At 43.8% G+C, this 56965-nt stretch carries 66 protein-coding genes (1 of these 66 cut by a window edge); 62 read left to right on the plus strand and 4 right to left on the minus strand.

Annotated features, from left to right (window positions below; all coding sequences use genetic code 11):
* Positions 1-245: 245 nt before the first annotated feature.
* From G590_RS0103805 to G590_RS0103815, 3 genes are all read left to right on the plus strand, one after another.
* Entirely contained in the window at positions 246-461 is a 216-nt protein-coding gene (locus G590_RS0103805) for a hypothetical protein (RefSeq protein WP_022764348.1), read from the plus strand.
* A gap of 11 nt (positions 462-472) precedes the next feature.
* Entirely contained in the window at positions 473-1708 is a 1236-nt protein-coding gene (locus G590_RS0103810) for an AfsR/SARP family transcriptional regulator (protein WP_022764349.1), read from the plus strand.
* Between the two features lie 155 nt (positions 1709-1863).
* Positions 1864-2586, plus strand: coding sequence for a GTP pyrophosphokinase (locus G590_RS0103815; protein WP_022764350.1), 723 nt, complete (start codon positions 1864-1866; stop codon positions 2584-2586).
* Positions 2587-2657: 71 nt separating this feature from the next.
* Here the strand turns inward: G590_RS0103815 and G590_RS0103820 are convergent, their stop codons facing one another.
* Positions 2658-3521 carry a class I SAM-dependent methyltransferase gene (locus G590_RS0103820; protein WP_022764351.1) on the minus strand — a complete coding sequence of 288 codons (864 nt, stop codon included), beginning with the start codon at positions 3519-3521 and terminating at the stop codon, positions 2658-2660.
* A 514-nt stretch (positions 3522-4035) separates the two neighbouring features.
* Here G590_RS0103820 and rpsJ point away from each other — a divergent pair.
* The 33 genes from rpsJ to G590_RS0103985 all read left to right on the plus strand — a co-directional run bounded on the left by rpsJ (position 4036) and on the right by G590_RS0103985 (position 23141).
* Positions 4036-4347 (plus strand): 30S ribosomal protein S10, encoded by a 312-nt coding sequence (rpsJ, locus tag G590_RS0103825; RefSeq protein ID WP_013279995.1) that lies wholly within the window; start codon positions 4036-4038, stop codon positions 4345-4347.
* 153 nt (positions 4348-4500) lie between these two features.
* Entirely contained in the window at positions 4501-5184 is a 684-nt protein-coding gene (gene rplC, locus G590_RS0103830) for a 50S ribosomal protein L3 (protein ID WP_022764352.1), read from the plus strand.
* Positions 5185-5210: 26 nt separating this feature from the next.
* On the plus strand, positions 5211-5834 hold the full coding sequence (gene rplD, locus G590_RS0103835; RefSeq protein ID WP_022764353.1) for a 50S ribosomal protein L4: 624 nt from the start codon (positions 5211-5213) through the stop codon (positions 5832-5834).
* A complete protein-coding gene (gene rplW / locus G590_RS0103840; protein WP_022764354.1) occupies positions 5834-6133 on the plus strand; it encodes a 50S ribosomal protein L23 in 300 nt (99 codons plus the stop codon). The genes rplD and rplW overlap by 1 nt, the downstream gene beginning before the upstream one ends.
* Positions 6134-6227: 94 nt before the next feature.
* Positions 6228-7070, plus strand: coding sequence for a 50S ribosomal protein L2 (gene rplB / locus G590_RS0103845; protein ID WP_022764355.1), 843 nt, complete (start codon positions 6228-6230; stop codon positions 7068-7070).
* 11 nt (positions 7071-7081) lie between these two features.
* A complete protein-coding gene (rpsS, locus tag G590_RS0103850) occupies positions 7082-7372 on the plus strand; it encodes a 30S ribosomal protein S19 (protein ID WP_022764356.1) in 291 nt (96 codons plus the stop codon).
* Between the two features lie 31 nt (positions 7373-7403).
* Complete coding sequence (rplV, locus tag G590_RS0103855) at positions 7404-7799, plus strand: 50S ribosomal protein L22 (protein WP_022764357.1); 396 nt, start codon at positions 7404-7406, stop codon at positions 7797-7799.
* 19 nt (positions 7800-7818) lie between these two features.
* Positions 7819-8490, plus strand: a complete 672-nt coding sequence (rpsC, locus tag G590_RS0103860; RefSeq protein WP_022764358.1) for a 30S ribosomal protein S3 — start codon at positions 7819-7821, stop codon at positions 8488-8490.
* Complete coding sequence (gene rplP, locus G590_RS0103865) at positions 8490-8921, plus strand: 50S ribosomal protein L16 (protein ID WP_022764359.1); 432 nt, start codon at positions 8490-8492, stop codon at positions 8919-8921. The genes rpsC and rplP overlap by 1 nt, the downstream gene beginning before the upstream one ends.
* Positions 8918-9127 carry a 50S ribosomal protein L29 gene (gene rpmC / locus G590_RS0103870; RefSeq protein WP_022764360.1) on the plus strand — a complete coding sequence of 70 codons (210 nt, stop codon included), beginning with the start codon at positions 8918-8920 and terminating at the stop codon, positions 9125-9127. Before rplP ends, rpmC begins: the two co-directional genes overlap by 4 nt.
* A 37-nt stretch (positions 9128-9164) precedes the next feature.
* The gene (gene rpsQ, locus G590_RS0103875; protein ID WP_013280005.1) at positions 9165-9419 is read left to right on the plus strand and encodes a 30S ribosomal protein S17; all 255 of its coding nucleotides are present in this window, start codon (positions 9165-9167) and stop codon (positions 9417-9419) included.
* Positions 9420-9440: 21 nt separating this feature from the next.
* Entirely contained in the window at positions 9441-9809 is a 369-nt protein-coding gene (gene rplN, locus G590_RS0103880; protein WP_022764361.1) for a 50S ribosomal protein L14, read from the plus strand.
* A gap of 12 nt (positions 9810-9821) precedes the next feature.
* Positions 9822-10151 carry a 50S ribosomal protein L24 gene (gene rplX / locus G590_RS0103885; RefSeq protein WP_022764362.1) on the plus strand — a complete coding sequence of 110 codons (330 nt, stop codon included), beginning with the start codon at positions 9822-9824 and terminating at the stop codon, positions 10149-10151.
* A 22-nt stretch (positions 10152-10173) separates the two neighbouring features.
* Entirely contained in the window at positions 10174-10713 is a 540-nt protein-coding gene (gene rplE / locus G590_RS0103890; RefSeq protein ID WP_022764363.1) for a 50S ribosomal protein L5, read from the plus strand.
* Between the two features lie 22 nt (positions 10714-10735).
* The gene (locus tag G590_RS0103895) at positions 10736-10921 is read left to right on the plus strand and encodes a type Z 30S ribosomal protein S14 (protein ID WP_022764364.1); all 186 of its coding nucleotides are present in this window, start codon (positions 10736-10738) and stop codon (positions 10919-10921) included.
* 170 nt (positions 10922-11091) lie between these two features.
* Entirely contained in the window at positions 11092-11493 is a 402-nt protein-coding gene (gene rpsH / locus G590_RS0103900; protein WP_013280010.1) for a 30S ribosomal protein S8, read from the plus strand.
* 15 nt (positions 11494-11508) lie between these two features.
* Positions 11509-12048 (plus strand): 50S ribosomal protein L6, encoded by a 540-nt coding sequence (gene rplF / locus G590_RS0103905; RefSeq protein WP_022764365.1) that lies wholly within the window; start codon positions 11509-11511, stop codon positions 12046-12048.
* Between the two features lie 19 nt (positions 12049-12067).
* On the plus strand, positions 12068-12436 hold the full coding sequence (rplR, locus tag G590_RS0103910; RefSeq protein WP_022764366.1) for a 50S ribosomal protein L18: 369 nt from the start codon (positions 12068-12070) through the stop codon (positions 12434-12436).
* An 18-nt stretch (positions 12437-12454) separates the two neighbouring features.
* Complete coding sequence (rpsE, locus tag G590_RS0103915; protein ID WP_022764367.1) at positions 12455-12964, plus strand: 30S ribosomal protein S5; 510 nt, start codon at positions 12455-12457, stop codon at positions 12962-12964.
* 15 nt (positions 12965-12979) lie between these two features.
* Positions 12980-13168, plus strand: coding sequence for a 50S ribosomal protein L30 (rpmD, locus tag G590_RS0103920; RefSeq protein WP_022764368.1), 189 nt, complete (start codon positions 12980-12982; stop codon positions 13166-13168).
* 97 nt (positions 13169-13265) lie between these two features.
* Positions 13266-13706, plus strand: a complete 441-nt coding sequence (gene rplO, locus G590_RS0103925) for a 50S ribosomal protein L15 (RefSeq protein ID WP_022764369.1) — start codon at positions 13266-13268, stop codon at positions 13704-13706.
* Entirely contained in the window at positions 13706-15025 is a 1320-nt protein-coding gene (secY, locus tag G590_RS0103930; protein WP_022764370.1) for a preprotein translocase subunit SecY, read from the plus strand. The genes rplO and secY overlap by 1 nt, the downstream gene beginning before the upstream one ends.
* A gap of 88 nt (positions 15026-15113) precedes the next feature.
* Positions 15114-15758, plus strand: coding sequence for an adenylate kinase (locus G590_RS0103935; protein WP_022764371.1), 645 nt, complete (start codon positions 15114-15116; stop codon positions 15756-15758).
* Between the two features lie 4 nt (positions 15759-15762).
* On the plus strand, positions 15763-16515 hold the full coding sequence (gene map / locus G590_RS0103940) for a type I methionyl aminopeptidase (protein ID WP_026493909.1): 753 nt from the start codon (positions 15763-15765) through the stop codon (positions 16513-16515).
* Positions 16516-16540: 25 nt separating this feature from the next.
* Positions 16541-16759, plus strand: a complete 219-nt coding sequence (gene infA / locus G590_RS0103945) for a translation initiation factor IF-1 (protein ID WP_013280019.1) — start codon at positions 16541-16543, stop codon at positions 16757-16759.
* A gap of 77 nt (positions 16760-16836) precedes the next feature.
* Positions 16837-17922 carry a GGDEF domain-containing protein gene (locus G590_RS0103950; protein ID WP_022764373.1) on the plus strand — a complete coding sequence of 362 codons (1086 nt, stop codon included), beginning with the start codon at positions 16837-16839 and terminating at the stop codon, positions 17920-17922.
* Between the two features lie 84 nt (positions 17923-18006).
* The gene (locus tag G590_RS0103955) at positions 18007-19386 is read left to right on the plus strand and encodes a uracil-xanthine permease family protein (RefSeq protein ID WP_022764374.1); all 1380 of its coding nucleotides are present in this window, start codon (positions 18007-18009) and stop codon (positions 19384-19386) included.
* 141 nt (positions 19387-19527) lie between these two features.
* Complete coding sequence (rpmJ, locus tag G590_RS0103960) at positions 19528-19641, plus strand: 50S ribosomal protein L36 (protein WP_013280022.1); 114 nt, start codon at positions 19528-19530, stop codon at positions 19639-19641.
* A 170-nt stretch (positions 19642-19811) separates the two neighbouring features.
* Complete coding sequence (gene rpsM, locus G590_RS0103965; protein ID WP_022764375.1) at positions 19812-20180, plus strand: 30S ribosomal protein S13; 369 nt, start codon at positions 19812-19814, stop codon at positions 20178-20180.
* Between the two features lie 95 nt (positions 20181-20275).
* The gene (gene rpsK, locus G590_RS0103970; protein WP_022764376.1) at positions 20276-20683 is read left to right on the plus strand and encodes a 30S ribosomal protein S11; all 408 of its coding nucleotides are present in this window, start codon (positions 20276-20278) and stop codon (positions 20681-20683) included.
* A gap of 150 nt (positions 20684-20833) precedes the next feature.
* Positions 20834-21427 carry a 30S ribosomal protein S4 gene (gene rpsD, locus G590_RS0103975; RefSeq protein WP_022764377.1) on the plus strand — a complete coding sequence of 198 codons (594 nt, stop codon included), beginning with the start codon at positions 20834-20836 and terminating at the stop codon, positions 21425-21427.
* A gap of 63 nt (positions 21428-21490) precedes the next feature.
* Positions 21491-22447 carry a DNA-directed RNA polymerase subunit alpha gene (locus tag G590_RS0103980; RefSeq protein WP_022764378.1) on the plus strand — a complete coding sequence of 319 codons (957 nt, stop codon included), beginning with the start codon at positions 21491-21493 and terminating at the stop codon, positions 22445-22447.
* 157 nt (positions 22448-22604) lie between these two features.
* On the plus strand, positions 22605-23141 hold the full coding sequence (locus G590_RS0103985) for a bL17 family ribosomal protein (RefSeq protein WP_022764379.1): 537 nt from the start codon (positions 22605-22607) through the stop codon (positions 23139-23141).
* Positions 23142-23277: 136 nt separating this feature from the next.
* Here the strand turns inward: G590_RS0103985 and G590_RS0103990 are convergent, their stop codons facing one another.
* Both G590_RS0103990 and G590_RS0103995 read right to left on the minus strand, forming a co-directional pair.
* On the minus strand, positions 23278-24165 hold the full coding sequence (locus tag G590_RS0103990) for a M15 family metallopeptidase (RefSeq protein ID WP_022764380.1): 888 nt from the start codon (positions 24163-24165) through the stop codon (positions 23278-23280).
* A gap of 12 nt (positions 24166-24177) precedes the next feature.
* Positions 24178-25827: a dicarboxylate/amino acid:cation symporter gene (locus G590_RS0103995; RefSeq protein ID WP_022764381.1), complete on the minus strand. Its 1650-nt coding sequence runs from the start codon at positions 25825-25827 to the stop codon at positions 24178-24180.
* Positions 25828-25950: 123 nt separating this feature from the next.
* Between G590_RS0103995 and G590_RS0104000 the strand changes: the two genes are divergently transcribed.
* From G590_RS0104000 to G590_RS0104045, 10 genes are all read left to right on the plus strand, one after another.
* Positions 25951-26796 carry an energy-coupling factor transporter ATPase gene (locus tag G590_RS0104000; RefSeq protein ID WP_022764382.1) on the plus strand — a complete coding sequence of 282 codons (846 nt, stop codon included), beginning with the start codon at positions 25951-25953 and terminating at the stop codon, positions 26794-26796.
* Complete coding sequence (locus G590_RS0104005) at positions 26787-27635, plus strand: energy-coupling factor transporter ATPase (protein WP_022764383.1); 849 nt, start codon at positions 26787-26789, stop codon at positions 27633-27635. Before G590_RS0104000 ends, G590_RS0104005 begins: the two co-directional genes overlap by 10 nt.
* Positions 27635-28441 (plus strand): energy-coupling factor transporter transmembrane component T family protein, encoded by an 807-nt coding sequence (locus G590_RS0104010; protein WP_022764384.1) that lies wholly within the window; start codon positions 27635-27637, stop codon positions 28439-28441. The genes G590_RS0104005 and G590_RS0104010 overlap by 1 nt, the downstream gene beginning before the upstream one ends.
* A 17-nt stretch (positions 28442-28458) precedes the next feature.
* Complete coding sequence (gene truA / locus G590_RS0104015) at positions 28459-29247, plus strand: tRNA pseudouridine(38-40) synthase TruA (protein ID WP_026493911.1); 789 nt, start codon at positions 28459-28461, stop codon at positions 29245-29247.
* 193 nt (positions 29248-29440) lie between these two features.
* Complete coding sequence (gene rplM / locus G590_RS0104020; RefSeq protein WP_022764386.1) at positions 29441-29869, plus strand: 50S ribosomal protein L13; 429 nt, start codon at positions 29441-29443, stop codon at positions 29867-29869.
* A 26-nt stretch (positions 29870-29895) separates the two neighbouring features.
* A complete protein-coding gene (rpsI, locus tag G590_RS0104025) occupies positions 29896-30294 on the plus strand; it encodes a 30S ribosomal protein S9 (RefSeq protein ID WP_022764387.1) in 399 nt (132 codons plus the stop codon).
* Between the two features lie 9 nt (positions 30295-30303).
* Positions 30304-31362 (plus strand): adenosine deaminase, encoded by a 1059-nt coding sequence (locus G590_RS0104030; protein WP_022764388.1) that lies wholly within the window; start codon positions 30304-30306, stop codon positions 31360-31362.
* Between the two features lie 73 nt (positions 31363-31435).
* Entirely contained in the window at positions 31436-32365 is a 930-nt protein-coding gene (locus G590_RS20980; protein ID WP_196802467.1) for a GNAT family N-acetyltransferase, read from the plus strand.
* A gap of 146 nt (positions 32366-32511) precedes the next feature.
* Positions 32512-33186: a DUF3800 domain-containing protein gene (locus G590_RS0104040; RefSeq protein WP_022764390.1), complete on the plus strand. Its 675-nt coding sequence runs from the start codon at positions 32512-32514 to the stop codon at positions 33184-33186.
* Between the two features lie 124 nt (positions 33187-33310).
* Complete coding sequence (locus G590_RS0104045; RefSeq protein WP_022764391.1) at positions 33311-33835, plus strand: cysteine hydrolase family protein; 525 nt, start codon at positions 33311-33313, stop codon at positions 33833-33835.
* Positions 33836-33879: 44 nt separating this feature from the next.
* Here G590_RS0104045 and G590_RS0104050 read toward each other — a convergent pair whose 3' ends face one another.
* Positions 33880-34719, minus strand: coding sequence for an AraC family transcriptional regulator (locus G590_RS0104050; protein WP_022764392.1), 840 nt, complete (start codon positions 34717-34719; stop codon positions 33880-33882).
* A 116-nt stretch (positions 34720-34835) separates the two neighbouring features.
* Between G590_RS0104050 and G590_RS0104055 the strand changes: the two genes are divergently transcribed.
* The 16 genes from G590_RS0104055 to G590_RS18330 all read left to right on the plus strand — a co-directional run.
* The gene (locus tag G590_RS0104055) at positions 34836-38099 is read left to right on the plus strand and encodes a tetratricopeptide repeat protein (RefSeq protein ID WP_022764393.1); all 3264 of its coding nucleotides are present in this window, start codon (positions 34836-34838) and stop codon (positions 38097-38099) included.
* Positions 38100-38111: 12 nt separating this feature from the next.
* Positions 38112-40793, plus strand: coding sequence for a hypothetical protein (locus tag G590_RS0104060; protein ID WP_022764394.1), 2682 nt, complete (start codon positions 38112-38114; stop codon positions 40791-40793).
* 676 nt (positions 40794-41469) lie between these two features.
* Positions 41470-41925: an RNA polymerase sigma factor gene (locus G590_RS18325; protein WP_022764395.1), complete on the plus strand. Its 456-nt coding sequence runs from the start codon at positions 41470-41472 to the stop codon at positions 41923-41925.
* Positions 41918-42631, plus strand: a complete 714-nt coding sequence (locus G590_RS0104070; protein WP_022764396.1) for a hypothetical protein — start codon at positions 41918-41920, stop codon at positions 42629-42631. Before G590_RS18325 ends, G590_RS0104070 begins: the two co-directional genes overlap by 8 nt.
* Positions 42622-43320, plus strand: a complete 699-nt coding sequence (locus G590_RS0104075; protein WP_022764397.1) for an ABC transporter ATP-binding protein — start codon at positions 42622-42624, stop codon at positions 43318-43320. The genes G590_RS0104070 and G590_RS0104075 overlap by 10 nt, the downstream gene beginning before the upstream one ends.
* Entirely contained in the window at positions 43321-44475 is a 1155-nt protein-coding gene (locus tag G590_RS0104080) for an ABC transporter permease (protein ID WP_022764398.1), read from the plus strand.
* Between the two features lie 82 nt (positions 44476-44557).
* On the plus strand, positions 44558-46357 hold the full coding sequence (locus G590_RS0104085) for a cache domain-containing sensor histidine kinase (RefSeq protein WP_026493913.1): 1800 nt from the start codon (positions 44558-44560) through the stop codon (positions 46355-46357).
* A complete protein-coding gene (locus G590_RS0104090; protein WP_022764400.1) occupies positions 46354-47946 on the plus strand; it encodes a response regulator transcription factor in 1593 nt (530 codons plus the stop codon). The genes G590_RS0104085 and G590_RS0104090 overlap by 4 nt, the downstream gene beginning before the upstream one ends.
* Positions 47947-48093: 147 nt before the next feature.
* Complete coding sequence (locus G590_RS0104095; RefSeq protein WP_022764401.1) at positions 48094-48546, plus strand: hypothetical protein; 453 nt, start codon at positions 48094-48096, stop codon at positions 48544-48546.
* Between the two features lie 85 nt (positions 48547-48631).
* Positions 48632-49804: a sugar ABC transporter substrate-binding protein gene (locus G590_RS0104100; protein WP_022764402.1), complete on the plus strand. Its 1173-nt coding sequence runs from the start codon at positions 48632-48634 to the stop codon at positions 49802-49804.
* A 99-nt stretch (positions 49805-49903) separates the two neighbouring features.
* Positions 49904-50851, plus strand: coding sequence for an ABC transporter permease (locus G590_RS0104105; protein ID WP_022764403.1), 948 nt, complete (start codon positions 49904-49906; stop codon positions 50849-50851).
* A gap of 11 nt (positions 50852-50862) precedes the next feature.
* The gene (locus tag G590_RS0104110) at positions 50863-52359 is read left to right on the plus strand and encodes a sugar ABC transporter ATP-binding protein (RefSeq protein ID WP_022764404.1); all 1497 of its coding nucleotides are present in this window, start codon (positions 50863-50865) and stop codon (positions 52357-52359) included.
* Between the two features lie 12 nt (positions 52360-52371).
* Entirely contained in the window at positions 52372-53325 is a 954-nt protein-coding gene (locus G590_RS0104115; protein ID WP_022764405.1) for an ABC transporter permease, read from the plus strand.
* Between the two features lie 184 nt (positions 53326-53509).
* The gene (locus G590_RS0104120; protein ID WP_022764406.1) at positions 53510-54961 is read left to right on the plus strand and encodes an MFS transporter; all 1452 of its coding nucleotides are present in this window, start codon (positions 53510-53512) and stop codon (positions 54959-54961) included.
* Entirely contained in the window at positions 54958-56283 is a 1326-nt protein-coding gene (locus G590_RS0104125; RefSeq protein WP_022764407.1) for a carboxylesterase family protein, read from the plus strand. Before G590_RS0104120 ends, G590_RS0104125 begins: the two co-directional genes overlap by 4 nt.
* Positions 56280-56965 carry the 5' end (the start) of a TIM-barrel domain-containing protein gene (locus G590_RS18330; RefSeq protein ID WP_051142114.1) on the plus strand. It continues 1351 nt past the right edge of the window, so the window shows 686 of its 2037 coding nt (coding positions 1-686); it begins with the start codon at positions 56280-56282; its stop codon lies off the right edge, out of view. The genes G590_RS0104125 and G590_RS18330 overlap by 4 nt, the downstream gene beginning before the upstream one ends.

The raw sequence follows: 56965 nt of genomic DNA on the forward strand, positions 1-56965 counted from the left end.
ATTCATTCTGTCAACTATTTTCGCAGAAAAAAAGACCCCTATACCATTTCTGGTATAAGAGTCTTATTTCCGTCACCCTTAACTTAATGACATTGCACCCATTGGGTGATCTTTTTTATGCTAAAATATCATTCGGCGACAAAAAAAATACAATTCTCGACAACGTTATGATGTGAAATAAATTTTCATGATATGGTTAAAATGAAAAAAAGGAATTTCATTTATGAACCCAAGGGGGCATTTTCATGGAAAAGAAGACGTATAATGAGAACGGTCTTTTGGTCGTAAAGGAAAACTATTACTGTGAACACTTCGAACCGGATGACGGGGCACTGGTTCCGATGAAAGAGTGTTGGTGTTGTAAGTGGTCGAACTTCAGAACTGAGAACAGAAATGGTACAAGCGAAACCTATAGCGTCTGCAATTATGTAGGAAATACAAACGTAGCAGTTAACAAATAGGGGTGTCCTTTATGGAACATGGGGATAAGAGTATATTACAAGTAAATATGTTTGGCGGGCTTGCGATTACTTATGAGGGGAAGAACATATCAATCGGCAAGAACAAGACAGCCAAGTATGTACAGCTTTTGGAGATTGTGTGGCTAAGCGGGGAAGCCGGAATTCAGAAGGAACAGCTGACAAGCATTCTCTATGACAGAGAAGAGCAGTCAAACCTTAGCAACAGCTTCAACAACCTTATATACCAGCTTCACAAGCAGATCAAGAAGTCAGGACTGCCTGACCATGATTATGTTGTAAACAGAGACGGAATCTTTTTTACGGATGACGCCATTGAGCTTGATTCCGATGTCCTCAGGTTTGTTCATAATATTGAACAGGCCAGGGCAGCAGAGGATGAAGCGGATGTAATCTCTTTTTACAAAGCAGCTTTTGATGAATACAAATCAGAAGTGCTTCCGGAGCTGGCGACACAGGAATGGCTTATAATCAAGAGTGTGCAGTATCAGAAGATGTATGCAGAGGCAGTGGTTGCCCTGGGTGCATACTATGAGAAGAAAAAAGATTATGAGACCATGCATCGCATATACAAAAAGGCTGCAGAGCTTTATCCTGACGATGAGTGGCAGATCGGAGAGATCAATGCTCTTATCGGAATGGAAGCATTCAAAGAGGCCTATGCGGTATACGATGAGACTGTAAGGTATTATACCGATGAGCTCGGCGTAACTCCAAGTAATGACCTGCTTGATTGTTATGACAAGATGAGCCGTCAGATTACCAATATACCGGGCAAAATCCTTCAGATCAGAGATGGTATTCTCGAGCACCGCGGTGCTGTTGCCGGAGAAGATGACGGAGCATACGATTGTTCATTCCCGAGCTTTATAGATGCATATCACATCTTGAGCCGCAACATGGAGAGAAGTGGACAATCGGTTTACATGATGCTTCTTAACATTGTTGACTACGAAGGAAAGAGGATTACCAACGCGGCCAAGCTTGAAACCAGGGCTAAGCTTTTACAGGAAGCTATAACACTTACCCTTAGACAGGGAGATACCTTCTGTAAGTACTCGGCATCACAGTTTTTGCTTCTTCTGGTTGGAACCAACAAGGAGAGCTGCAAGACTGTATACAGAAGGCTTCTGAATAAGTTTAAGCTTCTGGCCGGCCCCAGAACAGAGCTTGAGTACAGTGTTGTATCCTTGGCAGATCTGCCGGACAGACTGGCAGAGGCCAAGTAAGCAATAGAAATATTGTGGTTTTTTATGAGGAGGAAATTCCGCGTGGCTTATTGCCATGCGGTTTTTTCTTGAATTCTTAATACTTCGTTCACATATAACGCGGCTGAGTATTGTATAATTTTAAATAGTGAAATACCAGAAAGGAAGTGGAGAAAGTGGCGGTAGATCACCAGAATTACGGAAACCTAAGTTATAAACCAATACCGGGAAGTTCAGAACCTTTTGCCGATGAGGTAACACAGGTTGATATAGAGAAGCTCCTCAGAAAAAGAGATATTACAGATGAGTTCAAGATTCTTATGATGAAGTATGACTGTGCACTTACTGAAGTAAGAACAAGACTTGGTATTCTCAATAAGGAACTCGCACTGAGGAATAAGAGAAACCCTTTTGAATCCATCAAGATGAGACTTAAAACTCCTGTCAGTATTTTTTATAAGCTCGAGAACAAGGGCGTTGATTTTAGCATCGAAAATATCAACGAGTATCTGTCGGATATAGCAGGAATCAGAGTTATCTGTTCCTTTGTTGATGACATTTACATGCTTGCGGATTGTCTTGAGAGGCAGGATGATATCAGGATCCTGCAGCGCAAGGATTACATTGAAACTCCCAAGGATACAGGATACAGAAGCCTTCATCTTATTATTGAGGTTCCCATTTATCTCACTGAGATCAAGGAATACATGAAGGTTGAGGTTCAGTTCAGAACAATAGCAATGGATTTCTGGGCAAGCCTTGAGCATGAGATGAAGTACAAAAAAGACATCGAGAACGCCGAGGTGATCACGGAGGATCTTAAGTTCAGTGCTGACCTTATCAATCAGATAGATATGCGAATGCAACAGATCAGGGAGAAGATCGATGCCTCAAAATAACAGGTAGTTCTTACTATATATAAAGAAGGATGCGCGAGCAGTTCGCGCATCCTTTTAAATTGTGATTGTAATTATCTTGCTGTCCATCTTCCGCTGGCTCCGCAGGGGAGAATAAGACCGTTATTCTTGACCGGGAGTCCGATCTCACCGGCTTCTACATCGCCTTTGTGAATGGGGTCCAGCACAGTGTGAAGCATATATGAAAGTACTGCCGGCTGTAGACCTGTGGTGTATGAGTTAATGAGGAAGAAAAGAGGATTGTCCGAAAGAAGCTGCGATGATAGCTTGATAAACGGGAATACACTGGTCTCGATCTTCCATATTTCACCCTTGGGGCCTCTGCCGTAGGAAGGAGGATCCATGATGATGGCGTCGTACTTATTGCCTCTTCTTATTTCTCTTTCTACAAACTTGGTACAGTCATCTACGAGATACCTGATAGGGGCTTCCGATAAGCCTGATGCAGCCGCGTTTTCTTTTGCCCATGCTACCATACCCTTTGAGGCATCGACATGAGTAACACTGGCGCCGGCTTTGGCAGCCGAAACAGTAGCTCCGCCTGTGTATGCAAAAAGGTTCAGGACTTTGATCGGTCTGTCTGCCTTCTTTATTAAAGAAGAAAACCAATCCCAATTGGCAGCCTGTTCGGGGAAAAGACCGGTGTGCTTAAAGCTGAAGGGCTTGAGATTGAAGGTGAGATCTCTGTAGGTTATGGACCACTCCTCCGGGAGATTGTGGAACTCCCATTCACCGCCGCCCTTGTTGCTGCGGTGATAATGTCCGTTGGGCTTTTTCCATCCGATATGCTTTTTGTCGGTGTTCCAGATTACCTGGGGATCCGGACGAACAAGAAAATAATCGCCCCAACGCTCAAGCTTCTCGCCTGAGGATGTATCAATGACTTCATAGTCTTTCCAATTGTCTGCAATCCACATATTATTTCTCCATAGAATAGTTCTTTTCTTTATTAAATATGATATACTAAATCGATTTTTGTGACAAATGCACGAAACATAATACATCTATATATGGTCAGAGACTATATCGATAACCCAATAGGTTAAAAAACATCAAGAAAAACCTTTATAAAAGGCTGATTTTGTATTAAAAGTGATTAATTTTCAAAAACTTGTTGCATATGCACAAAAAATGTTTTATACTAACAAACGCTGTGACATGATAGCTATGAAGCGTGAGGTTGCTGCTTATCCAGTTGAGCAGGTTTTCCGTGGAGCGAATGTCTAGAGGCCGGAATAATGGCCAAACAAACTGACGACAAGTCACTGTACAGACAATTGTAAGTCTGCCTACTAACCCAAAGGCAGAAACGACGTGTAGAGAGTTCAAAGGCCTTACTTTGTGTTAAGGGTCAGGACACACACGGGAGAGTGTACAGTCACCGCTTGTCGTACTTAGATCAAAAAGTGCGAAAAGGAGGCGACTTTTTTTATGGCAAATCAGGTAATGAGAATTACTCTTAAGGCTTATGATCATCAGCTCGTTGATGCATCAGCCAAGAAGATCATCGAGACAGTCAAGAAGAACGGATCTCAGGTTAGTGGACCAGTGCCTCTTCCTACTAAAAAGGAAGTTGTTACAATCCTCAGAGCGGTTCACAAGTATAAGGATTCCAGAGAGCAGTTCGAGCAGAGAACACACAAGAGACTTATCGATATCATCACACCTACATCCAAGACAGTTGAGGCTCTTCAGAGACTCGAGATGCCTGCAGGTGTAAACATCAACATAAAGATGAAATAATTCGTCTTTATAATATAGAAACTATCAATTCACCTCTACTAGTATGATGCAAGGCGCATGATGCCGTGGTAACTGGAGAATTGTCAGATGACAATTGACGACATTGCGAACGAATTAAGCATCCGCTGTAGACGTAATAAGGAGGTAAATCACATGAAGAAGGCTATTTTAGCTACTAAGGTCGGAATGACCCAGATCTTCAAAGAAGACGGTTCACTGGTTCCTGTAACTGTTCTTCAGGCAGGACCATGCGTGGTAACACAGATCAAAACAGTTGAGAACGATGGTTACAGCGCTGTTCAGGTTGGATTTGTTGACAAGAAGGAAAAGGTTGTTAACAAGGACAAGAACGGTAACAAGACAATCTACCACCGTCACGGAGCAACAAAGGCTGAGCAGGGACATTTCAAGAAGGCTGGAGTTTCTTGCAAGAGATATGTAAGAGAGTTCAAGTTCGAGAATGCTGCTGATTATGCACTTGGTGCTGAGATCAAGGCTGATATCTTCGCTGAGGGCGACAAGATTGATGCAACAGCTGTTTCAAAGGGAAAAGGATTCCAGGGTGCTATTAAGAAGAACGGTCAGCACAGAGGACCTATGGCACACGGTTCCAAGTTCCACCGTCATCAGGGTTCTAATGGTTCCAGTTCAGATCCTAGCCGCGTATTTAAGGGCAAGGGAATGCCTGGTCACATGGGCAGCGTAAAGGTAACAGTTCAGAATCTTGAGGTTGTAAGAGTAGATGCAGACAAGAATCTTATTCTTGTAAAGGGCGCTATTCCTGGACCTAAGAAGGGACTTGTTGCTATCAAGGAAACCGTAAAGGTTGAAAACTAATAAAGCGCGAAAGGAGGACCATACAGATGGCTAATGTATCTGTTTACAATATGGAAGGCAAAGAAGTTGGCAAGATCGATTTAAACGATGCTATCTTCGGAGTTGAAGTAAATGAACATCTCGTACACATGGCAGTTCTTCAGCAGCTCGCTGACAAGCGCCAGGGTACACAGAAAGCAAAGACACGTTCTGAAGTTTCCGGAGGCGGAAGAAAGCCTTGGAGACAGAAGGGAACAGGTCACGCAAGACAGGGATCTATCAGAGCTCCTCAGTGGAAGGGCGGCGGAGTTGTATTCGCTCCGGTTCCAAGAGATTACTCTTTCAAGATGAACAAGAAGGAGAAGAGAGCAGCTCTTAAGTCTGCACTTACAGACAAGGCTCAGAACAACAACCTTATCGTAGTTGACGAGCTTAAGTTCGATGAGATCAAGACTAAGAAGTTTGCAGAGGTTATGAACAACCTCAAGGCTACACGTAAGGCACTTGTAGTACTTGCTGACAACGATCAGAATGTAGTACTTTCAGCAAGAAACCTTGCAGAGGCTAACACAACACTTACAAACACACTTAATGTTTATGATATCGTAAACGCTAGAACACTCGTCCTTACAAAGGATGCAGTTGCTAAGATAGAGGAGGTGTATTGCTAATGGCAGCATTACAGTATTATGACGTAATCCTTAAGCCTGTTCTTACAGAGAAGAGTATGAACGCAATGGCAGATAAGAAGTACACTTTCCTTGTTAATCCTGAAGCTAACAAGACACAGATCAAGGAAGCTGTAGAGAAGATGTTCGAGGGAACAAAGGTTAAGAAAGTTAACACCCTCAACGCTGACGGCAAGATGAAGAGACGTGGTATGACAATTGGTTTCACAGCTAAGACTAAGAAGGCAATTGTTCAGCTCACAGAGGACAGCAAGGACATCGAAATCTTCCAGGGACTCTAATTAAGAACCAGTAAATATACGTGCGAATCCAAATTGAGTCCGGGATTCAGCGCACAGCGCCGGGCACGTGATAAAAACAAAAGGAGAAATAATCATGGGAATTAAGAAATACGGCCCATATACCCCATCCAGAAGAAACATGACTGGATCTGATTTTTCAGAGATTACAAAGAGCACTCCTGAGAAGTCACTCATTGTTTCAAAGAACAGCAAGGCTGGTCGTAACAATCAGGGTAAGATCACAGTAAGACATCGTGGATGCGGCGGCAGAGTTAAGTACAGAATCGTTGATTTCAAGAGAAACAAGGACGATATGCCTGCAAAGGTTATCGGAATTGAGTATGATCCTAACAGATCAGCAAATATCGCACTTATCCAGTACGAGGATGGCACAAAGGCTTATATCCTTGCACCTAACGGATTAACAGATGGCATGACAGTTATGAACGGTGCTAACGCAGAGATCCGTGTTGGTAACTGCCTCCCACTTTCACAGATTCCTGTCGGTGAAAACGTACACAACATCGAGCTTTATCCTGGAAAGGGCGGACAGATGGTTCGTTCAGCAGGAAACGCTGCACAGCTCATGGCTAAAGAAGGTAAGTACGCAACACTTCGTCTTCCTTCAGGTGAGATGAGAATGGTTCCTATCGAGTGCAGAGCAACAATCGGTGTTGTAGGAAATGGTGATCACAACCTTATCAACTATGGTAAAGCCGGACGTATTCGTCACATGGGCATCCGTCCTACAGTTCGTGGTTCAGTTATGAACCCTAACGACCATCCACACGGTGGTGGAGAAGGAAGAGCTCCTATCGGACGTTCTGGTCCTAGCACACCTTGGGGTAAGCCAGCTCTTGGTTATAAGACACGTAAGGCTAAGAAGGCTTCCAACAAGCTCATCGTAAGAAGAAGAAACGGTAAAGCCATCAAATAAGGAGGAATAAAATGTCTAGATCACTTAAAAAGGGACCTTTTGCAGACGCAAGCCTGCTTAAGAAGATAGATGCTATGAACGCAGAGGGCCAGAAGCAGATTATCAAGACTTGGTCACGTCGTTCTACAATTTTCCCGTCTTTTGTTGGACACACTATCGCTGTTCATGACGGAAGAAAGCATATTCCTGTATATGTTACTGAAGATATGGTTGGACACAAGCTCGGTGAGTTCGTTCCTACCAGAACCTTCAAAGGACATGCTGGAAATTCTCCCGTTGAGAGAAAGAGCAGCATAAACTAATTAGTTATTCAATGAAAGGAGGTCTACTAACGTGGAAAAGGAAATTAAGCATAGATCACAAATTAAAAGAGCAAGAAATCGTGACAATAGAGAGACAAGACCTTTTGCTAAGTTATCTTACGCAAGAATACCAGTTCAGAAGGCATGCTTCGTAATGGACGCTATCAGAGGAAAGGATGTTGAGACTGCACTTGCAATCCTTGCATACAATCCAAGATATGCATCAAGCGTTATCTACAAGCTCCTCAACAGTGCTGTAGCAAACGCTGAGAACAACAAGGGTATGAACAGAGCTAATCTCTATGTTGCTGAGTGTACAGCAAGCAACGGCCCTATCATGAAGAGAATTCAGCCTAGAGCACAGGGCAGAGCTTACAGAATCAACAAGAGAATGAGTCATCTGACTGTTGTATTGGACGAGAGATAATTGAAAGGAGAACCAAGTAATGGGACAGAAAGTTAATCCTCATGGCCTCAGAGTTGGTGTTATCGCTGACTGGGATTCAAAGTGGTATGCTGAGTCATCAGATTTCGCTAACAATCTGGTTGAAGATTACAATATCAGAAAATTTCTGAAGAAGAAGTTATATGCTGCCGGTGTTTCTAAGATTGAGATCGAGAGAGCATCAGACAGAGTAAAGGTTATCGTATACACAGCTAAGCCCGGTGTTGTAATCGGTAAGGGCGGAGCTGAGATCGAAGTAACAAAGAAGGAGCTTTCAAAGCTCACAGACAAGAAAGTTCTTGTTGACATCAAAGAGATCAAGAAGCCTGATAAGGATGCACAGCTTGTTGCAGAGAACATTGCACAGCAGCTTGAGAACCGTGTATCTTTCAGAAGAGCTATGAAGTCTTGCATGAGCAGAACAATGAAGACAGATGCCCTTGGTATCAAGGCTTGCTGCTCAGGACGTCTTGGTGGCGCAGATATCGCTCGTTCAGAGTTCTACAGTGAGGGTACTATTCCTCTTCAGACACTCAGAGCAGATATTGACTATGGTTTTGCTGAGGCTGACACAACTTACGGAAAAGTTGGTGTAAAGGTATGGATCTATAAGGGTGAAGTACTTAAGTCAAAGGCAGTTGAGAATTCAGATAAGGAAGGGAGCGATAAATAATGTTAATGCCAAAGAGAGTTAAGCACCGCAAGCAGTTCCGCGGTTCAATGGCTCATAAAATCACTCGTGGTAACACAATCACTTATGGTGAGTTCGGAATTGTTGCGCTTGAGCCTTGCTGGATCAATTCAAACCAGATTGAGGCAGCCCGTGTAGCTATGACACGTTTCATCAAGCGTGGTGGTCAGGTATGGATCAAGATTTTCCCTGACAAGCCAATCACCTTAAAGCCTCTTGGAACACGTATGGGTTCCGGTAAGGGTGCAACTGATAGATGGGTAGCTGTTGTTAAGCCTGGTCGTGTAATGTTCGAAATCGGTGGAGTTGCCGAGGCCGATGCGAGAGAAGCTCTTCGTCTTGCGACACACAAGCTTCCTTGCAAATGCAAGATCGTTTCAAAGGCTGATTTGGAAGGCGGTGTATCTAAATGAAGACAAATAAGTATGTAGAAGAGCTTCTGGCTAAGTCATCAGAAGAGCTCCAGACAGAGCTTGTAACAGCTAAGAAGGAACTTTTCAATCTGAAATTCCAGAACGCTACAAACCAGCTGGATAATACAGCAAGAATCAAAGAAGTAAGAAGAAATATTGCAAGAATCCAGACTGTAATAACACAGAATGCTAAGGCTGCTAACTAAGCCTGTGAGAGCCTAAATCTAAAAGGAGAAATTGATCGTGGAAAGAAATTTAAGAAAAACGCGTGTTGGTAAAGTAACAAGCGATAAGATGGATAAGACCATCACAGTTTCCATTGAGGACCATGTTAAGCACCCTCTTTACAAGAAGATCGTAAAGAGAACCTATAAGCTTAAAGCTCATGACGAGAACAACGAGTGCCGTATTGGTGACACAGTTAAGGTCATGGAGACAAAGCCAATCTCCAAGGATAAGAGATGGAGACTTGTATCCATTATTGAACGTGCAAAGTAATTCGAAAAAAGGAGAAATATCATGATTCAGCAGGAAAGTAGACTTAGAGTCGCTGATAACACAGGTGCTAAAGAGCTTCTTACAATCCGTGTTATGGGTGGATCTACAAGAAGATATGCGAGAATCGGCGACACAATCGTAGCTTCTGTTAAAGAAGCAACACCCGGTGGAGTTGTAAAGAAGGGTGATGTTGTAAAGGCTGTTGTCGTTCGTACTGTTAAAGAGACACGTCGTAAGGACGGTTCCTACATCAGATTTGATGAGAACGCTGCTGTTGTTATCAATGAAGATGGTACGCCTAAGGGAACACGTATTTTTGGACCAGTAGCTAGAGAGCTTCGTGAGAAGAAGTTCATGAAGATTCTTTCTCTTGCTCCTGAAGTATTATAAGGAGGCGCCTAGATGTCAACAAGTAAGATCAAGAAGGGCGATACTGTAAGAGTTATCGCTGGAAAAGAGCTCGGCAAGGAAGGCAAGGTTCTTTCTGTTGATGCTAAGAACGGAAGGGTAGTCGTTGAGGGCCTTAACAAGGCTACAATACACGAGAAGCCTTCAGCAAAGAATCCTAATGGCGGAGTGGTTGAGAGAGAAGCTGCTCTTGATATCTCAAACGTTGTTTATCTTCATAAGGGACAGCCTACCAAGATCGGATTCAAGGTTGAGAAGGACGAGAATGGTAAGGTTGTAAAGAAGAACCGTGTTGCTAAGAAGACTGGCGACATTATCGACTAATAGGGAAAGGAGGTAAATTACGTTGAGTAGATATAAGGATTTATACAAGAATGAGATCGTTGATGCTATGACAAAGAAGTTCGGTTACAAGAATGTAATGGAAGTTCCGAAGCTCGACAAGATCGTTATCAATATGGGTGTTGGAGAAGCAAAGGAGAATGCTAAGCTTCTTGAGAACGCTGCAAATGATATGACTATTATTTCAGGTCAGAAGCCTGTTATCACAAAGGCTAAGAAGTCAATCGCTAACTTTAAGTTAAGAGAGGGTATGCCTATCGGATGCAAGGTAACTCTTCGTGGTGACAAGATGTACGATTTCCTTGATCGTCTCGTAAACCTTGCACTTCCTCGTGTACGTGACTTCAGAGGAATCAATCCTAACTCTTTCGACGGAAGAGGTAACTATGCACTTGGTATCAAGGAGCAGCTTATCTTCCCTGAGATCGAGTATGACAAGATTGATAAGACAAGAGGTATGGATATCATTTTCACAACAACTGCTAAGACAGACGAAGAGGCCAGAGAGCTTCTTACACTGTTCAATATGCCTTTTGCAAAGTAATTAAGGAGGGAAATAAGACACAATGGCTAAATTATCCATGAAGTTGAAACAGCAGATGAAACCAAAGTTCTCTACACGTGCTTATAACCGTTGTAAGATCTGCGGTCGTCCTCATGCTTATCTCAGAAAGTACGGAATCTGCAGAATTTGCTTCCGTGAGCTTGCATATAAGGGCGAGATTCCCGGTGTTCGTAAGGCATCTTGGTAATCTGCGAGAGCAGAATTAACTCGTGACCCTGGGATGGGGGTCACATGTATTAAAAAATTAGTATTACTCTAAGAAATGAGAAACACATAAGCGCGCATTGCGGCTTCGTGTCTCTGCTCAATTCGGGGAGTAGTAAGGCGAAGCAAAAATAATTAAGGAGGCAATTTAAAATGGCAATGAACGATCCTATTGCAGATATGCTTACAAGAATCCGTAACGCAAATACTGCAAAGCATGACACTGTTGATGTTCCTTCTTCAAAGATGAAGCTTGCAATTGCAAACATTCTTCTTGAGGAGGGTTATATTAAGAAGCTTGACGTTGTTGAAGATGGCGCTTTCAAGAATCTTCACATCACTCTTAAGTACGGTGCTGACAGAAACGATAAGGTTATCACAGGTCTTAAGAGAATCTCAAAGCCTGGTCTTCGTGTATACGCAGGCAAGGATGAGCTTCCCAGAGTATTAGGTGGTCTTGGTATTGCAATTATTTCTACAAACCAGGGCGTTGTAACTGATAAAAAGGCAAGAGAGCTCCAGGTTGGTGGCGAAGTTCTTGCATTCATTTGGTAAATTGGAGGTACGGGCATGTCACGAATTGGAAAAATGCCAATCGCAGTTCCTGCTGGTGTAACAGTAGAAGTTGCAGAAAATAATAAGGTGACTGTAAAGGGACCTAAGGGAACCCTTACAAGAGTATTCCCTGCAGAGATTTCTTTTGAGCAGGAGAATGGACAGATCGAGGTTAAGAGACCAGACGATCAGAAGAAGACTAGAGCATTACATGGTCTTTCAAGAAGCCTTCTCAACAACATGGTTGTTGGTGTAACAGATGGTTTCGAGAAGAAGCTTGAGGTTAACGGTGTAGGTTACAGAGCTGCTAAGAATGGTAAGACACTCTCTCTGACACTTGGTTATTCACACCCTGTAGAGCTTGTTGATCCTGAAGGAGTTGAGACAGTTGTAGAGGGACAGACAATCACAGTTAAGGGAATTGACAAAGAGGCGGTTGGCCAGCACGCTGCAATCATCAGAGAAAAGAGAGCTCCAGAGCCATATAAGGGCAAGGGTATCAAGTATGCTGATGAGGTTATCAGACGTAAAGTTGGTAAGACCGGTAAGAAATAATTAAGAAGGAGAGTGCACAATGGTTAGTAAGGAATCAAGATCAAAAATTCGTGCTAAAAAGCACATGAGAATCCGTAATCGTTTCAGCGGCAGTGCTGAGAGACCTAGACTCGCAGTATTCAGAAGCAATAACCACGTATATGCTCAGGTTATTGATGACGTAAATGGCACAACACTTGTATCTGCTTCTACTACTGAGAAGGATATCAAGGCTGAGCTCAAGAATACAGACGACATCGAAGCAGCAACAAAGATCGGAGATGTTGTAGCAAAGAGAGCATTAGAGAAGGGTATCAAAGCCGTAGTTTTTGATAGAGGCGGTTATATCTATCATGGTAAGGTTAAGGCTCTTGCTGATGCAGCCAGAGAAGCTGGCCTTGAATTCTAAGAAGGGAGAAGTTTACAAATGAAGCGTAATATCGTTGATGCAAGTCAGCTCGAATTAACAGATAAAGTTGTAACCATCAAGCGTGTTACAAAGGTTGTTAAAGGTGGACGTAACATGAAGTTCACAGCCCTTGTAGTTGTTGGTGACAACAACGGACACGTTGGTGTTGGTCTGGGTAAGTCAACAGAAATCCCGGATGCTATCCGTAAGGGTAAGGAAGATGCTACTAAGAACCTTATTACTGTTCCTCTTGATGAGAACAACAGTATCACACATGATTTCATCGGTAAGTTCGGCTCAGCTGAAGTTTTACTGAAGAGATCACCTGAAGGTACCGGTATCATCGCTGGTGGTCCTGCTCGTTCTGTATGTGAGCTTGCAGGTATCAGAAACATCAGAACAAAGTCACTTGGTTCAAATAACAAGCAGAACGTTGTATATGCTACAATCAATGGTCTTGCTCAGTTAAAGACACCTGAAGAGGTAGCAGCAAAGCGCGGTAAGTCTGTAGCAGAAGTTACTGCATAATAGGAGGAAAAATCAATGGCAAGCGAGAAGAAACTTAAGATCACATTGGTTAAGTCCACAATTGGCGCTGTACCTAAGCAGGTAGCAACAGTAAAATCAATGGGATTCAAGAAGCTTAACAGCAGTGTTGAGCTGCCTGACAACTCTGCAACAAGAGGTCAGATCCAGCAGATCAGACACCTTGTTAAGGTTGAAGAAATCTAATTAACATTACAATCATCCGAAACCGTTTTACGATAGCGCGAGTGGCCTTTGGCTGCGTATAGCGCTTGGGGTTTCGGCAATAATAAGGAGGAATATCATGGAATTATCCAACTTAAGACCCGCTGAGGGTTCTGTTCAGAGCGATAATTTTAGAAGAGGCCGTGGACATGGTTCAGGAAACGGTAAGACAGCCGGTAAGGGACACAAGGGTCAGAAGGCTCGTTCTGGAGCACCAAGACCTGGTTTCGAAGGTGGTCAGATGCCTCTGTTCAGAAGACTTCCTAAGAGAGGCTTCAAGAATATCAATCATAAGAATATCGTTGGAATCAACGTTTGTGCTCTTGACGTATTTGAAGATGGTGCAGTTGTAGATGTACAGGCACTCAAGGATCAGGGTATAATCAAGAAAGAGCTTGATGGAGTTAAGATCCTTGGAAACGGCGAGATTACTAAGAAGCTTACGGTTAAGGCTAATGCTTTCAGTGCAGCAGCTAAGGAGAAGATCGAGGCACTTGGTGGAACAACAGAGGTGATCTAATGTTTAAATCCCTAATGAATGCATTAAAGGTCAAAGAAATAAGAATGAAGATTCTTTTTACTTTCTTAATGCTCTGCGTAATCAGACTCGGATCAGCTATTCCCGTACCGGGAATGAACACAGCTGTTTTCCGTAACTGGTTTTCCGGACTTACAGAGAGTGATGCTTTTGGCTTTATGGATCGATTCACCGGTGGATCATTTGAGAACATGTCAATTCTGGCACTCAATATCACACCGTACATCACATCTTCCATTATCATTCAGCTTCTCACAATTGCAATTCCCAAGTTTGAGGAATGGCAGAGAGACGGCGAGGATGGAAGAAAGAAACTTACAGCGCTTACAAGATACATCACTATCGCATTAGCGCTTATCGAGTCCATCGCAATGGCAATCGGTTTCTACAGAAACACAGGATTCCTCACAGAGCAGAATCCTTTCATCGTAGTTCAGATTGTAGCAGCTCTTACAGCTGGTAGTGCATTCCTGATGTGGGTTGGTGAGAGAATCACCGAGAATGGGGTTGGAAACGGAATTTCTATTGTCCTGACTATTAACATTCTTTCAAGAATGCCGTCAGACATCAGCTCATTATTTGAGCAGTTCGTAAGTGGAAAGCCTATTGCTAGGGGAGTGGTTTCAGCAGTTATTATTTTAGCTGTTATAGTTGCAATGGTAGTACTTGTAGTTCTTCTTAACGGTGCTGAGCGCAGGATTCCTGTACAGTATGCTAAGAAGATTCAGGGAAGAAAGAGCTACGGTGGTCAGCGTTCAGAGATTCCTCTGAAGGTCAACACTGCAGGTGTTATGCCTATCATCTTTGCTATGTCACTCTTCCAGTTCCCAATCATCATCAGCCAGCTGGCTGGTTATCAGGGATCAGGTGCTTGGGGTAAGGTTCTTGCCTACCTCAACCAGAGTAACTGGTGCAATCCAAACCATTGGAATTATTCAATTGGACTTTTAGTTTACATTTTATTACTTATCTTCTTCGCGTATTTCTATACATCAATTACCTTCAATCCTATTGAGATTGCAGATAATATGAAGAAGCAGGGCGGATTTATACCCGGAATCAGACCCGGTAAGCCTACAAGTGATTACCTTACAGGTATCCTCAACTACATCATTTTCATTGGAGCATGTGGACTGACAATTATCGGTGTACTTCCAATCTTCTTTAATGGTGTATTTGGCGCAAGTGTTTCATTCGGAGGAACATCACTTATCATCGTAGTAAGTGTTATCCTTGAGACAATCAAGCAGATTGAATCACAGATGCTTGTTCGTAATTACAAAGGTTTCCTGGAAGATTAAGCTATGATACAATAATAAGAGGCGTCAGGGTCTGCGCTTTGCAGATCTTGAAACCTCTTATCTTAATTTTTGAGAAGGGTGAATGAGTATGAAAATTATTATGTTAGGTGCACCTGGTGCAGGAAAAGGAACACAGGCTAAGATGATCGCGGAGAAGTTTAATATTCCGCACATCTCTACAGGAGATATCTTCAGAGCCAACATTAAGAACGGTACAGAACTTGGCAAAAAGGCCAAGGAGTTTATGGACAAGGGACAGCTCGTACCTGATGAGCTTACTGTTGAGATTCTTCTTGACAGAGTAGCTGCTGATGATTGCAAGAACGGATATGTTCTTGACGGATTCCCACGTACCATCCCACAGGCAGATGTTCTTGATAAAGAGCTTACCAAGCTCGGCGACAAGGTTGATTTCGCAATCAATGTAGATGTTCCGGATGAGAACATTGTTCGCAGAATGTCAGGAAGAAGAGCATGCCTTAAGTGTGGCGCAACCTATCATATTGAGCACATTCCTCCAAAGCAGGAAGGAATCTGTGATAAATGTGGAAGCGAGCTTGTTCAGAGAGACGATGATAAGCCTGAGACAGTACAGAACAGATTATCAGTTTATCATGAGCAGACTCAGCCTCTTATTGACTACTACAACAAGAAGAACATCTTGAAGTCAGTAGACGGAACAAAAGACATGCAGGAAGTTTTCAGTGATATTGTTAATATCTTAAACGCATAAGAATATGGCTATTACGATCAAAACTGATGAAGAAATAGAACTTATGCGACAGTCGGGGCATCTTTTAGCAAAAGTTCATGATGAACTGCATGCTGCTCTAAGACCCGGAATCTCTACCTTTGAGCTGGATGAGATCGGCGAGAAGGCTATCCGTGCACTTGGTGGAATACCAAACTGCAAGAACTATGAGGGATTTCCTGCCTCTGTTTGCATATCTGTGAATGACGAAGTCGTTCACGGAATACCAAGTAAAGATAGGATCCTTGTTGAAGGTGACATTGTCACCTTCGACACGGGACTTATATATAAAGGCTTTCATTCTGACGCAGCAAGGACATGGGGCGTCGGCAAGATCAGTGACGAAGCACAGGATCTTATTGATGTGGCCAGGGACAGCTTTTTTGAAGGCATCAAAAAAGCCAGAGCAGGGCACAGACTGCATGAAATATCAAGGGCAGTTGATGATTATGTGACCGGTCACGGATATGGCGTTGTCAGAGAGCTTACGGGACATGGAATAGGCAAGAGCCTGCATGAAGACCCGATAGTACCAAACTACAAAAAGTTTTGGCCGGGACCTAAGCTTAAAAAAGGCATGACCATATGTGTCGAACCCATGATTACTCTCGGAGAGAGATATGTAGGCTGGTTGGATGACGAATGGACAGTAGTTACCGTTGATGGTAAGCTGTCTGCCCATTATGAGAATACAATAGCCATCACGGATGGTGAACCAGAGATACTGACTATCATTTGACAGTAAGGATTTAAGGAGGAAAAAGATGTCAAAGGCTGATGTAATTGAAATTGAAGGTAAGGTTATTGAGAAGCTGCCCAACACAATGTTCCAGGTTGAGCTCGAGAACGGACACGTTGTTCTTGCTCATATCAGCGGCAAGCTCAGACAGAACTTCATCAGAATTCTCCCGGGTGATAAGGTAACACTTGAGCTTTCACCTTATGATCTTACAAAGGGCAGAATCATTTGGAGAGATAAATAATAACATATCGATAATTTGTGGTAAAATATATTCATAACTGATAATTATATTTGCAGAATCTCATTTGAGAGGGTGCTATGCTTGAAAAGATATATCAAAGTTATGATGATAATAATTACTATATAGATATGAACAAGAAAAGGTTAGCAGGTGAAAACGCCTATACTGTAGGCGGCATGCTGACTTTTTTTATTGCCTTAAGTGTTATATTCACTACTTTCGCTATTGCAGTTGGAAATGGAATTCCGCATCATGCAGGATTTTTGCCTGCAATAGGTGTACTTGTCATTCTGTTTTTTATTAACAGGTTTGTTGCCGGTAAAGAACTCAGTTTTGGAGTGGTACGAATCTATGCCCTTTTTGTCTATACACTTGTCATTGTTGCCTTTTCCTTTGCGGATATATATATTTATCAGAAGTCCAGAGCGGTATTTTTCCCGGTGGCAATAGTTCTTTTGTCTGCCCTTTATATGGATTATTTCTGGGTAATGTGTCTGTATAAAGTGGTAATGGGTATAGTATTCATCTTGATGGATTCGTATTTTAAGAGCGAAACTCTTTTTATCAATGATATTACTGTAACCGCATTATCGGTGCTTGCATCTATGTTCTGCTTTTCAGCTATCATACACAGTTCACTGTCGAGACACGAGGATAGTGCACAGCTGGTTAAAAAGAGTCAGACAGACCTTCTTACAGGTCTTTTAAACAAGGTATCATTTGAGGAGGAAAGCAGGAACTATCTTGGCAGACGTGTACTGGGAGCCAGGTGTATGCTGTTCATATTTGACCTGGATGATTTCAAGAATGTCAATGACAAGTATGGCCACCAGACAGGAGATAAAACCTTAAAGCTCTTCTCGGAAATTCTTAAGGGGTATTTTCACCCGGATGATGTGATCGGAAGAGTGGGCGGTGATGAGTTTATGGTTCTGGTACTTGGCGAGATGCCGGACGGCTTTGTCGACAGGCGATGCCGAAGTATTATTCATGAATTCAGAACCACAGAAATAGACGATGCAAGAGGATTTACCTGCAGTATCGGAATAGTGGAAGATACACAGGGACATACATTTGATGAGCTTTACAAAGCAGCTGATGCAGCCCTTTATAAAGCCAAGCAGGGCGGTAAAGCAAAATATATTCTGGAAGAATGCAAATAATTTTACCGGGGTGATTAACACCCCGGTTTTTTGTGCTATACTGATGAATTGAAGGGTCTACACAATTTCAGATTGGAGGAGAATATGGGAGAAAAAAGACAGGCTATTTATGATGCCACAACACTGGGGAAACCTAAAATGGCGATACTTGGACTACAGCACATGTTTGCTATGTTCGGCGCCACAATTCTAGTTCCTATTTTGGTCAACGGTTACTTTAACGGCGAGGGACTATCGGTTCAGGTCACACTATTCTTTGCAGGACTTGGAACACTTCTGTTTCATCTTTGTTCTAAATTCAAGGTTCCGGCTTTTCTGGGATCATCATTCGCATTTCTCGGCGGCTTTGCCACAGTAGCAAATCTTAATACCGGAAAATACGCTAACATGACTTATGGGGAGAAACTTCCATATGCATGCGGAGGTATTGTAGTTGCAGGACTTCTTTATCTTGTTCTTGCGCTTATCTTTAAGCTGGTAGGGGTTAAGAAGGTTATGCATTTCCTTCCTCCTGTCGTAACGGGCCCGATCATCATCTGTATCGGACTTTCACTTGCGCCATCTGCGATTTCTAATGCATCGGCCAATTGGATTCTGGCTATCATAGCATTTCTGGTTGTAATTTTCTTTAATATATGGGGCAAAGGAATGTGGAAGATCATTCCTATCCTTATGGGCGTTGTTATCTCTTATGTTGTTGCAGTAATATTCCAGGCTCTTGGTATGACAAATGCTGACGGCTCCGCAATTATTGATTATGCACCTATAGCTACGGCTGCATGGGTCGGAGTTCCCAAATTTGTAATTGCCAAATTTGATGTTACAGCAATTCTTGTAATGGCTCCTATCGCAATTGCAACCATGATGGAGCATGTTGGAGATATCTCAGCTATTTCCGCAACAACTTCAAACAACTTCATCGAAGATCCCGGTCTTAACAGGACACTGCTCGGTGACGGACTTGCAACTGCTCTTGCAGGATTGTTCGGAGGCCCTGCAAATACAACATACGGTGAGAATACAGGAGTCCTTGAGCTCTCCAAAGTATACGATCCCAAGGTAGTACGAATTGCAGCTGTTTATGCAATAATCGTCAGTTTCATTCCTAAGATTGCTGATGTAATAGGTACAATGCCTACAGCTATCATCGGCGGAATAAGCTTTGTGTTATACGGAATGATCTCTGCAATCGGTGTAAGGAATGTAGTTGAGAACAAGGTTGACTTTACAAAATCTAGAAACCTGATAGTCGCTGCGGTTATTCTTGTATCCGGACTCGGATTTACAGACGGAATTACATTTACAGTCGGAAGCACATCAATAACACTTACTTCACTGGCAATTGCAGCACTGCTCGGAATTATTTTAAATGCAATTCTTCCCGGAAATGATTACAATTTCGGAGAGAATTATAAGGGCGATATCAACAGAGGCGTTAGTTTCAACAATATAGAAGAAGAGTAAATCGAAAAATAATCGATTTTTTGTAAAAAATCTGTTGCGTATTGATTTCAGTTATGTTATATTATAAGTCGGTCTTTTTGTGAGAAGGGCATATTATGCCCTTCTCAAGGCATTTTATCCATGCGTAAGAAAGGAGTAACAATGAAAGTTAGGTCTTCTGTTAAGCCTATGTGCGAAAAGTGCAAGGTTATCAAGAGAAAGGGCGTTATCAGAGTTATCTGTGACAACCCTAAGCACAAACAGAGACAGGGTTAATTCGAGCCGTTTTCGGATTACTTTTTGATACCAATATAGAACATGCTGATCTATAGCGTATTGGAAAGATCGGACCCGTTTCTGTCCGATTGGGCGTAACCTTATATGGCCCCAATCAAACAAGTAACTATTTTTTATCATTATTATTTATTTTTATGGAGGATTTTTAAATGGCTCGTATTGCAGGTGTTGATTTACCTAGAGATAAGCGAGTAGAGATCGGTTTGACATACATCTACGGTATCGGTAGAACAAGCTCAAACAAGATTCTTGAAGCAGCAAAAGTAAATCCGGACACACGTGTTCGTGATCTTACAGACGAAGAAGTAAAGAGAATTGCCGAGATCATCGGTAACGACTACGATGTAGAAGGTGACCTTAGAAGAGAAGTTGCCATGAACATCAAGAGACTCACAGAGATCGGATGTTACAGAGGCGTACGTCACAGAAGAGGACTTCCTTGCCGTGGTCAGAGAACCAAGACAAATGCAAGAACAAGAAAAGGACCAAAGAGAACAATCGCTAACAAGAAGAAATAATCTTCAGTAGCTTTTGAAAAATGAGCCCGGGCATGGCGAGTTCAGAACAGTAACAAAAAACAAAGATTTATAGGAAGAAAGTAGGTTAGTTTAAAATGGCAAATCAGAAATCATCAGCAGCAAAGAAATCAGCTGCTAAGAAACGTGTCAAGAAAAACGTTGAACACGGACAGGCACACATCCAGTCATCTTTCAACAACACAATCGTTACATTGACAGATGCTGCAGGAAACGCTCTTAGCTGGGCAAGTGCCGGTGGTCTGGGATTTAAGGGTTCAAGGAAATCTACTCCTTATGCTGCACAGGTAGCTGCAGAGACAGCAACTAAGGCTGCACTTATTCACGGCCTTAAGACTGTTGATGTATTCGTTAAGGGACCAGGATCAGGAAGAGAAGCTGCAATCAGAGCTCTTGCTGCAAGCGGCCTTACAGTTACATCTATCACAGACGTAACACCTGTACCACATAACGGATGCAGACCACCTAAGCGTCGTAGGGTTTAATCTAAACCCAATGTTTGCGGGTTACATGTGCAAATATAGATTATTATTTTTGACAATTAACTCGTTGGACGAAGGTGCGAATTAAGATTTAAAGCATTGTAAACAACATCAGATGAAGAATTCATCTGAGAAAAAGAAAGGAGCCAAACAATGGCAGTAAACAGAGTTCCCGTTTTAAAGAGATGCAGATCTCTTGATCTTGATCCAACATTCCTTGGATATGACAAGAAGTCAAAGAGAACATCAGCTAGAGCTGGTAAGAAGATGAGTGAGTACGGACTTCAGCTTCGTGAGAAGCAGAAGGCTAAGTTCATTTACGGAGTACTTGAGAAGCCTTTCAGAAACTACTATGACAGGGCTGATAGAATGAAGGGTCAGACAGGTTCAAACCTTATGACAATTCTTGAGACAAGACTTGATAACGTAGTTTTCAGAATGGGATTTGCAAGAACAAGAAGAGAAGCTAGACAGGTTGTTCTTCACAAGTTCATCACTGTAAATGGCAAGGTTATCAACATTCCTTCATACCTCATCAAAGCAGGTGATGTTATCGAAGTAAAAGAGGCTGCAAAGAACATCCAGAGATTCAAGGATATCTCAGAGATCACTGCAGGTAGACTTGTTCCTGAGTGGATCGATGTTAACAAGGAAAACCTCCAGGGTACAATCAAGGAGCTTCCTTCAAGAGAAGCTATCGACGTTCCTGTAGACGAGATGCTTATCGTCGAGTTGTACTCTAAATAATAATTGCATTGCAATTCATTATTATTATAAAATGTTAACAAACCACATAAGGAGGGTATATCAGTGTTTGATTTTGAAAGACCAAATATTGAAGTTGCTGAAATCTCAGATGATAAGAAGTATGGTAAATTCGTAGTCGAGCCTCTTGAGAGAGGTTACGGTATTACACTGGGCAATTCCCTTCGTAGGATTATGCTCTCTTCATTACCAGGAGCAGCAGTAAGTCAGGTCAAAATCGAAGGCGTATTACATGAGTTCAGTTCTATTCCCGGAGTTAAGGAAGATGTAACTGAGATCATCATGAACATCAAGAACCTTTCAATCAAGAACAGTTCTGATACAAACGAGCCAAAAACTGCATATATTGAGTTCAATGGTGAGGGCGTAGTAAAGGCTTCTGATATTCAGGTTGACCAGGATATCGAGATCATGAATCCTGATCAGGTTATCGCCACACTTTCCGGCAAGGATGCTAAGCTCTACATGGAGCTCACCATCACAAAGGGAAGAGGATATGTAAGCTCTGACAAGAATAAGACAGGTGATCTTCCTATCGGTGTGATCGCTATCGATTCTATCTACACTCCTGTTGAGAGAGTAAATGTAACTGTAGAGAACACTCGTGTAGGTCAGGTTACTGACTTTGATAAGCTTACACTTGATGTTCACACGGATGGAACACTTGGTCCTGACGAGGCTGTAAGCCTTGCAGCTAAGGTTCTCAGTGAGCACTTGAGCCTGTTCATTGATCTTTCCGAGAATGCTAAGACCGCTGAGGTTATGGTAGAGAAAGAAGATGATGAGAAGGGCAAGGTTCTCGAAATGTCAATTGATGAACTTGAGCTTTCAGTTCGTTCATTCAACTGCCTTAAGAGAGCAGGCATCAATACCGTTCAGGAGCTTGCAAACAAGACTTCTGACGATATGATGAAGGTTCGTAATCTTGGACGTAAGTCACTTGAGGAGGTTCTTGCTAAGCTTGATGAGCTCGGACTTTCACTCAGACAGGACGGCGAATAATTTTGTTATATGATTTCCGCTAAAGGTAAATCCGATGCGTACTGAGGTGGATTCTCATAATGGATCATTAACAGCATCTAAGGAGTAAGACCGATGAGCATCCTTTGATGTACCACAGCAGGGGGAACCCTGCAGATGAGAAAGGAAGTAATTTAAAATGGCAATGTACAGAAAGCTTGGAAAAGCAACAAAACCTAGAAGAGCACTTCTTCGTAACCAGGTAACAGCACTTCTTTACAATGGTAAGATCATTACCACAGAGGCAAGAGCTAAGGAAATCAAGAAGATCGTAGAGCCTATGATCACTCTTGCAGCTAAGGAGAAGGACAACTTCGAGACAGTTACTGTTGAAGCTAAGGTTCCTGAGAAGGACAAAGATGGCAAGAGAGTAAAAGAAGTTGTAGATGGCAAGAAGGTTACTAAGTATACAACTGTTAAGAAGGAAATCAAGAAGGATATGCCTTCACGTATGCACGCTAGACGTCAGCTTCTTAAGACTCTTTACCCTGTAACTGAGGTTCCTACTGAGAAGGCAGGAAGAAAGAGAAACACAAAGGAAATTGATCTCGTAGCTAAGCTTTTCGATGAGTATGGCCCTAAGTACGCTGGACGTAAGGGTGGTTATACAAGAATCGTTAAGATCGGTCAGAGAAAAGGCGACGCAGCAATGATGGTTGTTCTTGAGCTTGTGTGAGCAACGAGCCACGCGAAATAATAAAAGAGATGTATTCGGCATTTATGCCGAAATACATCTCTTTTTTATTTCATGCGGCGACTGCCGCAACAACGAGGGATTGCGGAGCAATTCCGAGTCCGTGGTCGTTGCGGGGTTACTTTTTTTCGAAGTGCTGATAGTCTTTACTATTATTCCAGTCTCCACCCCACTTAAAACCATGTTCCTTAAAGAGCTTATAAGCCAGATCGTTTTCGTCAATCTTGTAAGGGAATGAAGCAGATCTGTCAGCGTAAGCTTCACTGCCCTCAGGAGATATCTTTGTGGTACCGTCTTTGTTATACGTAACGTACGGGTTATAGAATGGATTGAGATCAATTGCTCTGCCGTAGGCATGATTGGAAAGCTTGGTTGTTCCTTCAACTACGCGATAGTTAAAACATGAAGTGTTGTTGGCGAGCATTGATGCTGTATCATCACCACCGTATTCATCAACAAGTCTTACACTTTCAATTCGATAATCGTTAGTATAGAGTTCGTAGAAGATTTCTACCATATCTTCAGCGAGAGCTTTGTTGCAGATGAGCTCTCCGGTCTGTGTTTCTCCGTTAAAATCAATATACTTTAGACCCATATACCTGAGTTCATCAAGTGATACTGTGCAGTCAACAGGATAGGATATTCCTGATATGCGCTTGAAAACATCATTGGATATAGGTTCATAGTAAAATCCATCCATGTAGGTGATCCTCTCAGGTGATGGCTCGGTATCAGGTTCCGGTTCGGGCTCGGGTTCCGGTTCTTCGATGATTTCCGGCTCAGGATCGGGGGTGACGATAACTTCAACTTCAGGCTCGGGCTCTTTTACCGGCTCAGGTTCCGGTTCCTGAATCTCTTCTACAGATGATGAAACTGCAGCTGTTTCAGGATTCTTTTTTGCATAATCCGAAAGAGTCTCGCCTCCTGCAAGAAGCCTTGCACCTGCAGCTGCTACGATGATGACTCCCGCCAGAAGTGCAAACTCTTTTAAATACTTAAACCTCATTGTGTTATTACCTCAGCTGTTATATTTTTCAAGGTCCAGTAGACCTTCATTGCTTGCGACAATTACCGCAGTAGCCATGTCTCCTGTAGTATTGGACATTGTATCAGTCATGTCAAGAATAGGATTGATGGCGATAATAAGGCCCAGCGCTTCGATAGGAATGTTAAGTGATTCCGCTACGACACCGAGGCAGATGAATGCACATCCGGGAACGCCCGGTGCTCCCAGAGAGAGCATTATTATGGTGAATGTCAGGGAAATAAGCGAAGGCAGGTCAACTACGATGCCATAGGCTTTTGCCAAAAAGAGACCGATTATGGTCAGGTAAAGACATACACCATCCATGTTGATGGTTGCTCCGAGAGGAATGGAGAAATTTGCAACCTTTGGTGAAACGCCCAGCTTCTCGGTGCAGATTCTCATGTTTGTGGGCATTGCTGCTGAGCTGGAAGAAAGCGTTAAGCTGGTAAATATTCCTTCCTTGTCGTTTTTAAAAAACTTAAGAGGGTTGAGTCTGCCGATAATAAGGATCAGAAGTCCGTATATGCACATCATGCAAAGGATCGCACCGGTATGTGTCAGTGTGACGCTAAGTATTGAAAGAAGCGAATCTCCGCCGAGCTTAATAACAAGAAGTGATATTGAAACAAAAGCTGCAAGCGGAATAAATCTGGTTATCAGAGTTGTGATGGTTAAAAACAGTGTGTTCAGGGCATCAAAAAGCTCTTTTAGCATAGAAGAGTACTTACCCACCATTCCGACAGAGATTCCGCACAGCATAGCCAGAAAGATCAACTGGAGGGTATCGGATTCAAGGAATGGAGATAAGAAGTTGGAAGGCACGATATTGAGTAGCGTCGACATTATGGATGTGTCCACAGAAGTATCCACGTTTACAGCCTGAGTGGCGATTCCGGAACTCAGTGCGAAGCCGAATTCTCCGGGCTGTACGAGGTGAAAGATACCAATGCCTAAAACAACAGCGATTACCGTGGTCAGGAGATACATTGATATGACACGGCTGCCGATCTTGCCGACTTCCGAAAGATTTGTAAATTGCGAGAAGCAGGAAACAATGGAAAAGAATACCACCGGAGCAATGATGATCCTAATGGCATTCATGAATATGGTTTTGATGGGCTCTAATATGTAGGTGCAGAGCCCGGTGTTAACGGAGGCAGGGAAAAGAAATTTCGCAAGAAATCCGAATGCCAGTCCAAGGAAAAGCGCATAAATAGCGGAGTTGTTGAGCTTTTGCTCTGACTGGCCGGCAACTATCCTGACGTGGTTAATATTGTTTTTGTTTCTGTATTTGAAATTCTCGCCGAAGGAACGCAAAAGGACAGCACGAATGGCGCTGACGCTGGCATCTTCGCTGAGGTCATCTTCATCGGAATAGGGTGAAAACTCCTCACCCTTCATGGACAGATTGACACTGGTTTCGCCAAAGAACTGTTTGACCTGGATCCTCAGATCGGTATTTGACGGAGCGTGCTTTAGAAGGTCAGCTATTATTTCCTCGGAGATCAGTTCGGTTTTTTGAATGAGTTTTTTGCCGACAGACATCTCGTTTAAGCTGTTTTCAATAAAGCTCATTACGTCAGACATAAAGGTGTAACTGCCTGAATTATAGAATGCAGTTATGTTTCTGATCTTTTTCATTACGTAGCAGCTCCTTTTGGTTTTGTCCGTGATCGCGATCACATATAAAAATTATATCATGCGAAGCGCTTAAAGTTGTATTATCCCTTGAAATCTAGTAAAATTAGCACTGTTATGAAGAAAATGATCCGTACAGACAAACTGGTATTTGAATATATAAGGCGCGACGAGGAAGGTAACGTTGAGGGCATCACAAGAGCCATTGATGATGTCAACCTTTCTGTGGAGCCCGGGCAGTTTATTGCTATTTTGGGCCACAATGGTTCAGGCAAGTCAACGCTTGCCAAACATTTTAATGCGCTACTTTATCCTACTGAGGGTGAGGTCTATGTTGACGGGATGCTGACAGAGGATGACGACCATCTCTGGGATGTCAGACAGGAAGCGGGCATGATCTTCCAGAACCCTGATAATCAGATAATCGGACAGGTTGTAGAAGAGGATGTCGGCTTTGGCCCTGAGAATATGGGCGTTCCAACAGATGAGATCTGGGAGAGAGTGGATGAGAGTCTTAAGGCTGTCCGTATGGACAAATTCAGAAAGTCTTCTCCGAACCATCTTTCCGGCGGTCAGAAGCAGAGAGTATCCATTGCCGGCGTAATTGCTATGCATCCCAAGTGCATCATAATGGACGAGCCTACAGCCATGTTGGATCCCAACGGCAGAAAGGAAGTAATAAGAGCTGCCAGAGGACTTAATCAGGTTGAAGGAATCACGGTTATTCTTATAACTCACTATATGGAAGAAGTTGTGGATGCGGACAAGGTCTTTGTCATGGACAAGGGCAAGGTTGTCATGGAGGGAACTCCAAGAGAGATCTTTGCACAGGTGGACAAGCTCAAGGCGCTCAAGCTCGGCGTTCCGCAGGTGACGCTTCTTGCACATGAACTCAGAAAGAGCGGTGTTCCGCTCCCTAATCCAATCCTTACGAGAAAAGAGCTTGTGGAGGCCCTTAAGGCATGTCGATAATTTTAAATCACGTAAATTACATATATGATGAAGACACTGCCATGGCCAGCGCAGCTCTTGTTGATGTGTCATTGAAGATTCCCGACGGCCAGTTCATCGGGCTTATCGGACATACGGGGTCAGGTAAGTCGACGCTGATCCAGCACATGAACGGACTGGTCAAGCCGTCAAGCGGTCAGGTATTTTTCAACAACGAGGACATCAACGAGAAGGATTATGACAAAAAGAAGCTCAGAGCCAAGGTTGGCCTTGTTTTCCAGTATCCTGAGCATCAGCTGTTTGAGTCAGACTGTTTTAAGGATGTGTGCTTTGGACCCAAGAACCTGGGACTTTCACAGAAGGAAGTTGAGCTGAGGGCGTACGAGGCTTTGAAACAGGTTGGCTTTGATGATGATTACTTTTATCAGTCCCCGTTTGATCTTTCCGGCGGCCAAAAGAGAAGAGTGGCTATCGCGGGTGTTCTTGCCATGAAGCCTGAGATACTTATCCTTGATGAGCCTACAGCCGGTCTGGATCCCAAGGGACGCGAGGATATACTGAATCTCATATCTGATCTTCACAAGACCATGGGCATCACCATTATTCTTGTGAGCCACAGTATGGAGGATGTTGCGGATTACGTTGAGAGGATCATCGTAATGAACAAGGGCAGGGTAGCCTTTGATGCGGAGCCCCGAGAGGTCTTTTCCCATTATAAGGAACTTGAAGAGATAGGACTTGCTGCGCCTCAGGTAACATACTGCATGCAGGAGCTTAAGGCCGCAGGTTTTGATGTGAGTACTGATATTACAACTCTGGAAGAGGCAAAAAAAGAGATTTTAAAGGCGCTGGGTAAATAATGCTTAGAGATATTACACTGGGACAATATTATAGGACGGAATCGGTGATCCACGCCCTTGACCCGAGAGTCAAGATTGTTGGAACCTTCTCCTTTATTATTTCCCTGTTTCTGGTCAAGAATTTCATAGGATATGTCATTGCGGGACTTTTTCTTGTCATCTGCATAAAGCTTTCAAATGTGCCTCCAAAATTCATTTTTAGGGGCATGAAAGCGATTTTTTTCCTGCTTATGATAACAATGGTCTTCAATCTGTTTTTGACGCCGGGAGAGCCTCTGGTGAGTTTCTGGAAGCTGCAGATCACCAAGGAAGGTCTGAAGCTTGCGATCATGATGGGAATAAGGCTTGTGTTCCTTATTACCGGATCATCTCTGATGACCCTTACGACGACTCCCAATAACCTTACAGACGGTCTTGAGGATCTTCTCAAACCCCTCAAGAAACTAAGGGTTCCGGTACATGAGATTTCAATGATGATGTCTATTGCCCTCAGATTTATCCCTATCCTCATGGAGGAGACGGACAAGATCATGAAGGCACAGATGGCAAGAGGCGCGGATTTTGAGAGCGGATCCATCATGAACAGAGCCAAGAGCCTTGTTCCGCTACTTGTACCACTGTTTATATCCGCATTCAGAAGAGCCAACGACCTTGCAATGGCCATGGAAGCGAGATGCTATCGCGGCGGAGAGGGCAGGACCAAGATGAAACCGCTTGTTTACAAGAGGATTGATATTGTCGGACTTGCTGTGATTTTCGGATATGTGGTCTGCTGCATCGTATTTGGCAGGATCCTTTTTAGATAATTTTGGTAAAAGAGCTGATGAGTGAGAAAAGACGTGTGATGCTGGTGGTGTCCTATGACGGAACAGCCTACAACGGCTGGGCACTTCAGACGAGCACCCACAACACAATTGAAGAGATGTTAAACCGCGCAATTCATGGGCTTACGGGAGAAGAGGTGCAGGTTATCGGCGCCAGCAGGACTGATGCCGGGGTTCACGCCTATGGGAACATAGCTGTTTTCGATACTGCCAGTTCAATTCCGGGAGAGAAATTCTCTTTTGCCCTGAATCATATATTGCCGGACGACATAAGAGTGGTGAAGTCGCAGGATGTTGCTGCGGACTTTCACCCAAGGCACTGCGATACAGAGAAAACTTACGAATATCGCGTTCTCAACACTCAGTTTGAGATCCCTGTGAAAAGACATTACACCTATCATTTCAGTATGCCTCTGGATGTGGATGTGATGCAGAAAGCGGGAAAATATCTGGTTGGAGAGCACGATTTTACGAGCTTTTGCAATGTTCAGTCCCAGGCGCTGACTCATGTGCGTACCATCAAGGATGTCAATGTGAGGCGCGAGGGTGATGAAGTCATTATTTCCGTGACAGGTAACGGATTCCTCTACAATATGGTGAGGATCATCGCCGGAACGCTGCTTCAGATAGGAAGGGGCAAGGGCAAGCCTTCGGATATAACAGGGATGCTTGAAGCAAAAGACAGATCGGCAGCAGGACCGACAGCTCCTCCACAAGGTCTTTTCCTGATGGAATACAAGTTCCTGAATGGAATTCCCGGGCCTTTGGAAAATGCAAATAATTGTTGACAAATATTGGCAGATAGTCATATAATATCTTACTGTGTGACGTAGTATAACTATGTCCTCATTTAAGCTAAGTGGCATATTGATGTCCCGGTAAGCCTCAATATGTTCATATACTGCACAATCAGGTGAAGGGTTGCGCAGAGTAGTAACAAATTTTAAGTAATTGTTCTAATCTGGTAATGGAGGAAACACAATGAAAACATTTATGCCTAGTGCAACTACAGTAGAGAGAAAGTGGTATGTAGTTGATGCTACTGATATGACACTTGGACGTCTTGCTTCTAACGTTGCAAACGTACTTAGAGGTAAGAACAAGCCTATTTACACACCAAACATCGACACAGGTGATTTCGTAATCGTAATCAACGCTGATAAGATCAAAGTTTCTGGTAAGAAGCTTGATCAGAAGATGTACTGGCACCACACAGACTATGTTGGACATCACAAGGAGTTCTCACTTCGTCAGATGCTTGAGACACACCCTGAGAGAGTTGTTGAGCACGCTGTTAAGGGAATGCTTCCTAAGGGATCTCTTGGAAGAGATATGTACAGCAAGCTCCATGTATATGCAGGTGCTGAGCATCCACATGCAGCTCAGAAGCCTGAAGTATTAACATTTTAATCGGGTAGTCGAAAGGAGAATCTAAAATGGCAAAGTCAGCTAATTACTACGGAACAGGTAGAAGAAAAAAGTCAATCGCTAGAGTATACCTTGTATCCGGAAATGGAAATATAACAATCAACAAGAGACCTATCGATGAGTATTTTGGTCTTGAGACTCTTAAGGTTATCGTTCGTCAGCCTCTCGTTGCTACAGAGACATCAGACAAGTTTGATGTTGTTGTAACTGTTAAGGGCGGCGGAACAACTGGCCAGGCCGGTGCAATCAGACACGGCATTTCAAGAGCACTTCTTCAGGCTGATTCAGATGAGTACAGACCTGTTCTTAAGAAGGCTGGATTTCTTACAAGAGATCCTCGTATGAAGGAGAGAAAGAAATACGGTCTCAAGAAGGCTCGTAGAGCTCCTCAGTTCTCAAAGAGATGATCATCTGCTATGGCAGATTTCAGAAGACTCGGTACATTTGTACCGGGTCTTTTTTTATATATGTGTTTACGAGGCATACCTCTTTTGTTACAATACTGCAATACCAAAAAACTCAAAGGGAGGATTGGTGTGGGGAATATTTTTGTAGAAGGCTTAAAAGAAAATAATATAAATAAACTATTATCTGCACCTAAAAGTGACCTCCATAATCACTCGACAAAAGGTTGTAGGCGTGAATGGCTATCTGAACAGCTACATGTTGACATTCCAAAGCCACCACAGCGACTTGATGGCCTGGAAGGTATGCAGGCATGGTTTAGGTCCTCTATAAAGCCCTTTTGTGATGGATATGAGAATATGCTGCTTAGATGGGAGGGCGCTTTTGCTGAAGCCGGGCGAAATAATATAACTCGTCTTGTAATGAATTTTGGTACAGCTGAAGTGGATCAGGTAGGAACGGTAAAGGGGTTTCAAGAGCTTATAGAAGGGTTCCATAAAGCGTATTGTCCTGATAGTATCTTTGAAGCTGAGCTGACCTATCCCTCTTTTGGAAACGTGGAACAAGAGGCAGATGAATTCGATAAATATGCCAGTTCAGGATACTTCAAGGCAATTGATATTTGCGCCGGAGAAAATGTTCAGCCATTTGAAGCTTTTCTCCCACTATACAGGAAAGCTGAGAAGTATCATTTAACTAAGAAGATGCATGTTGGAGAAACGGGTTCAGCTGAAGATGTCAGAAGGGCTGTGGAGATTCTTGGCCTATCAGAGGTGCATCATGGAATTAATGCATCAACATCAAAAGAAACCATGATATTTCTTGCGGATAATCATATAAAGGTTAATGTCTGTCCCAGTAGCAATGTAATGCTGGGATTTGCAAAGGATTATAAAACACATCCAATCAAAATATTGGTGGAGAATGGTGTTAGAGTTACCATAAATACTGATGATCTGCTGATCTTTGACTCGTCAATTGAAAATGAATATCTTAAACTGTATAGGGCGGGTACACTGAGAGCAGAGCAGCTTGAGGAGATAAGACAAACAGGATTAGGAATTCTGTGATAGTATGAAATAACATCTGGGGATAAAGGATTTTAAGTTTATGTTGGCACATAATAAAAGTGGATGGACGCTATTGGAATACTTGAAAGTAAGCGAAGATGATATAGGTGATTTTGATAATGTTACCGGCTCTTTTGCCGTTATATCAGTTAATGGTGAATACCTGATCGGTTTCAATTCCTGGAGGCAGCAATGGGAATTTCCGGCGGGAGGAATAGAACCCGGAGAAACAGCGCGAGAGGCTGCTATTAGAGAGCTATATGAAGAAACTCATCAGCGCCAGACTGATCTCGAGTTTAAAGGGTTATTTAAGATAAAAGATCCGAAGGGAACAATAAAGTATCAGGCAGTGTTTTACGGTACTATGCCGACCCTTGCTCCATTTTCGCATATCGCTGAAGATGAGATGGATAAGATACGCCTATGGGACTTTAAAGAAGATATCGGATATGTAGATGAATGTGATCTAAAGATTGTTGAGCTGGTCACGGGCAACATGAATAATCCGGAAACAAGCTTTACTATCAGACAAAAATCTGCCAGAGATATGCTTTCCCTTTGGAACTATAGTAATTACAGTGAGGCAACTCCCACTGCCCGCTTTTTCTATGATAATATCGAATCGGGAAATGCCATATTCTGGAGTCTGTGTGATGAAGAAAATATCGTCGGAGAACTTTACTCTTTTCTGGAGCTGGAGGATAAAGACTTCGCTGATGGCAAGGATATAGCCTATTTATGTGCATTCCGCGTCAATAAGGAGTATCGCGGCAAAGGATACGGAAGTATGTTGATGAATACAGCATTATCCGATCTGAAGTCAAAGAACTTTTCTTTGGCAACGATAGGTGTGGGTATGGACGAAGAAGGCAACAAAAAAATGTATGATCATATGGGATTTAACAGGAAGATTAAGGAGTGTTTCTTTGATCCCTGCGCAAGAGACAAGGATATGAAGCCTGCTGCGGATGAAGGCTTTATATTAATGTCAAAAGAACTGTAAGCGGATTCAAATGAATGCTGATTCTTGCCATAAGATATAATTGAAACAAAGCCCAATATATGTTATTATAATATTGATCTGAGCGAAAGCTCTTTGGATCACCGTAGGCGGGAAGAATTTCCCGTCATTTTTTTTGGAGTAACAGTATGAAAGAATTAAGTGTATTTATCGATGAATCTGGAGATTTTGGGGAAACGAGAGATATAAGAGATTATTATCTTGTCACTTTTGTTTTTCATGACCAAAATGAAGATATTTCAGAGAATACAAGAAGATTAGAAAATAGTGTAAAAGAATCCGGTTTGGATATTGAATATATTCATACAGGACCTGTCATACGAAAAGAGGGAATATTTGAAAATTATTCATTGGACGAGAGAAGACAATTGCTCTATAAGATGTTCAATTTCGTTATGAAATGCCCAATAGTTTTTTGCACAATAGCCATAAATAGAAAGGAAGCAAACGATAGGGTTCAATTATCAGGAAAACTTGGTAAGGCAATCAATCAGATGCTTTCTGAACATATGGATTTTTTGAAAGTTTTTGACAAGGTTATTGTATATTATGATAATGGCCAGCGAGAGTTGGGATCAATTCTAAATGCTATTTTTTCTATTCAATTATCGAATGTTGAGTTTAGAAAGGCAGAGCCACAAAAGTATCGTTTATTGCAGGCAGCAGATTTCTTGTGCTCTATAGACCTTTTAAGAATCAAAAGAGATGAGAATAGATTAAGCAAAGGTGAAAAACAATTCTTTTATAAACCTAATGAGTTAAAGAAAACATTTATTAAAGGTATTAGTAAAAAGCGGATGTAATGTTGCCACCAACTGCATACAGTAGCCCTGAGCTTTCTACCGTACGCAGCAGGTAAACAGCAACTTATCCTGTAAATGCCCAAAACAAGGCATTTAGGGTAGAAACTAAGCGGAGAAAACAGTTATGAAACTACTTGTCGTAGATGTTCAAAAGGGAATAACAAATGACAGGCTGTATGCCTACGAATCATTTATATCGAACATAACAAGGCTTATAGACGCAGCGAGAAAAAACAATGTGGAAGTAATCTACGTACAGCATGACGATGGCCCGGGATCGGGCTTTTCCACTGCCGATGAGGCGTTTGAGATTGCAGATCAGGTTGCACCTGTGGGGAATGGAAAGGTCTTTTGCAAGACAATTAACAGCTGCTTCGGGAATGCTGATCTTGCTGAATATCTGAAGCAGACAGGTGAAAAAGAGCTGATGATCATTGGACTTCAGACGAACTTCTGCATAGATGCGACAGTAAAATCTGCTTTTGAGAGAGGCTATAAGGTGATCATCCCGGAAGGGACAAACTCCACTTTTGACAATGATTACATGGATGCAGAGACCACCTATAAATACTATAACGAAATGATGTGGCCCGGCAGATTTGCTGAATGTGTATCTATGGAAAAAGCAATTGCTTTATTGGAGGAGTGAGGATAAGCAAAGGCTAAAAGAGTCGAGTTGATCCCGGCGCACAGTCATCCGGAATTCTTTCTGTATTCGTTAGGGGTGATACCTTCTCTTTTCTTAAAAGTATAGCAGAAGGCGCTTTCGTCGATAAAACCGCAGGAAACGGTGATCTCAGAAATGGTCATGTTCGTATTTGAAAGACAATATTTAGCCGCTGACATGCGGGTTGATAAGAGAAACTGGTGTGGAGTCACGCCGGTTTCTTTTTTGTATTTTCTGGTGAAGTGATAGGGCGAGAGACCTGCCATATCAGCCATTTCCTCAAGAGATATCTTTTGGGCGAAATTCTCCGTAAGATAGGCGGTAACCCGCTTTATGCCATCCTCTTTTGCGCTTTGTTCATGAGATGTGCCGGATGACAATTCCAGGAGGAGATTGCCGATCATAATGCTCATCTGAGCCTCGCTTGCTGACAAGTGCTTCTCTGAATTCTCAATCAGTCCTGCAAGAATATCACGGGATGATTTAAAGCTCGAAAGAGCTATGATATTCCCCCTCTCTTTTACAAGATAATCGTAATAGCCCTTTGCAGATTGCCCGTCAAAATGGAGCCACAGAGTTTTACAGCCTGTATTGGTCCTATAGGCGTGAGGCTTGTAGCAGTCAATCAGAACAGCCTCGCCTTTTGCCGCCATATGAAATTTATTGCCGAGCAATATTTCCATGGTTCCGCTCTCTATCAGTATAATTAGATAACTGTCGAACCGGCTTCTTTCAAGGGCGTAACCCGGCAGGTATTCAAAACTTCCCATGACAACAGGGTACAGAAAAAGAGACTTTGCCACAGCAGTTGGCGTATGCAGAAAATACTTGGAATCCCGAGTGATTTTTTCTTCTGTCGAAAGCATTGTATCCTCCAAAGATGAAGAGCAATTTTTTTATATTATAGAGCAAGTTTATCAATTGAGAAAGCGTGAAAATTATCCTATTCTCAAGATGGATCATTCAAATTGAGGAGATGACTATGGATACAGTAAAAATATGGGAAGAGCAGGTTGAGATACCTACATACGACATAGGAGAAGCCGATATAAATCCGATGTTTCTTGAAAAGAGGGTTTATCAGGGCAGCAGTGGCAAGATATATCCGTATCCTGCAATATCCGACATCAGCAGAGAAAAGAAAAACAAGGTCTGGAACGTTGTTTTTCTGGAAAACAGATATCTGAAGATCATGGTGATGCCGGAACTTGGAGGCAGGATTCAGAGAGCACTGGACAAGACAAACGGCTACGACTTTGTCTATTATAACCATGTGATAAAACCCGCTCTCGTGGGACTTACCGGCCCGTGGATCTCCGGGGGCATAGAGTTTAACTGGCCCCAGCATCACAGACCTACGACCTATATGAAGGTTGAGCACAAGATACGCGAAAACACAGACGGATCAAAGAGCCTTCTGCTTGGTGATGTTGACAGGATGTACGGAACCAGAGTCATCACTTCCATAACGCTTCGCCCTGGCAGGGCATATATTGAGATTGAAGGCCAGCTCTACAACAGGACGCCTCTTCCGCAGACATTTCTTTGGTGGGCGAATCCGGCAGTCTCCGTCAATGACAACACCCAGTCGGTTTTCCCGCCGGATGTTCATTCTGTGTATGACCATGGCAAAAGAGCTGTCTCAAGATTTCCCATTGCAACAGGGGAGTACTACAAGCACGACTACAGCGCAGGTGTTGATATATCCAGGTACAGAAACATCCCTGTTCCTACATCGTATATGGCTGAGCACTCGGAATATGATTTTGTTGGCGGATACGACTATGGCAGAGAGGCAGGTCTTTTGCATGTGGCAGATCATCACATATCACCGGGCAAGAAGCAGTGGACCTGGGGATGCGGAGATTTCGGAAAGGCCTGGGACAGAAATCTCACGGATGAAGACGGCCCGTATATTGAGCTGATGACCGGCATGTACTGCGATAATCAGCCGGATTTTGCGTGGCTTGCGCCTTATGAGGAAAAGAAATTCAAGCAGTATTTTATGCCCTACAAAAAGGCAGGCTATATAAAGAATGCGAGCCTTGATGCGGCTGTTAATCTTGAGGTTGCTCAGGAGGGGATAACGGCCTGGGTTTACGCAACCCGGGAGCTTGCTGATGCAAATATAGTCATCACAGACGAGGGAAAAGAAATACTAAACGAGAAGGTAAGGCTTTCACCGGATGATGTTTTTGAAAGAAGTATTGCCAGTGCAGGAGCTGACAGTACAAAGGTCAGGATTGCAGTTTATCATGATGGAAAAGAGCTGGTTGCATATCAGGAAAAGGACTGTGGGATTCCAAAGCTTGCAGAGCCGGCGAAGGCAGCAAAAGCACCAAAGGACATTCTTTCGAATGAAGAGCTGTACCTTACAGGGCTGCACATTGAGCAGTACAGGCATGCCACATATCTTCCGGATGATTATTATCTTGAGGGACTGAAAAGAGATGACGAGGACAGCCGCATTAACAATGCATACGGAATGCTGCTGCTTCGCAGAGGAGAATTTGAAAAGACAGAGGGGTATTTCAGAAAAGCTATAAAGAGGCAGACAATGTTAAATCCGAATCCCTGTGACAGCGATAGCTACTATAACCTTGGACTTAGTCTGTTCTATCGGGAGAAATTCGATGAGGCTTATGACGCCTTTTACAAGGCAACCTGGAGTAATGCACAGCAGGAGATGGCTTTTTACTATCTTGCAGTCATTGAAGCAAGAAGAGGGTGCTTTGAAGATGCGCTGGAGCATGTAAGCAGAGGGCTTATAAAGAACAGCGCAAATACTAAGGCAAGAGGCTTAAAGGCTGTTCTGCTGCTTCTTCTGAAAAGAGAAGAAGAGGCACGCTCTCTTTTGCAGGAAAACCTCCGGATGGACGCATTTGACTTTGTGTCGAGATGTCTTTTGACAGAAACAGATATACCCTTCGGTGAGGAGGCTATAACCGGGGATATTGAAAACTTCCTGCAGACAGCCAGGGACTTTGCTGAGTTCGGCCTTTATGAGAGGGCGATAAAAGCTCTGGATATGTGCAGACAGGGGAGCCCTCTTAAATACTACTACATGGCTTTTTATCTGGATAAACTCGGTGAGACCAAAAAGAGCCGGGAAGCGCTGTCCAAAGCGCAGAATGCATCCTTTAAGTACTGCTTCCCAAACAAACTCGAGGACATACAGGTGCTTGAAAGATGCATCGAGCTGATGCCCGATGGATCAAAGGCCTATTATTACCTGGGATGTCTTTACTATGACAAGCTTGGATATGAGAAGGCTGTAGGACTTTGGGAGAGGTCAAAAGAGCTTGATGACTCTTTCCCGACTTTGCTCAGGAACCTCTCGATAGCATATTATAATAAGTGTGGTGATAAAGACAGTGCAAAGCAATGCATGGAGAGAGCATTTGAGCTTGATCGAAGCGATGCCAGAGTCTTCCTTGAACTGGATCAGCTATACGCAAGGCTTGGAGTTTCGCCGTCGGAGAGACTTGAGAAGTTTTGCAGGAACATAGACCTCATCGAAAAGAGGGATGACCTCTACACAGAGTATGTGACTCTTCTTAACACTTGTGGAAGATATGATGAAGCTCATCAGAAGATAGCTGCCCACAATTTCCGGACCTGGGAAGGGGCTGAGGGCAAGATTACTGCTCAGTTTAAACTATCTCTTTTTATGCTGGCCAAAAATGAACTTGATAACGGCAAACCTCAAAAGGCAGTCTTACTCATTAACGAGGCCTTGTCCTATCCTGATAATCTTGGAGAGGGCCGCCTTGAGGGAACCAGGGACAACAACCTGTACTTCCTGTTGGGGCAGTGCTATAAGTCACTTGGAGATGAAACTCGGGCAAAAGAGTGCTTTGAGAAGGCAACGCTTGGCCGGTCGGAGCCTGCAGGAATGATGTATTACTACGATCAGCCTGCGGACATGATCCTGTTCCAGGGGCTTGGCTTTAGGGAGCTTTCTGATGAAACTGCTGCAAATGCAAGGTTTTACAAGCTTATAGATTACGGCGAGTACCACGTTGATGATAAGTTTAAAATGGATTATTTCGCTGTTTCAATGCCGGATATGTCAGTGTTTGACTCGGATATGGACATTAAAAACCGGGTGCATTGCTACTATCTCATGGGACTTGGGAAAATGGGAACAGGTAACAGAACTGAAGCTGCCAAGTGGTTTGAGAAAGCTCTTTTACTGGACAATAACCATCAGCTTTCTGCATTGTACCTGAAACTGTGTAAGTGATGGAGAAATATCATGAGGGATTTTAGAAGTCTTTCGGGAAAATGGGATGTGCGCCTTTTGGATGGCAGCACATACAGTGCGCTTCTTCCGGGGACACTGGATACAAATAAAATAGGGCATGAGGATAAACTGACGGGTAAGCTCCACCAGGACGAGAACTATGTGGAGAACAAGGCACTTGTGTCGGATGATGTGATTGCTACGAGGCTTACAAGGAACAACACCTACGAGGGAAAGGCTTACTTTTCGCGGAGATGGGAAGGTGATGTGCCTGAGGGGAAAAGACTCTTTCTAAAGGCCGAGAGAGCGAGAGTTTTAAGGCTTTTTGTGGATGGAAAAGAGGTCCGGGCGCAGGCGGGAAGTCTTTCGACTCCGTATGTGTTTGAAGTTACGGATGTGCTTAATGATGGAGCACTTCTGGAGCTGGTCTCGGATAACAGCTATGAGGATCTTCCCCGGAATGACATCGTCTACTCGTCTGCTGCCACGGATGAGACCCAGACTAACTGGAATGGGATCATCGGGGAGTTTGGAACAGAGACTGTCGAGAAGACATTTATTGAAAGTATAAGAGTGTATCCGAGGAAGGATGAAGGCGATGATAAGTGGACTCTGGATGTGAGAGCTGTCGTAGATTCTGAGGATGGCTTTGAGGGGAAGCTTGTTCTTGAGTTTAAAGAGCTGTGCATGACCAGGGAGCTGGATGTTACAGGCGGATCCGGGAAGAGTTTTTTTGAAATCGAGGTAGCCGCTGAAGTGGCAAAGGAACTGCTCTGGGATGAGGAGTGCGGAAAACTGATCCATGTGAGAGCAAGGCTTTTGGAGGATGAGTTTGAGACTGCTTTTGGCATAAGGTCATTTGAAGATATTGCCGGTCATCTGTGTCTTAACGGCCGCAGGATTTTCTTGAGGAGCGAGGCAAACTGCGCGGTATTTCCAGAGACCGGTCATCCGCCAATGGACGTCTCTTCCTGGAAAAAGATAATAAGGACCTACATGGGCTATGGAGTTAACTGTTTAAGATTTCATTCCCACTGTCCTCCGGAAGCTGCTTTCTGCGCAGCTGATGAGCTTGGAATTCTGATGCAGCCGGAGCTCTCACACTGGAACCCGAGGGATGCGTTTTCTGACGAGAAGTCAGCAGCATATTATGAAAAAGAGCTGAGGGAAATCCTTAATGTTTATGCAGACCATCCGTCCTTTGTTATGCTTACCTTCGGCAACGAATTGCAGGCAAAAGAGGATGGAAAAAAGACCGCGGAAAGGCTACTTGAGTTGTGCCATGATACAGATAAAACCAGGCTTTTTGCATTTTCTTCAAATGCTTTTTACGGAGAGCAGGGGGCAGATGCTGAGAGTGATTTCTACACTGCTGCTGGCTTTAAGGACCTGCCTATGAGAGCGACTTTTGCCGGAATGAAGGGGTATCTGAACAATGACTATCCTGACGCAGAGCACGACTACGCAAATACGGTAAAAGAGATCAGGAAGAGCTTCAAAAAGCCGATATTCAGCTTTGAGGTGGGCCAGTATGAGGTTCTGCCTGATTTTGGAGAAATAGAGGATTTCCGTGGCGTTACAAGAGCCGACAACCTTGAACTTATAAAGAAAAATGTCACAGAAAAGGGACTCTCCCATGAGTGGACAAGGCGTGTTGAGGCAACCGGAGAACTGGCGCTTCTTTGCTATCGTGAGGAAGTCGAAGCAGCTCTCAGGACTGAAGAGTACAGCGGAATTTCTCTGTTGGGGCTTCAGGATTTTCCCGGGCAGGGCACAGCTCTTGTCGGAATGCTGAACTCTCATCTTAAGGCAAAACCTTATAATTTTGCTGCGCCGGAGAGGTTTAGGAGGTTCTTTAAAGATGCGCTTCCGCTGGCGTTTCTGGATAAGTACACTTATGTTGATGGCGAAATGTTGAAAGCGGTAGTTAAGCTTGCCAACTATTCTAAGGGAGATATTACAGGAAGGCTTCTCGTAAAGGTGTCAGATGCGGAGAAAGCTCTTTTGACAAAAGAGTATGACGAAGTAACCTGCAGACAGGGAGAGCTTAGTGAGCTCGGAAAAATAGAGATTGAGTTAGAACTCCCTGAACCTAAGAGAAACAGTGAACTTACTCTTAATGTATCCTTTGCAGGATACGATAATTCATACGATATATACGTCTATACGAGGGAGAGCCAAAGCCCTGAGAAACCTGATTCTGTCTATGAATGCAGGGCATTGGATGATAAGGCAAAGGAAGTCCTTAAGGAAGGCGGGATTGTTTTCCTTGCACCGGATTCCACAAGGCAGGCACTTCCTGCATCGATAAAAGCCACTTTTTCCACGGACTTCTGGTCAGTCGGAACCTTCAGCTCTCAGGAAGGAAGCATGGGGCTCCTCATAGATGAGAAGCATCCTTTGTTCAGAAACTTCCCGACGCGGTTTTACCCGGGCTATCAGTGGTTTGTGCAAAGTTCGCAGAGAGCTCTTTTGCTGCCTGAGGGAGTGCGGAGCATAGTTGCTGTGATGGACTGTTATGCGTATCTTAGGAATATGGGAATGCTACTGGAGTATAGATGCAAGAAGGGAAGGATATTTGTTTCATCCATGGGATTGCATAATCTGCTTGAATACCCGGAGTGCAGAGCTCTTTTGACTGCGATATACAGATACCTTGCGTCGGATGAATTTGATCCACAGCAAGAGATGTGAGTCAATGGGTGAGTCAATGGGGACGTTTCAGTTTGACTCAAAATGAGTCAGTGGGGACGGTTCTCTTTGACTCCTATTAGCCCCGCATCTCAGAGATTGTAACACATAAAATCACCGGAGCCAAAGGCTGCCCGGGCACCAAAAAGCGGCGCCAAGCGTACTGTCCTTTGACTCCGGTGTTTTTATGTGTATTAAGGTCATTAAGCGGGGCTGGCATATGGGGATTGTGGCTAGTTGTGCTTCTTGAGGCAGGGTGAGCTATGAGAAGTCATGTTATTTGGAGAAAATGCGCTGAGCATGACTGGTGAAATTGACAAAGTCATGTTTTATTAAGAATTTATTCATAGCATGACTTTGAGGGGAGCAGAAAGTCATGTTATAGCAATTTTTTGTACTGAGCATGACTTTGTGGTCATGTTTTTTGGTGAAATCTGCAGGCACATGACTTTTTGCAGATTATTTATCATGTTTTTTTCGAAAATCTTATAAAACATGATTTGGCTAAAAACGTGAGTCATGTGAATTGACATTTTTTGGCAGAACATGACTGTAGTGCATCAAATAACGCATATTTGTTGACGGGGTCGCTCTGCTACAGAAAATATTTATTTCTTGCCGCACATTTTATATGATTAATTCGTTATACATTACAGAGGGAGGTGAAAGACAACAATCCATGGATATAGAAGAACAGTACGACAAAATATTTCGCTTCTGCTACTACAGAGTTCACAATACAGATATTGCGCAGGATCTTACCCAGGAAACCTTTCTTCGCTTCATGAACAGTGACTATAAAGAGCGCGGTGAGCAGATGCGCTATCTTTACACAATCGCCAGGAACCTCTGCATTGATGAAAGCAGGAAAGCAAGGACAACGGATCTTCCCGAGGATTATTCAGATGAAGGCAGCGGATCTGATGACCTGATCAGAAAGATCGAAGTAAACCAGGCACTTGATAAAATGCCGGAAGAAGACAGAGAACTTCTCATTCTACGGTACATGAACGAGGTACCACTTTCAGATATCTGCAAGATAATGGGTGTTTCAAGATTCGCCCTGTACAGGAAACTCAATTCTGTAAAAAGAGATTTTATAAAGCTGATGGAAGGAGGTAGTTTCCATGAGTAAAGACATAAGAAAGATGATGGCGGATGCATCGCCAAAGCCCGATATGGTCGGGAAGGATGCTTTCATAAGGGCATACAGGAAAAAGACTGAACGGACTGAGCTTAGTGTCTTTGACATTATAAAAAGTCAGTTCTCATATATCAAACTGCCGGTATGGCTTGTTTCAATCGCTGCACTTATTGTTGCAATCTTTGGAATCAACCTGAACAGGGAAACGGTCTTTGTGGTGGCAGCCATAATGCCCTTTGTGTCGGCGATTGCGGTTTTTGACTCCATGCGCTCCAGAATGTACGGAATGGAGGAGCTGGAGGGAGTAACAAGGATTTCCGGAAGAGGAATACTTCTGGCAAGATTCATCTGCATTGGGGCAGTGCATATAGTTCTTTTACTGGTGCTCTCAATTGTTGTGGGAAGCAGCAGCGGATATGGTTATGCCATGACCGGAGCCATTATTACTCTGCCGTATCTCATATCTTCGATAGCAAGCATGATCATTGAGAGAACAGAGATTGGAAGGGAAAATGCATTTGGCTGCATTCTGGTCTCTGTCATGACATCGGTTATGATACTGGCCATAAAGGATGAGAAAGCTCTTTTCGCAGCAAAATACAGATGGATATGGCTTGAGATGCTTGCTGTTTTTGTGGCTCTTGAGTGTATCCAGATTAAAAAGACATTTCGTTTGGAGGAGTATCAATGGAACTGAAAATTGATCGCATAACTAAGCAGTATAAGAATAAGATTGCGGTAGACAGGCTCTCTTTTACCCTGGGGAAAGGCGTGACAGGGCTTCTGGGAGCTAACGGCGCAGGAAAGACCACGCTTATGAGGATGATCTGCGGGATTCTGATGCCGACAAGCGGAGATATCACCTATGATGGGGCGAGTGTTTCAGAGGAGCGTTACCGCGATGTGCTGGGGTATCTGCCTCAGGATTTTGGGTATTATCCGGAGTTTAGCGGAAGAGATTTTCTTATGTATTTCTCTGCGCTTAAAGGACTTGATAAAAAAGCTGCCAGGGCAAGGACTGAGGAACTTCTTGGAGTTGTGGGGCTTTCTGATGTGGCGGGGAAAAAGATAAGAACCTATTCCGGCGGAATGAAGCAGCGCCTTGGAATAGCCCAGGCTCTTATAAACAGGCCGGAAGTTCTGATCCTTGATGAGCCGACCGCCGGCCTTGACCCCAAGGAGAGAGTGCGATTCAGGAACCTGATCGAAGAAATTGGAAAAGAAAGTATAGTTCTTTTGTCGACGCACATAGTATCTGACATTGAGCATATAGCTGACAAGGTTATCATGATGAGATCCGGTCAGATCATCTGGCAGGGACCGTGGGGAGAGGAAGATGGAAGTCTTGAGGACTTCTATCTGAAGGAATTCGGAGAGGAGAATTAAATGATGGGGAAAAAGAGCTTATTTGGCACACTTTTCTTTTACGAGATAAAAAAGATATTGAAGAACAGGTTTACGGTTGTTCTGCTGATCGTCATCACTGTCTATTCGTTCATGCAGGGGGTGTTTCAGTCGGAGCAGATGGGTGATTATGCAGATAGGACCAGGGAGCTGAAGATGGCTATCGACGGCCGGGAAATTGATGATGCGCTTCTTGCAGAGCTCTACGAGGCGGCCGATGAATACGGAGTCTTTTGGAACGAGACCAACTGCACTTATGAGGCGCTCTGCGACTGGGTGAGGAAGATAGTTGATTACGGAAGACCTATTGCTGACTATGATGCCAATGCTATATATCAGATCAGGGAGGACACCATCAGGGAAGGGATGGATCTGTGCGCCTTGACTGAGGGCGAAGAGCAGTACTGGGAAGAAAGGGAAGCTTCTGTCACCAAGCCTTTGGTGTGGCATTCTTTTGAGGAGATGTACGGGCTGTTTGATATTGTTCAGGCAATGCCGCTTCTCATGCTGTTTGTGGTAACTCTCCTCCTCAGCCAGATATTTGCAGGAGAGGTAAAAGACAAAACGGATCCCCTGCTTCGCTGCACCCGCGGCGGATGGGGCGTGACATATGTTGCCAAGATATCGGCAGCAGTTGTAAGTATCTTTTTGCTTACGGTTTTGTTTGGCGGAATTTCAATTATTACAAGTCTGATTTTGTGGGGCAGCAATGGCTGGGATGCCATGGTGCAGAACCTGATGCCTTTAACTTCTGTTCCGATGACCATGGGAGCGTTCTTCGGGAGACAGATCCTGGTGGCTTTTGCAGCTTGTCTGCTAATGACTGTCGCTACGTGCTTTTTGTCGGAATGCTTTAATAATCCGGTGGTGGTCATGGGTGCGGTATTTGGAGGATTTCTTCTGATACTTGCCGGAGCAAGGGAGATACCGATGGTCATCCGTCCTCTGTCACAGTTTCTGTACCTGCTGTCACCAATCGACATGGCATCGCCAAACGTTCTGTATGAATTCAGGCTTGTGGGCTATGGAGGTCACTACCTTACGGCCCTTCAGTTCGCGCCGATACTGTACTTGGTTATTTCTGTGGTTGCAGTGATTATCGGCTACTTTGTCTACCTGAGAAAGAATAAGGTGTGAGTCACCTGAGTGCAATTTAAAAAGATATGTGATATTATTTTCGCGTAGAAAAAGTTTTGTTTCTAATCGGGGAAAATGGGGTATGAAAAATAGGAAGTGGACTATGCGCCGGGCCGTTATTGGGCTGGTTATAGGTTGTACGCTTTTTGCAATCGTTGCTCAGACGGTTGTTTTTGAGGTGATTTCGAGGCAGCAGATCCGGAGAGAATCTCTTCTTAACAATGATGAGACGCTACAGAGAATTGAGGCGGAGCTTGATTCTTATATTCATGACAATATCGTCAAAATGCAGACCATATATACTGAGACCGATATGATCTATGCCATGAGACATTCCCGGAAAAACAAAAAAAGACTTCTTGATTACTATTTCACTGCATGGCATCTGTCAGAGCGCAGGTTTGATTCTGATGACCAGCTTCTTGCCATGTATATCTACGACAATGACGATACACTTGTCAGTTCCTGGAGAAAACAACCCTACAATTATCCCAATGACCTTTATGATACCGGGCAGTACGTAAATGTGGTACACCTCAAAAACTACTTAAGATCTGATGACTACTCCTTACTCCTGTCGGGATATCACAATGAAGAGGCAGACACGGATGTTATCAGGTTTGTCTTAAAGCTCCACACTTATGACGGAGACAGATCGCAGTTCGGTTATCTCATTTGTGATTACAGCACCCAGAATATTTCAAATATCATGAGTAAATACATCTCCTCAAGAGATGTGTATGTATGGCTGCAGCCTCAGGGGGATTCGCCGATCACACAGGTTGGAAATACCACCAAGGAGGAGAGCAAGCTCTTTACTGATCTTACGAAAATTGTGGCGACATCATCAGATTCGTTCCCAAAGTTTGATGACGAGTACGGCTCTTTTTACTTAAACAGCAGACAGTCGGAGAAGTACAATCTGCACATAATCATGCTCACTCCGCAGTCGCTGATGATGCACACCCAGAGCGCGCTGGCGAGAATGCTCATAATCATTGCCGTGTTTATTATTCTTGTCACACTGCTCTTCGGAACCCTGATCTCAGGCTATATCTATCGCCCGGTGGAGGCACTTTCCAACACCATCATCAAGATCAAAAACGGTGAGACCGATCTCAGGGCCAAGACTGACGGCTGGAGTGAAGAACTTAAAGTCATGGGTGATGAGTTCAACGAGATGCTGGATCAGATAGGGCGGATGGTGCAGGATGAGTATGAGGCTAAAGTCCTTATGGAGCGAACTCAGTACAAAGTCCTTCAGGCTCAGATCAATCCGCACTTTCTGTACAACACTTTGGATACCATGAGCGGAATTGCTGCGTCTCAGGACTGTACACTGGTCAGCGGCCTTTGTCAGTCGCTTTCGGCAATCTTCAGATACAGTCTGGATATCTCGGACACCCAGTCTACTCTTCAGCAGGAGATGGCTCATGTCAGAAACTATCTGTATGTTATGGATGTTCGAAACGGCAATACCATAAAATACACATATCGTATAGATTCCGACACCCTGGATGACAATATTCCAAGGATCACACTGCAGCCCATTGTTGAAAATGCGCTGCAACACGGACTTAGAAATACCAGAAGGAAGGATAAAGAGCTTATTATTTCCGCAAAGCACCGTGACGATAAGCTTGTGATAACTATAGAGGACAACGGTGCCGGAATGGATGCCGAGGCAATGAATGAGCAGCTTGCAAAAGCTGATATCGGCAGAATAGAGATGGGACGTTCCATAGGTGTTATGAATGTTAATGCCAGAGTCAAGAGTGTCTATGGAGAGGACTGTGGCATTCGCTATGAGAGTGGCCCTGAGGGTGGAACGAAGGCAATTATCGAATTGCCAATAGTAAAAGAGGAGGCAAAGGGAGCTTGAAATACAAGGTTTTGTCAGCTGACGATGAATTGTGGAGTCGCGAAAATATAAGACGTATGCTGTCCTGGGAGGACTATTCAATCGACTTTCTTGAGCCTGCTTGTGACGGTGAAGAGGTCCTTGAGAGAATTCCAAAAGAGAACCCGGACATTGTCATAACAGATATAAATATGCCATTCCTTGGGGGACTTGAACTTCTTGATAAAATACACACCCTGTACCCGGATATCATAACCCTTGCAGTTAGCGGATATGACGACTTCCAGAAGGTCAAAGGCGTGTTCATGGCAGGAGGTATCGACTATCTCCTTAAGCCTGTCGGAAGGGAGCAGCTTGTTGATTCCCTCAGTAAGGCTCTTAAGACCCTGGAGGAGAGGGAGATACAAAAGGCCGAAAAAGAGGACAACATCCTCAGGGAGAATTACGTTTCTTCTTTCCTTGAAGATGATGAGTTCTCATCTCTTCTAAACGGCAAGCTCTTCAGACCCGGCAAGGAATCACATGTACCCAGTACAAAGGTCTTTTCCGAGATATCAACCATCCTGGTGAAATTCCACGACGTTGAGGTGCTCAAGCAAAGCTACGACAAGGATGTTCTCAGGATGTCCTATGATATGAAAAAGAGACTCCGGGAGCTTATCGATGCTGAAAAATCAATAGTCTTCAACTATACGGACAAGGTAAACGAGTTCATCATTGAGCTGAATGCGACTCCTGCAAGACTCAAGTTCATTGCGGACAGGATACTTGAGACATTCCCGCTTAAGAGCCAGGGACCTGTGACTGTTGTCATTCACGATCAGGCAAGCTCCTTGGATGATATCGGAGCAGTATACAGGGAGATGATCGCAGAGCTGGTGATGAGGCCCTTTGGCAGGCAGCACAGCATAATAGCCTGCAGCGCAGGTGCAAGAAAACAGAAGGTCAATGATCGCTTTACCGACAGAGTGGAAGCTCAGATAAAGAGCTGTCTCAGTGCGCATGACATTAAGCAGGCCGGCAATATCATCAAGGAGAGCACTGGGCTTAACAGATGTGACAGCGCAGGCTGGAGCCTTCTTGAAGTCACGCAGTTCACTACAAGAGCCATCAATACAATTGCTGACTGTGACAGAGCCGGAGACAGCCGCAGCTATGAGGAAGTTCAGGATGCGCTCAACTACGGCCTCAGAACGCTGAACAAGGAAATCATCCAGGAGAATATCGATCTTGCACTGGAGATTGCATCCGGGTCCGAAGCGTCAGAGGACATTTCAATAAACAGTCAGGTTGAGAGTGTCAGGGAATATATCAGTGAGCATTACGCCGAGCACCTGTCCCTGTCTGACCTTGCCGAGCAGTTCTTTGTTGAAGCCAGTTATCTGTCGCGCAAGTTCTCTGCCAGGTTTGGCGAGACCATTACTGCTTATATAACGAGGTGCAGGATGGATAAGGCAAAAGAGCTGATGAAGGATCCGCACAATAAGCTGGAGGTAATTTCTTTTACCGTCGGATACGATGACTATAACTACTTCAGCCGCGTATTCAGGCGCTTTGAGGGTACAAGCCCCAGTGAGTACAGAAAGAACTGTATGGGAATAGAAGAGTGACAATTTTGTATTTTTTCAAAAAAGTGATAGTAAGATTTTCTAAAATGTGCTAATTGTCAAAAAACTGAATTGATAAAATAGCTTCGTAAACAGGAGATGGGGAAAAACTGTTTACGAAGCTTTTTTGTTTCAGGGAGGAGTATCACGGTGTTCAACCATAGAAAAATCACACCTTTCATAACTACATTTGCCCTGGCGGCTCTGCTGCTCGTATCAGGCTGCGGAGCCGACAGTAAGGCAAAAATCGACACCACAGACGGGGTGACTAATATCCTGGACTACGTAAGCGTAGACTTCAGCGGTAAGAACGGCGAAGGAACAGCTACTGTAAGCGTAGACTATGACGGAATCGAGACTGAGATGGTCGGAGGTGAGGCAAAGATAAAAGAGCTCAGCGATGTTGACGATCTTGCAGAGCTCACCAAGTACATTAACGCAGTATCATCAATCTCTTTTAACATCGACAAGAACACGGACCTGTCAAACGGCGATCAGGTGATGGTGACAGTTACATATGACAGCTCGGCTGCAGAGGCAGCAGGTGTAGTGTTCGGTGAGCAGAAGAATAAGCTGTACGAAGTAAAGGGATTAAAAAACTGAAGGAAGGTTCCAAATTCGGCCCGCGGATGGCTCGGACCGGTAAAAATACTTACTTTCAAATATACAAAGGAGGGTTACAAAGACTATGAAAAAGAGAATCAAAAGGTTGGGATCACTGCTGATGGCAGGTGTTTTAGCAGCATCTCTCGTAACAGGTTGCGGAAGCGCAGCAGGCGGAGCATCTTCAGGATCAGCTTCGGGGGGCGGATCTGACAAGATCAAGATCGGTGTTTCAATTTGGAGTTCCACAGACGTTCTTGGAAGCCAGTGTAAAAAGATTGTCGACAAGGCAGCAAAGGCTAACGGCGTTGAAGTTCAGTATGTAGACCAGGCTCACGTTTCAGAGCAGGTTACAGCATCTGTTGAGCAGCTCTGCGCAGCAGGATGCCAGGGTATCATCATTTGTAACTCAGCTGATTCCGAGATGACATCAGCTATCAATACCTGTACAGAGCACGGCGTTTATATCGCTCAGTTCTTCCGTATCATTTCTCAGGAGAACAGCCCTGAGGTTTATAAGACAGCTTGCAACTCCAAGTACTATGTTGGTGCAGTTCATGAGGACGAGGTTACTAACGGATACACACTTGTTAATCTCCTTCTTGAGAACGGCGACAGAAACATAGGTCTTGAGGCTTGGACAGTTGGTGATGCTACATTCCAGCTCAGATGGAAGGGCTATCAGCAGGCAATCGATGAATGGAACGCAGCACATGCTGATGATCCTGCAACAATCACAGAGCCTGTTTACGCTAACACATCTTCAGAAGAAGGCGCTGCAGCAGCTATGTCACTTTACAACTCAAATCCGGGAATGGATGCACTTATCGTAGCCGGCGGCGGTGGAGATCCTCTTGTAGGTTCAATCGGTGCTTATGCAAATGAAGGCCTCACAGGCAAGATCGACGTTGTATCAACAGACTTCCTTGATGACCTTGCAGATCAGCTTAAGTCAGGCGGAATGTTTGCTGAGTCAGGCGGACACTTCTGCGATCCACTCTTTGCGTTCTATCTCGTTCTTAATGCAGTTAAAGGAAATTATGTAAAGGAGGAAGGCACATTTGGTTATGAGATCCTGTTCCCGTATCTCTACGTATCATCTCCTGATGATTACGCAAACTACGAAAAGTACTTCGTAAATGATGATCCTTATACAGACGAAGAACTCGTTGAGATGGCTAGTTACAGCTTCGAAGATCTGAATAAGGCAGCTTCTAATCTTTCAATTGACGACGTTATTTCACGTCACAGCAACTAATATTTAAGACACAGCCGTATCCTCCGCCATCCGGAGGGTACGGTTTATGTAAGAGAAAAAATCTTTTCATAAATATCAAGCACCCTTAGGGAGGAGTGTATGAGTAACTTTCAAAAATTCAGGCAGAGTCACTGGTACGGACTGGTGATGCTGGCCGTAATCACCTTTGTTTTCTGGGGATTCTTCAAGATTCTTGCACCACAGACTTTCGGTGATTTTAATAAACTTCAGACTTATTTAAAGACAGCCCTTTACTATGCAGTAGGTGGCTGCGGTCTCTACTTTATCTGTGTAATGGGACCTTTTGATATGAGCGTGGGCGCAAACATCGTGCTTTCATCGGTGCTTGCGGTAAATATGAGCGAACGTTTCGGTTACGCGGGACTTCTTATTGCGCCGATTATAAGTGGCACACTGGTTGGACTGCTGAACGGACTTGTATATATAAAGCTTAAAATTTCATCTCTTATCGTAACCGCCGGACTTTCTCTGGTTTACGAAGCTCTTTCAATTTTTGCGACCAACGGAAAAGAGGCTATCCTGGCTCCTTCTTACAGAGCCTTCGGTGACTATCCGGGAAACCTCATACTTGCGCTGCTGGCCTTCTTTTTCTGCGGATTTATCCTTAAGTACACCAAGATCGGAACTTACACCTATGCCATCGGTTCAAACGAAGTAGTAGCCGGAAACATGGGCGTTAACGTTGATAAGTACAAGGTTGTTGCATTCGTACTTTGCGGATTCTTTGTGGGTATCGAGTCAATCCTTACAATTTCCTACGGAACCTCAATGACAAGTGCATCGAATCTTGCGTCCATGAGCCGTAACTTCCCTCCTCTTATGGGAACGTTCTTTGGCCTGGCATTTAAGAAGTACGGACATCCTGTTATTGCCATTGTTGTCGGCGAGTTTATCATTCAGCTTCTGTTCCAGGGCTTTGTTGCACTCGGTGCACCGACAACAGTTCAAAATATCGTAACAGGTATCGTGCTGCTTGCAATCGTAACAATGACCATTAAGCCCGTTAAAGGCGCAGTTGTTAAATAAGGAGGAGAGATATGAGCGAGGTACTACTTCATGCCGAGAAGATAGACAAGAGCTTCGTCGGTACACATGCCATAGATCATGTCACTCTGGACTTTTACAAGGGTGAGATCCATGCGCTGATCGGGGAGAACGGATCCGGCAAATCCACATTTACGTCCTGTCTTACAGGAATTTACCATAAGGACTCCGGAACATTTACACTTCTGGGAAAAGAGGTTAATGCAAAGAACCAGGTTGACGGAAACTATCAGGGCGTTGCCATCATAGTTCAGGAAACAGGTACTCTTTCAGGCCTTACCGTTGCCGAAAATATATTCCTGGGAAAAGAGGATGAGTTCACAAAGTTCCATGTAAAGAACACAAAGGCCATGGAAAAGAAGGCCCAGGAGCTTTTGGATTCTTACGGCTTTGGATATATAAAAGCCACAGATATCATTGATAAATATAACTTCGAGGACAGGAAACTTATCGAGATCGTTAAGGCAACATATTTTAAGCCTCAGGTCCTCATCGTTGATGAGACAACCACAGCTCTCGGTGAGAAGGGCAGAAAAGAGCTCTTCAAAGTCATGAAGGATGTAAAAGACGACGGAAGATGCGTCATTTTCATATCCCATGATCTTGATGAAGTTCTTGAACAGTCAGATAATGTCAGCGTTCTTCGAGACGGAGAATACATCGATACGGTAAAGAGCAGTGAAGTAACAACAGATGATCTGAAAAAACTCATGGTAGGAAGAGAAATGGATGGTAATTACTACCGTGCAGACTACGGTGAACCGATTTCTGATGAGGTTGTTCTGCGGGGGGAACACCTTTCGGTTCCCGGAGAGATCGAGGATTTTTCGATAGAGCTCCACAAGGGAGAAATCATCGGTATCGGCGGACTTTCAGAGTGCGGAATGCATGAGGTTGGAAAGGCTCTTTTCGGTGCATCCTATGACAGAGAAGGTACAGTAACTACAGCCGACGGCACTCAGATAAAAGACATCAAGACTGCCATCGATCACAGTATAGCCTATGCTTCCAAGGACAGATCCACTGAGTCCCTTGTCATCAATGACACGATCCAGGATAACATCACGCTTCCGTCACTGGAGGATATCAAGAGAAATCACATCCTGCATGCCAGAGATGAAAAAGCATTTGCAGAAAAATATGCAAAGCAGATGAGCACCAAGATGGTCGGAGTTCATCAGTTTATGTCAGCTCTTTCCGGCGGTAACAAGCAGAAGGTCGTTCTTGCAAGATGGATCGGCAAGAATTCGGATATCATCATTCTTGATTCACCTACCAGAGGAATCGACATCAGGGTAAAGGCTGATATCTACCAGATGATGGACAAAATGAGAAAGAGCGGCAAGTCAATAATCATGATCTCTGAGGAAATCTCGGAGCTTCTCGGAATGGCAGACCGTATCATCATCATGAAGGACGGACGTCAGAGCGGTGAATTTTTAAGACATGAAGGTCTGAAGGATACAGACCTTATAGCTAAGATGATTTAAGGGAGGCCGGTTATGGAAAACGAGAAAAAAGAAAAAATATCAATTATAAATCAGCCGGTCTTCAGAACAGTAATGCCATTTGCAGGATTCATATTCATTGTTGTCCTGTTTGCAATTCTGACCGGCGGACAGCTCTACACTCCGGGCAACTTAAAGCTTTTGCTGTCACAGTCCTATGTGCTTCTCATAGCATGTGTGGGCGTTTTCATGGTAATGACCATGGGAGGTCTTGATTTCTCCCAGGGCTCAATGCTCGGTGTATGCTCGGTTGTTATATGTTTTTTGTCCAATGTAAATATGCTGCTGGCAGTTCTCTGCGGAGTCCTGACAGGAGGTCTTATAGGCCTTGTAAACGGATTCTTTAACGTAAAGCGCAAGATAACATCCTTCATTGTTACTATCTGTAACATGTATCTGCTTCGTGGAATGGTTGCTTATGCCACCACCAAGAGCCCTGTGTATGGCGTGTCAAATATCACGTCATACAACACGATGGGATTCAATCTTACCTTCACCATCATAATCCTGCTTGTGGCTTTTGCAGCATTCAGGTACACGGGTCTCGGAAACAGACTCAAAGCTATCGGTGCAGGAGAGACAGCTGCCCGTTTTGCAGGTGTCAGGGTCGAAAAGACAAAGATGCTGATCTATATGACAGCGGGAATGATCACAGGACTTGCAGCATTCATCAACAGTATCAAGGTTGGTTCTGTAACATCAACCGCAGGTAACCAGCTTGAGACACAGATCATGATTGCCCTGGTACTTGGCGGAATGCCGGTCAACGGCGGTGCCAAGGTTAAGTTCTACAATATCATTCTTGGAGCGCTCACTTACAAGATCCTTACAGCCGGTCTTGTCATGTTGGGAATCGAGCCAAAGACACAGCAGCTCATAATGGGTATCGTGTTCCTTGTGATGGTTGCTGTATTTGCGGACAGAGAGACAGGAATGATCGTAAAGTAATTTGAAAATTAAACTGGGGGCGAATGGTCCCTGGGGACGGAGTCAAGGGGTCATTTTCATACAATTAGCAAAATGTTGCAAAAGTATTCTGAAAATGACCCCTTGACTCCGTCCCCAGGGACCATTTTGTGATATCATTTTTGGGGGAAGTTTTTAATATTATTTATGGGGAGGGTTACATATTATGGGACAAACTGATGAAAAAAGTATGATTGCCAAAGCCAGCGGTCTTAAGACGCCGGAGTATATCTGCTACGCATTGGGAGATGCAGGCGGATGTCTGGTATTTGGACTTGTTACGTCGATTCTTCAGACGTATTATACGGATGTCCTGATTTTAAGTCCGTTCTTTATCATGGTGATGTTTGTGCTTACCAGGGTATGGGACGCTGTAAATGACCCTATTATGGGCAGAATTTGTGATACAGCACCTGTTTCAAAGCATGGAAGATACAGGGTGTGGTTTCTGAGGGTGGCATTTCCTCTGGCCATCGCTTCAATCCTTCTTTTTCTTAAATTCGACGGTTTCGGAACACCGGGAGATAATCTTCCTGCATATATTTATGCAACCATCACATATGTGGCGTGGGGTATGATCTACACTATGCTTCAGATTCCCTATGGCTCTCTTGCCACAGTTATTACCCTTGATGTAAAAGAAAGATCCAAGCTCTCTGTCTTCAGAGCAGTAGGTTCAGCACTGGGCAGCATGCCTGTCATGGTGCTTTCAATGCTCTGCTTTTCCACAGATAAGGCTACGGGAAAGTCTATTGTAAAGTATGATGTTCTTCTGACAGGCGTCATTGTCATGTCTGTGCTGTCTGTGATCTCGCTTCTTCTGGCATTTGCAGGTACAAAAGAAAGAGTAAAAACAGAGCCACCAAAGCATGAAAAAGGTGCTGCGTCAAAGGCCCTTAAGCTTATATTCAGGAACAAGGCCATGCTCTCTATTTCCGTTGTTGCAATGTTGCTCCTTGCAGGACAGATGTTCACTCAGAGCTATTATATTTATCTGATCAGATACTACTTCGGAAAGGGCGGAATCTTTGTATCCCTGCCAACCATTTTGACCTATATCCCAATGGCAATACTTATGCTTTTTACCCCAAAGCTTGCAAGGAAGTTTGGTAAAAAAGAGATTACCTCCGTTGGTATGATCATAGCTGCTGCAGCAAATTTCCTGATGTTTTTCTTGAAATTCCTGGATCCGGGAGCGGCCCTCATGCCTTTTATGGTTTTGTGTCTTATCTCCGGATTTGGGCTTAATCTCTTTGTGCTTCAGCTCTGGGCTATGGCGGGGGATGCCATAGATGAGATTGAAGTCAGCACCGGAAGTAAGGACAACGGTACTGCATATGCCTTCTTAAATTTCTTTAGAAAGCTAGGTCAGGTTATTTCGGCAATAGCTGTAAATGCAGCCTTACTTGCAATGGGATATTATGACACTGCAAGCACTCTGGAATTTGTCTTTTCCGAAGGACAGCTTGATCTGATGTATGTTCTTGCAACCCTTATTCCGGCGGTAATGTTTGCGCTGATGGCAATTGCTTTGCTTTTCTGGTATCCACTCTCCAAGGAGAAGGTTGGTGAGCTTCAGAACCGGAAGGAAGACTATTTAAAGGGACAGGTCAGATGAGTAAATACATCGAAATAGACACAGATCTCGGTAGGATTCGGGGAAATGAAAGAGAAGAGTGCCTTGAGTTTTTGGGAATAAAATATGCTAAGGCCAAGAGATTTGAGTACGCAAAGCAGGTAGAGAGTTGGGATGGCACATACGATGCCACAGCTTTTGGAGATGCATGCTCCCAGTACAGGACCTACTTTCCACATCTGGATGTTCCTGAGCGGAGATTCTATCACAGGGAATTCCGTGAAGGATTAGATTTTACCTACAGCGAGGACTGCTTAAATCTCAATATCTATACACCCAAGAATGCACATAATGCACCGGTGCTGGTCTTTATACACGGAGGCGGATTTAATTCCATGGCCAACAGCGAGGGATATCTGGATGGCGAAGCCTATGCAAAGAGAGGGCTGATCCTTGTGTGCGTTAACTACCGCGTGGGTGTTTTCGGATATATGACACACAGGCAGATTCAGGATGAGTTTGGAAGAGATGGGAATTTTGGACTTGATGATATATTGGTTTCACTTAAATGGGTAAAGAGTCATATAGGCTCTTTTGGCGGAGACCCTGGTTGCATAACTGCCATGGGACAAAGCGCAGGTGCGATTTCGTTGCAGTATCTTTGTCTGTCAGAGAAGGCTAAAGATCTTTTTGAACGAGCAATTATGATCTCAGGAGCGGGTCTTTTCCCAAAGATGGGACGACCGAAGGCATCTGCAGACACCCGCAGCTACTGGGAAGAAGTGATAAAACTCTCCGGTGCGACAAACTTTGATGAGTTTAAAGAACTTGATGATAAGGCGGTTCTTGGTGCAATTGAAGAGATTAAGAAAGTCCGAAAAGATAATACCGTCAACACACAGCCTGTTATTGACGGATATCTTCTGACGGAAAGCGTGGAAAAACTAATAGAGAAGCCACTTAAGCTTGATTACATGGCGGGAACTACAAGTAATGATATGTACAATGTTGTTTTGTATAACATGGCACGTAAGTTTATGGGAAAGGCCGGCGGATATCGCTACTATTTTGACATCGATGCCCCCGGCGATGACAATGGAGCATTTCATTCATCAGATTTAAGATACCTGTTCGGAACGCTTGAAAAGAGCTTTAGGCCATATGATGACAAGGATATGGAAATATCAGCTCTTATGATGGATTACATTGCAGATTTTGTGAAAACCGGAAATCCCAATGCTTCAGGGCGTCCTGTGTGGAAGAGGGGAAAGAGTTGTCTTGTTATCTCAAAAAAAGGAATAAAGATGAAACGTCCGAACCCTGTAAAGCTGATAGTAAATACCTTCAGAGGAGACCCAAAATGAAATATGACCACAGATTTACTCTTAAAACCCGGGAGGAATCCACATTCCTTTTCAAGGAATCAGATATAAATGCAAGGCTTGATTTTTTCAAGGATATGGTCCGGGTGGCAATCTATAAAGACGGAAGCAATTTTTTTAACACCTTCTCAGTGTGCCCGGATGGAGAGATGCCCTATGAGGGAAGGGACAAGTTATCCTGCAAAGGCCTTACAGGCGAACAGACGCAGATGACTGAAGACGCAGAAGGCTGGACATTCACCTTTGGCAGTCACAAGCTTTCTGTCCAAAAAAAGAATTTTCTGATCGCACATTACGAAGGCGGGGAAGTTCTGTTTAAGGACAGGGAATACATGGCTTATAACCTTGAAGGCGAGCTGGGAAGAGGAGCCTGCCATTATCTTTCAAGGCAGGAGAATGAGTACATCTTCGGGCTTGGAGATAAGTCGGGAGATGTCAACAAAAACGGGAGATGCTTTAAACTTGGGACCACAGATTCCATGGGCTTTGATGCCGGGTCATCGGACCCTTTGTATAAGCATGTTCCATTCTATATCTGCAGGAATTCTGCCGGTTCATACGGAATTTACTATGATACTTATTCTGACGGTGAGTTTAACTTTGGAAGAGAACATGACAACTATTACTCACCCTTTAAGTCCTTCAGATGTGAGGAAGAGTATCT

The organism is Butyrivibrio sp. XPD2006, from assembly GCF_000420865.1.
In the GTDB taxonomy this organism is placed as follows: domain Bacteria; phylum Bacillota; class Clostridia; order Lachnospirales; family Lachnospiraceae; genus Butyrivibrio.

What these genes read in the sequence shown, in the direction of transcription:
- G590_RS0103805 (WP_022764348.1), top strand. Translation starts at nt 246, where the DNA reads ATGGAAAAGAAGACGTATAATGAGAACGGTCTTTTGGTCGTAAAGGAA.
- G590_RS0103810 (WP_022764349.1), top strand. Translation starts at nt 473, where the DNA reads ATGGAACATGGGGATAAGAGTATATTACAAGTAAATATGTTTGGCGGG.
- G590_RS0103820 (WP_022764351.1), bottom strand. Translation starts at nt 3,521, where the DNA reads ATGTGGATTGCAGACAATTGGAAAGACTATGAAGTCATTGATACATCC.
- rpsJ (WP_013279995.1), top strand. Translation starts at nt 4,036, where the DNA reads ATGGCAAATCAGGTAATGAGAATTACTCTTAAGGCTTATGATCATCAG.
- rplC (WP_022764352.1), top strand. Translation starts at nt 4,501, where the DNA reads ATGAAGAAGGCTATTTTAGCTACTAAGGTCGGAATGACCCAGATCTTC.
- rplD (WP_022764353.1), top strand. Translation starts at nt 5,211, where the DNA reads ATGGCTAATGTATCTGTTTACAATATGGAAGGCAAAGAAGTTGGCAAG.
- rplW (WP_022764354.1), top strand. Translation starts at nt 5,834, where the DNA reads ATGGCAGCATTACAGTATTATGACGTAATCCTTAAGCCTGTTCTTACA.
- rplB (WP_022764355.1), top strand. Translation starts at nt 6,228, where the DNA reads ATGGGAATTAAGAAATACGGCCCATATACCCCATCCAGAAGAAACATG.
- rpsS (WP_022764356.1), top strand. Translation starts at nt 7,082, where the DNA reads ATGTCTAGATCACTTAAAAAGGGACCTTTTGCAGACGCAAGCCTGCTT.
- rpsC (WP_022764358.1), top strand. Translation starts at nt 7,819, where the DNA reads ATGGGACAGAAAGTTAATCCTCATGGCCTCAGAGTTGGTGTTATCGCT.
- rplP (WP_022764359.1), top strand. Translation starts at nt 8,490, where the DNA reads ATGTTAATGCCAAAGAGAGTTAAGCACCGCAAGCAGTTCCGCGGTTCA.
- rpmC (WP_022764360.1), top strand. Translation starts at nt 8,918, where the DNA reads ATGAAGACAAATAAGTATGTAGAAGAGCTTCTGGCTAAGTCATCAGAA.
- rplN (WP_022764361.1), top strand. Translation starts at nt 9,441, where the DNA reads ATGATTCAGCAGGAAAGTAGACTTAGAGTCGCTGATAACACAGGTGCT.
- rplX (WP_022764362.1), top strand. Translation starts at nt 9,822, where the DNA reads ATGTCAACAAGTAAGATCAAGAAGGGCGATACTGTAAGAGTTATCGCT.
- G590_RS0103895 (WP_022764364.1), top strand. Translation starts at nt 10,736, where the DNA reads ATGGCTAAATTATCCATGAAGTTGAAACAGCAGATGAAACCAAAGTTC.
- rpsH (WP_013280010.1), top strand. Translation starts at nt 11,092, where the DNA reads ATGGCAATGAACGATCCTATTGCAGATATGCTTACAAGAATCCGTAAC.
- rplF (WP_022764365.1), top strand. Translation starts at nt 11,509, where the DNA reads ATGTCACGAATTGGAAAAATGCCAATCGCAGTTCCTGCTGGTGTAACA.
- rplR (WP_022764366.1), top strand. Translation starts at nt 12,068, where the DNA reads ATGGTTAGTAAGGAATCAAGATCAAAAATTCGTGCTAAAAAGCACATG.
- rpsE (WP_022764367.1), top strand. Translation starts at nt 12,455, where the DNA reads ATGAAGCGTAATATCGTTGATGCAAGTCAGCTCGAATTAACAGATAAA.
- rpmD (WP_022764368.1), top strand. Translation starts at nt 12,980, where the DNA reads ATGGCAAGCGAGAAGAAACTTAAGATCACATTGGTTAAGTCCACAATT.
- rplO (WP_022764369.1), top strand. Translation starts at nt 13,266, where the DNA reads ATGGAATTATCCAACTTAAGACCCGCTGAGGGTTCTGTTCAGAGCGAT.
- secY (WP_022764370.1), top strand. Translation starts at nt 13,706, where the DNA reads ATGTTTAAATCCCTAATGAATGCATTAAAGGTCAAAGAAATAAGAATG.
- G590_RS0103935 (WP_022764371.1), top strand. Translation starts at nt 15,114, where the DNA reads ATGAAAATTATTATGTTAGGTGCACCTGGTGCAGGAAAAGGAACACAG.
- map (WP_026493909.1), top strand. Translation starts at nt 15,763, where the DNA reads ATGGCTATTACGATCAAAACTGATGAAGAAATAGAACTTATGCGACAG.
- infA (WP_013280019.1), top strand. Translation starts at nt 16,541, where the DNA reads ATGTCAAAGGCTGATGTAATTGAAATTGAAGGTAAGGTTATTGAGAAG.
- G590_RS0103950 (WP_022764373.1), top strand. Translation starts at nt 16,837, where the DNA reads ATGCTTGAAAAGATATATCAAAGTTATGATGATAATAATTACTATATA.
- G590_RS0103955 (WP_022764374.1), top strand. Translation starts at nt 18,007, where the DNA reads ATGGGAGAAAAAAGACAGGCTATTTATGATGCCACAACACTGGGGAAA.
- rpmJ (WP_013280022.1), top strand. Translation starts at nt 19,528, where the DNA reads ATGAAAGTTAGGTCTTCTGTTAAGCCTATGTGCGAAAAGTGCAAGGTT.
- rpsM (WP_022764375.1), top strand. Translation starts at nt 19,812, where the DNA reads ATGGCTCGTATTGCAGGTGTTGATTTACCTAGAGATAAGCGAGTAGAG.
- rpsK (WP_022764376.1), top strand. Translation starts at nt 20,276, where the DNA reads ATGGCAAATCAGAAATCATCAGCAGCAAAGAAATCAGCTGCTAAGAAA.
- rpsD (WP_022764377.1), top strand. Translation starts at nt 20,834, where the DNA reads ATGGCAGTAAACAGAGTTCCCGTTTTAAAGAGATGCAGATCTCTTGAT.
- G590_RS0103985 (WP_022764379.1), top strand. Translation starts at nt 22,605, where the DNA reads ATGGCAATGTACAGAAAGCTTGGAAAAGCAACAAAACCTAGAAGAGCA.
- G590_RS0103990 (WP_022764380.1), bottom strand. Translation starts at nt 24,165, where the DNA reads ATGAGGTTTAAGTATTTAAAAGAGTTTGCACTTCTGGCGGGAGTCATC.
- G590_RS0103995 (WP_022764381.1), bottom strand. Translation starts at nt 25,827, where the DNA reads ATGAAAAAGATCAGAAACATAACTGCATTCTATAATTCAGGCAGTTAC.
- G590_RS0104000 (WP_022764382.1), top strand. Translation starts at nt 25,951, where the DNA reads ATGATCCGTACAGACAAACTGGTATTTGAATATATAAGGCGCGACGAG.
- G590_RS0104005 (WP_022764383.1), top strand. Translation starts at nt 26,787, where the DNA reads ATGTCGATAATTTTAAATCACGTAAATTACATATATGATGAAGACACT.
- G590_RS0104010 (WP_022764384.1), top strand. Translation starts at nt 27,635, where the DNA reads ATGCTTAGAGATATTACACTGGGACAATATTATAGGACGGAATCGGTG.
- truA (WP_026493911.1), top strand. Translation starts at nt 28,459, where the DNA reads ATGAGTGAGAAAAGACGTGTGATGCTGGTGGTGTCCTATGACGGAACA.
- rplM (WP_022764386.1), top strand. Translation starts at nt 29,441, where the DNA reads ATGAAAACATTTATGCCTAGTGCAACTACAGTAGAGAGAAAGTGGTAT.
- rpsI (WP_022764387.1), top strand. Translation starts at nt 29,896, where the DNA reads ATGGCAAAGTCAGCTAATTACTACGGAACAGGTAGAAGAAAAAAGTCA.
- G590_RS0104030 (WP_022764388.1), top strand. Translation starts at nt 30,304, where the DNA reads ATGGCAGATTTCAGAAGACTCGGTACATTTGTACCGGGTCTTTTTTTA.
- G590_RS0104040 (WP_022764390.1), top strand. Translation starts at nt 32,512, where the DNA reads ATGAAAGAATTAAGTGTATTTATCGATGAATCTGGAGATTTTGGGGAA.
- G590_RS0104045 (WP_022764391.1), top strand. Translation starts at nt 33,311, where the DNA reads ATGAAACTACTTGTCGTAGATGTTCAAAAGGGAATAACAAATGACAGG.
- G590_RS0104050 (WP_022764392.1), bottom strand. Translation starts at nt 34,719, where the DNA reads ATGCTTTCGACAGAAGAAAAAATCACTCGGGATTCCAAGTATTTTCTG.
- G590_RS0104055 (WP_022764393.1), top strand. Translation starts at nt 34,836, where the DNA reads ATGGATACAGTAAAAATATGGGAAGAGCAGGTTGAGATACCTACATAC.
- G590_RS0104060 (WP_022764394.1), top strand. Translation starts at nt 38,112, where the DNA reads ATGAGGGATTTTAGAAGTCTTTCGGGAAAATGGGATGTGCGCCTTTTG.
- G590_RS18325 (WP_022764395.1), top strand. Translation starts at nt 41,470, where the DNA reads ATGGATATAGAAGAACAGTACGACAAAATATTTCGCTTCTGCTACTAC.
- G590_RS0104070 (WP_022764396.1), top strand. Translation starts at nt 41,918, where the DNA reads ATGAGTAAAGACATAAGAAAGATGATGGCGGATGCATCGCCAAAGCCC.
- G590_RS0104075 (WP_022764397.1), top strand. Translation starts at nt 42,622, where the DNA reads ATGGAACTGAAAATTGATCGCATAACTAAGCAGTATAAGAATAAGATT.
- G590_RS0104080 (WP_022764398.1), top strand. Translation starts at nt 43,321, where the DNA reads ATGATGGGGAAAAAGAGCTTATTTGGCACACTTTTCTTTTACGAGATA.
- G590_RS0104085 (WP_026493913.1), top strand. Translation starts at nt 44,558, where the DNA reads ATGAAAAATAGGAAGTGGACTATGCGCCGGGCCGTTATTGGGCTGGTT.
- G590_RS0104100 (WP_022764402.1), top strand. Translation starts at nt 48,632, where the DNA reads ATGAAAAAGAGAATCAAAAGGTTGGGATCACTGCTGATGGCAGGTGTT.
- G590_RS0104105 (WP_022764403.1), top strand. Translation starts at nt 49,904, where the DNA reads ATGAGTAACTTTCAAAAATTCAGGCAGAGTCACTGGTACGGACTGGTG.
- G590_RS0104110 (WP_022764404.1), top strand. Translation starts at nt 50,863, where the DNA reads ATGAGCGAGGTACTACTTCATGCCGAGAAGATAGACAAGAGCTTCGTC.
- G590_RS0104115 (WP_022764405.1), top strand. Translation starts at nt 52,372, where the DNA reads ATGGAAAACGAGAAAAAAGAAAAAATATCAATTATAAATCAGCCGGTC.
- G590_RS0104120 (WP_022764406.1), top strand. Translation starts at nt 53,510, where the DNA reads ATGGGACAAACTGATGAAAAAAGTATGATTGCCAAAGCCAGCGGTCTT.
- G590_RS0104125 (WP_022764407.1), top strand. Translation starts at nt 54,958, where the DNA reads ATGAGTAAATACATCGAAATAGACACAGATCTCGGTAGGATTCGGGGA.